At 62.8% G+C, this 55,874-nt stretch carries 57 protein-coding genes (1 of these 57 only partly in view); 31 read left to right on the forward strand and 26 right to left on the reverse strand.

Going from position 1 to position 55,874, the window contains the following annotated elements; all coding sequences use genetic code 11:
- The 10 genes from A6B35_RS09705 to A6B35_RS09750 all read right to left on the reverse strand — a co-directional run.
- On the reverse strand, nt 1-153 hold the 5' portion of the coding sequence (locus A6B35_RS09705; RefSeq protein WP_006205056.1) for an APC family permease. It extends 1,281 nt beyond the left edge of the window; only the first 153 of its 1,434 coding nucleotides appear in the window; its start codon is at nt 151-153; the stop codon falls past the left edge of the window.
- Nucleotides 154-250: 97 nt separating this feature from the next.
- Nucleotides 251-1,417, reverse strand: a complete 1,167-nt coding sequence (locus A6B35_RS09710) for a LysR substrate-binding domain-containing protein (protein ID WP_006205058.1) — start codon at nt 1,415-1,417, stop codon at nt 251-253.
- A 6-nt stretch (nt 1,418-1,423) separates the two neighbouring features.
- Nucleotides 1,424-2,764 carry a glutamine synthetase family protein gene (locus tag A6B35_RS09715; RefSeq protein ID WP_006205059.1) on the reverse strand — a complete coding sequence of 447 codons (1,341 nt, stop codon included), beginning with the start codon at nt 2,762-2,764 and terminating at the stop codon, nt 1,424-1,426.
- Nucleotides 2,754-3,443, reverse strand: coding sequence for a TetR/AcrR family transcriptional regulator (locus tag A6B35_RS09720; RefSeq protein WP_006205060.1), 690 nt, complete (start codon nt 3,441-3,443; stop codon nt 2,754-2,756). The genes A6B35_RS09715 and A6B35_RS09720 overlap by 11 nt, the downstream gene beginning before the upstream one ends.
- Entirely contained in the window at nt 3,440-4,732 is a 1,293-nt protein-coding gene (locus A6B35_RS09725; protein ID WP_006205061.1) for an alpha/beta fold hydrolase, read from the reverse strand. The genes A6B35_RS09720 and A6B35_RS09725 overlap by 4 nt, the downstream gene beginning before the upstream one ends.
- A gap of 6 nt (nt 4,733-4,738) precedes the next feature.
- Nucleotides 4,739-6,049, reverse strand: coding sequence for an acyl-CoA dehydrogenase family protein (locus tag A6B35_RS09730; protein ID WP_006205062.1), 1,311 nt, complete (start codon nt 6,047-6,049; stop codon nt 4,739-4,741).
- Nucleotides 6,050-6,068: 19 nt separating this feature from the next.
- A complete protein-coding gene (locus A6B35_RS09735; protein WP_006205064.1) occupies nt 6,069-7,121 on the reverse strand; it encodes a 2,5-dihydroxypyridine 5,6-dioxygenase NicX family protein in 1,053 nt (350 codons plus the stop codon).
- A gap of 122 nt (nt 7,122-7,243) precedes the next feature.
- Complete coding sequence (locus tag A6B35_RS09740) at nt 7,244-7,873, reverse strand: flavin reductase family protein (RefSeq protein ID WP_006205065.1); 630 nt, start codon at nt 7,871-7,873, stop codon at nt 7,244-7,246.
- A gap of 42 nt (nt 7,874-7,915) precedes the next feature.
- Nucleotides 7,916-8,836, reverse strand: a complete 921-nt coding sequence (locus A6B35_RS09745) for a fumarylacetoacetate hydrolase family protein (RefSeq protein ID WP_040583645.1) — start codon at nt 8,834-8,836, stop codon at nt 7,916-7,918.
- Nucleotides 8,837-8,846: 10 nt separating this feature from the next.
- Nucleotides 8,847-9,968, reverse strand: coding sequence for a cupin domain-containing protein (locus A6B35_RS09750; RefSeq protein ID WP_006205067.1), 1,122 nt, complete (start codon nt 9,966-9,968; stop codon nt 8,847-8,849).
- A 135-nt stretch (nt 9,969-10,103) separates the two neighbouring features.
- On the opposite strand from A6B35_RS09750, the gene A6B35_RS09755 reads away from it, so the two are divergent.
- Nucleotides 10,104-10,781: a GntR family transcriptional regulator gene (locus A6B35_RS09755; RefSeq protein WP_006205068.1), complete on the forward strand. Its 678-nt coding sequence runs from the start codon at nt 10,104-10,106 to the stop codon at nt 10,779-10,781.
- 267 nt (nt 10,782-11,048) lie between these two features.
- Here the strand turns inward: A6B35_RS09755 and hpaH are convergent, their stop codons facing one another.
- From hpaH to A6B35_RS09780, 5 genes are read right to left on the reverse strand one after another with little or no spacing between them, the layout of a single operon-like run.
- Nucleotides 11,049-11,855: a 2-oxo-hept-4-ene-1,7-dioate hydratase gene (hpaH, locus tag A6B35_RS09760; RefSeq protein WP_006205069.1), complete on the reverse strand. Its 807-nt coding sequence runs from the start codon at nt 11,853-11,855 to the stop codon at nt 11,049-11,051.
- On the reverse strand, nt 11,855-12,724 hold the full coding sequence (locus A6B35_RS09765; protein WP_006205070.1) for a fumarylacetoacetate hydrolase family protein: 870 nt from the start codon (nt 12,722-12,724) through the stop codon (nt 11,855-11,857). The genes hpaH and A6B35_RS09765 overlap by 1 nt, the downstream gene beginning before the upstream one ends.
- A 25-nt stretch (nt 12,725-12,749) precedes the next feature.
- Nucleotides 12,750-13,730 (reverse strand): 3,4-dihydroxyphenylacetate 2,3-dioxygenase, encoded by a 981-nt coding sequence (hpaD, locus tag A6B35_RS09770; protein WP_006205071.1) that lies wholly within the window; start codon nt 13,728-13,730, stop codon nt 12,750-12,752.
- A gap of 15 nt (nt 13,731-13,745) precedes the next feature.
- Nucleotides 13,746-15,263, reverse strand: a complete 1,518-nt coding sequence (gene hpaE / locus A6B35_RS09775) for a 5-carboxymethyl-2-hydroxymuconate semialdehyde dehydrogenase (RefSeq protein WP_006205072.1) — start codon at nt 15,261-15,263, stop codon at nt 13,746-13,748.
- 27 nt (nt 15,264-15,290) lie between these two features.
- The gene (locus A6B35_RS09780) at nt 15,291-15,677 is read right to left on the reverse strand and encodes a 5-carboxymethyl-2-hydroxymuconate Delta-isomerase (RefSeq protein WP_006205073.1); all 387 of its coding nucleotides are present in this window, start codon (nt 15,675-15,677) and stop codon (nt 15,291-15,293) included.
- Between the two features lie 237 nt (nt 15,678-15,914).
- Between A6B35_RS09780 and hpaR the strand changes: the two genes are divergently transcribed.
- Nucleotides 15,915-16,325 carry a homoprotocatechuate degradation operon regulator HpaR gene (gene hpaR, locus A6B35_RS09785; RefSeq protein WP_081482252.1) on the forward strand — a complete coding sequence of 137 codons (411 nt, stop codon included), beginning with the start codon at nt 15,915-15,917 and terminating at the stop codon, nt 16,323-16,325.
- A gap of 6 nt (nt 16,326-16,331) precedes the next feature.
- On the opposite strand, the gene A6B35_RS09790 is transcribed toward hpaR, so the two are convergent.
- Nucleotides 16,332-16,841 (reverse strand): flavin reductase, encoded by a 510-nt coding sequence (locus tag A6B35_RS09790; protein WP_006205075.1) that lies wholly within the window; start codon nt 16,839-16,841, stop codon nt 16,332-16,334.
- A gap of 11 nt (nt 16,842-16,852) precedes the next feature.
- Nucleotides 16,853-18,397, reverse strand: coding sequence for a 4-hydroxyphenylacetate 3-hydroxylase N-terminal domain-containing protein (locus A6B35_RS09795; RefSeq protein WP_006205076.1), 1,545 nt, complete (start codon nt 18,395-18,397; stop codon nt 16,853-16,855).
- Between the two features lie 93 nt (nt 18,398-18,490).
- On the opposite strand from A6B35_RS09795, the gene A6B35_RS09800 reads away from it, so the two are divergent.
- Nucleotides 18,491-19,369, forward strand: coding sequence for a helix-turn-helix domain-containing protein (locus A6B35_RS09800; protein WP_040583631.1), 879 nt, complete (start codon nt 18,491-18,493; stop codon nt 19,367-19,369).
- Between the two features lie 57 nt (nt 19,370-19,426).
- Here A6B35_RS09800 and A6B35_RS09805 read toward each other — a convergent pair whose 3' ends face one another.
- From A6B35_RS09805 to A6B35_RS09820, 4 genes are all read right to left on the reverse strand, one after another.
- The gene (locus A6B35_RS09805) at nt 19,427-20,776 is read right to left on the reverse strand and encodes an aminotransferase class III-fold pyridoxal phosphate-dependent enzyme (RefSeq protein WP_006203985.1); all 1,350 of its coding nucleotides are present in this window, start codon (nt 20,774-20,776) and stop codon (nt 19,427-19,429) included.
- A gap of 27 nt (nt 20,777-20,803) precedes the next feature.
- Nucleotides 20,804-21,466 carry an HAD family hydrolase gene (locus tag A6B35_RS09810; protein WP_006203984.1) on the reverse strand — a complete coding sequence of 221 codons (663 nt, stop codon included), beginning with the start codon at nt 21,464-21,466 and terminating at the stop codon, nt 20,804-20,806.
- The gene (locus A6B35_RS09815) at nt 21,463-22,725 is read right to left on the reverse strand and encodes a Tm-1-like ATP-binding domain-containing protein (protein ID WP_006203982.1); all 1,263 of its coding nucleotides are present in this window, start codon (nt 22,723-22,725) and stop codon (nt 21,463-21,465) included. Before A6B35_RS09815 ends, A6B35_RS09810 begins: the two co-directional genes overlap by 4 nt.
- Before the next feature lie 61 nt (nt 22,726-22,786).
- Nucleotides 22,787-23,557 carry an IclR family transcriptional regulator gene (locus A6B35_RS09820; protein WP_006203981.1) on the reverse strand — a complete coding sequence of 257 codons (771 nt, stop codon included), beginning with the start codon at nt 23,555-23,557 and terminating at the stop codon, nt 22,787-22,789.
- A 177-nt stretch (nt 23,558-23,734) separates the two neighbouring features.
- Here A6B35_RS09820 and A6B35_RS09825 point away from each other — a divergent pair, with 177 nt between their 5' ends.
- The 7 genes from A6B35_RS09825 (at nt 23,735) to A6B35_RS37345 (ending at nt 31,140) form a co-directional block, all read left to right on the forward strand.
- A complete protein-coding gene (locus A6B35_RS09825) occupies nt 23,735-25,180 on the forward strand; it encodes an APC family permease (protein WP_040583290.1) in 1,446 nt (481 codons plus the stop codon).
- 58 nt (nt 25,181-25,238) lie between these two features.
- On the forward strand, nt 25,239-26,432 hold the full coding sequence (locus A6B35_RS09830; RefSeq protein WP_006203978.1) for a cytochrome P450: 1,194 nt from the start codon (nt 25,239-25,241) through the stop codon (nt 26,430-26,432).
- Nucleotides 26,429-27,916: an aldehyde dehydrogenase gene (locus A6B35_RS09835; protein ID WP_006203977.1), complete on the forward strand. Its 1,488-nt coding sequence runs from the start codon at nt 26,429-26,431 to the stop codon at nt 27,914-27,916. Before A6B35_RS09830 ends, A6B35_RS09835 begins: the two co-directional genes overlap by 4 nt.
- Nucleotides 27,917-28,000: 84 nt before the next feature.
- Complete coding sequence (locus A6B35_RS09840) at nt 28,001-29,371, forward strand: transaminase (RefSeq protein WP_006203976.1); 1,371 nt, start codon at nt 28,001-28,003, stop codon at nt 29,369-29,371.
- A 3-nt stretch (nt 29,372-29,374) separates the two neighbouring features.
- On the forward strand, nt 29,375-29,533 hold the full coding sequence (locus A6B35_RS34345) for an SDR family NAD(P)-dependent oxidoreductase (RefSeq protein WP_006203975.1): 159 nt from the start codon (nt 29,375-29,377) through the stop codon (nt 29,531-29,533).
- 134 nt (nt 29,534-29,667) lie between these two features.
- On the forward strand, nt 29,668-30,327 hold the full coding sequence (locus tag A6B35_RS09845; protein ID WP_006203974.1) for an ABC transporter permease: 660 nt from the start codon (nt 29,668-29,670) through the stop codon (nt 30,325-30,327).
- Nucleotides 30,328-30,801: 474 nt separating this feature from the next.
- Nucleotides 30,802-31,140, forward strand: coding sequence for an ABC transporter permease (locus A6B35_RS37345; protein ID WP_341872632.1), 339 nt, complete (start codon nt 30,802-30,804; stop codon nt 31,138-31,140).
- A gap of 141 nt (nt 31,141-31,281) precedes the next feature.
- On the opposite strand, the gene A6B35_RS09855 is transcribed toward A6B35_RS37345, so the two are convergent.
- Nucleotides 31,282-32,280, reverse strand: a complete 999-nt coding sequence (locus A6B35_RS09855; protein WP_040583307.1) for a LacI family DNA-binding transcriptional regulator — start codon at nt 32,278-32,280, stop codon at nt 31,282-31,284.
- Between the two features lie 216 nt (nt 32,281-32,496).
- Between A6B35_RS09855 and A6B35_RS09860 the strand changes: the two genes are divergently transcribed.
- From A6B35_RS09860 to A6B35_RS09880, 5 genes are read left to right on the forward strand one after another with little or no spacing between them, the layout of a single operon-like run.
- Nucleotides 32,497-33,537, forward strand: a complete 1,041-nt coding sequence (locus A6B35_RS09860) for an ABC transporter substrate-binding protein (protein WP_006203971.1) — start codon at nt 32,497-32,499, stop codon at nt 33,535-33,537.
- Between the two features lie 29 nt (nt 33,538-33,566).
- Complete coding sequence (locus A6B35_RS09865; RefSeq protein WP_006203970.1) at nt 33,567-34,604, forward strand: ABC transporter ATP-binding protein; 1,038 nt, start codon at nt 33,567-33,569, stop codon at nt 34,602-34,604.
- Entirely contained in the window at nt 34,601-35,488 is an 888-nt protein-coding gene (locus A6B35_RS09870) for an ABC transporter permease (RefSeq protein ID WP_006203969.1), read from the forward strand. Before A6B35_RS09865 ends, A6B35_RS09870 begins: the two co-directional genes overlap by 4 nt.
- Complete coding sequence (locus tag A6B35_RS09875) at nt 35,481-36,272, forward strand: ABC transporter permease (protein ID WP_006203967.1); 792 nt, start codon at nt 35,481-35,483, stop codon at nt 36,270-36,272. Before A6B35_RS09870 ends, A6B35_RS09875 begins: the two co-directional genes overlap by 8 nt.
- A gap of 14 nt (nt 36,273-36,286) precedes the next feature.
- The gene (locus tag A6B35_RS09880; RefSeq protein ID WP_006203965.1) at nt 36,287-37,207 is read left to right on the forward strand and encodes a phosphorylase family protein; all 921 of its coding nucleotides are present in this window, start codon (nt 36,287-36,289) and stop codon (nt 37,205-37,207) included.
- A gap of 68 nt (nt 37,208-37,275) precedes the next feature.
- On the opposite strand, the gene A6B35_RS09885 is transcribed toward A6B35_RS09880, so the two are convergent.
- Complete coding sequence (locus A6B35_RS09885) at nt 37,276-37,737, reverse strand: hypothetical protein (protein WP_006203964.1); 462 nt, start codon at nt 37,735-37,737, stop codon at nt 37,276-37,278.
- A gap of 138 nt (nt 37,738-37,875) precedes the next feature.
- Nucleotides 37,876-39,591 (reverse strand): hypothetical protein, encoded by a 1,716-nt coding sequence (locus A6B35_RS09890; protein ID WP_006203963.1) that lies wholly within the window; start codon nt 39,589-39,591, stop codon nt 37,876-37,878.
- A gap of 417 nt (nt 39,592-40,008) precedes the next feature.
- Between A6B35_RS09890 and A6B35_RS09895 the strand changes: the two genes are divergently transcribed.
- The 12 genes from A6B35_RS09895 (at nt 40,009) to A6B35_RS09945 (ending at nt 49,567) form a co-directional block, all read left to right on the forward strand.
- The gene (locus A6B35_RS09895) at nt 40,009-40,248 is read left to right on the forward strand and encodes a hypothetical protein (RefSeq protein WP_006203961.1); all 240 of its coding nucleotides are present in this window, start codon (nt 40,009-40,011) and stop codon (nt 40,246-40,248) included.
- 113 nt (nt 40,249-40,361) lie between these two features.
- Nucleotides 40,362-40,772, forward strand: coding sequence for a hypothetical protein (locus tag A6B35_RS09900; RefSeq protein WP_006203960.1), 411 nt, complete (start codon nt 40,362-40,364; stop codon nt 40,770-40,772).
- A 385-nt stretch (nt 40,773-41,157) separates the two neighbouring features.
- Complete coding sequence (locus tag A6B35_RS37150; protein ID WP_006203958.1) at nt 41,158-41,283, forward strand: hypothetical protein; 126 nt, start codon at nt 41,158-41,160, stop codon at nt 41,281-41,283.
- A complete protein-coding gene (locus tag A6B35_RS09905) occupies nt 41,280-42,155 on the forward strand; it encodes a peptidyl-prolyl cis-trans isomerase (protein ID WP_006203957.1) in 876 nt (291 codons plus the stop codon). The genes A6B35_RS37150 and A6B35_RS09905 overlap by 4 nt, the downstream gene beginning before the upstream one ends.
- Nucleotides 42,152-43,198 (forward strand): HupE/UreJ family protein, encoded by a 1,047-nt coding sequence (locus A6B35_RS09910; RefSeq protein WP_050900772.1) that lies wholly within the window; start codon nt 42,152-42,154, stop codon nt 43,196-43,198. Before A6B35_RS09905 ends, A6B35_RS09910 begins: the two co-directional genes overlap by 4 nt.
- Before the next feature lie 79 nt (nt 43,199-43,277).
- Entirely contained in the window at nt 43,278-43,994 is a 717-nt protein-coding gene (locus A6B35_RS09915; RefSeq protein ID WP_139032234.1) for a hypothetical protein, read from the forward strand.
- Nucleotides 43,991-45,925, forward strand: coding sequence for a DUF3604 domain-containing protein (locus tag A6B35_RS09920; RefSeq protein WP_006203954.1), 1,935 nt, complete (start codon nt 43,991-43,993; stop codon nt 45,923-45,925). Before A6B35_RS09915 ends, A6B35_RS09920 begins: the two co-directional genes overlap by 4 nt.
- A 144-nt stretch (nt 45,926-46,069) precedes the next feature.
- Complete coding sequence (locus tag A6B35_RS09925) at nt 46,070-46,546, forward strand: hypothetical protein (RefSeq protein WP_006203953.1); 477 nt, start codon at nt 46,070-46,072, stop codon at nt 46,544-46,546.
- A gap of 174 nt (nt 46,547-46,720) precedes the next feature.
- Nucleotides 46,721-47,176, forward strand: a complete 456-nt coding sequence (locus A6B35_RS09930; protein ID WP_006203951.1) for a hypothetical protein — start codon at nt 46,721-46,723, stop codon at nt 47,174-47,176.
- A gap of 344 nt (nt 47,177-47,520) precedes the next feature.
- Nucleotides 47,521-48,489 (forward strand): ABC transporter substrate-binding protein, encoded by a 969-nt coding sequence (locus A6B35_RS09935; protein ID WP_006203949.1) that lies wholly within the window; start codon nt 47,521-47,523, stop codon nt 48,487-48,489.
- A 107-nt stretch (nt 48,490-48,596) separates the two neighbouring features.
- The gene (locus A6B35_RS09940; RefSeq protein ID WP_244425977.1) at nt 48,597-49,217 is read left to right on the forward strand and encodes a L,D-transpeptidase; all 621 of its coding nucleotides are present in this window, start codon (nt 48,597-48,599) and stop codon (nt 49,215-49,217) included.
- A 77-nt stretch (nt 49,218-49,294) separates the two neighbouring features.
- Nucleotides 49,295-49,567 carry a hypothetical protein gene (locus A6B35_RS09945; protein ID WP_244897082.1) on the forward strand — a complete coding sequence of 91 codons (273 nt, stop codon included), beginning with the start codon at nt 49,295-49,297 and terminating at the stop codon, nt 49,565-49,567.
- A gap of 11 nt (nt 49,568-49,578) precedes the next feature.
- On the opposite strand, the gene A6B35_RS35480 is transcribed toward A6B35_RS09945, so the two are convergent.
- Together A6B35_RS35480 and A6B35_RS09950 are read right to left on the reverse strand one after the other, a co-directional pair.
- Nucleotides 49,579-49,725, reverse strand: coding sequence for a hypothetical protein (locus A6B35_RS35480; RefSeq protein WP_006203946.1), 147 nt, complete (start codon nt 49,723-49,725; stop codon nt 49,579-49,581).
- Between the two features lie 21 nt (nt 49,726-49,746).
- Nucleotides 49,747-50,394, reverse strand: a complete 648-nt coding sequence (locus A6B35_RS09950) for a MarC family protein (protein ID WP_006203945.1) — start codon at nt 50,392-50,394, stop codon at nt 49,747-49,749.
- A 281-nt stretch (nt 50,395-50,675) separates the two neighbouring features.
- Between A6B35_RS09950 and A6B35_RS09955 the strand changes: the two genes are divergently transcribed.
- From A6B35_RS09955 to A6B35_RS09970, 4 genes are all read left to right on the forward strand, one after another.
- Nucleotides 50,676-51,800 carry an HlyD family secretion protein gene (locus A6B35_RS09955; protein ID WP_006203944.1) on the forward strand — a complete coding sequence of 375 codons (1,125 nt, stop codon included), beginning with the start codon at nt 50,676-50,678 and terminating at the stop codon, nt 51,798-51,800.
- Nucleotides 51,790-52,824: a DUF2955 domain-containing protein gene (locus tag A6B35_RS09960; RefSeq protein ID WP_006203943.1), complete on the forward strand. Its 1,035-nt coding sequence runs from the start codon at nt 51,790-51,792 to the stop codon at nt 52,822-52,824. Before A6B35_RS09955 ends, A6B35_RS09960 begins: the two co-directional genes overlap by 11 nt.
- A gap of 359 nt (nt 52,825-53,183) precedes the next feature.
- On the forward strand, nt 53,184-54,545 hold the full coding sequence (locus A6B35_RS09965; RefSeq protein ID WP_006203942.1) for a DUF3300 domain-containing protein: 1,362 nt from the start codon (nt 53,184-53,186) through the stop codon (nt 54,543-54,545).
- Between the two features lie 26 nt (nt 54,546-54,571).
- Nucleotides 54,572-55,528: a DUF2950 domain-containing protein gene (locus A6B35_RS09970; RefSeq protein ID WP_006203941.1), complete on the forward strand. Its 957-nt coding sequence runs from the start codon at nt 54,572-54,574 to the stop codon at nt 55,526-55,528.
- Nucleotides 55,529-55,874 lie beyond the last annotated feature (346 nt).

Genomic DNA, 55,874 nt, shown 5'->3' on the forward strand with positions numbered 1-55,874 from the left:
TGCCGGAATGCCGGCGCCGTTGCCCAGCATGAACGCCAGCGGCATTGCGCCGGCAACGCCTGTAAGCGGGGCGGCGGCCGAGATCACCATGAAGGTCACGGCGATCAGGCCCAGCGAATTCCTGCGAAGTTGATTGCTGCCTGCGGTACTCATTTTGGTAGTTCTCCCTCTGTGTTCCCCATGGCCAATTGACCGGCCCATTTGTTGGTTGGTGTCTGCTTTCCTGTCTGTCCGGCCGCTCCGCCGGCCGTCATCCCTCTCCGTTGACGGCATGCCCGAAGGACCTCCGGCATTTGGCCAGAAACTGTTCGACCCATTCGCTGCGGCCGTTGCCGCGTGGCGTAATCGCCACGACCGCCCCCTCCGGGAAATCCTCGTCCAGCGGTATGGCGAGAATCTCCTTGCCGTCGGGCGCGGTCCTGGCCTGCGGCGCCTGCGGGACAATCGAATATCCAAGACCCTGGGCGACCAGGCCGCGCACCATGGCGAAGGACGGCGACTGGAAGCGGATGAGCGGCTGCAGCCCGCAGCGCTTGAACAGGGCGTCGGTGGCCGCGCGCACCGAGGGATAATCCAGCAGGATCATGGGCAGATCCGCCAGGTCGGCGAGCCGCAAGCTGGACCTTGTCGCCAGCGCGTGGCCGGCGTTCAGCAGCACATGCGGAGCCGATGGGCAGACCAGTTCTGCATCGAGGTCAGCTTCGTTCACCGCGCCGAAAGTGATCGCCGCCTCGATTCTGCCGGCACGCATCTGCTCGATGAGATCGTCATGGTCGGCCTCCAGCAGCCGGATGTCGACATCCGGCTGCTGGCTGGCGAAGCCGGCGACGAGACCCGGCACGAATTGCGGTCCAAGCGTGATGAAGAAGCCGATGCTGAGGTGGTTCTCCGGGCGTGGCGGCCGATGGTCGTCCGGTGCGATCGGGATGGCGCGCCGGTAGCCGCGATTGCCGTAGACCAACGGCGAGCGCTGCGCGGAAAGGTCGATGGTCTCGGCCTCGCCGACAAAGAGGAAATGGGTCCCCCACATCAGCGCCGTCTTGAGTTCGCAGTCGAGAGAAACGACGGCGCCATCGATGACCGGCGCGCCGGTCGTGCCGGGATGCCAGGCGATCGCGCCGAACCGGTCCTGGTTCAAATGCTTGAGGCGGCCGGAGAACAGATCCGAGACGAAACTCTGGTTGCCGCTGAGCACATTGGCGCAGAACCGCCTGTTTTTCTTGATCGCCTCGCATACGGGGCTGAGGTGATGGACGCTGATCAAAAGGGAAGGCCGGCTGGTGTCGGCGGACACCGATGTCATCGATGAAACGGTCACGCCGAAACGACCTGCCTCACCGTCCGTGGTCACCACGGTGACAGCGGCCGCCACGCGGCTCATGCCTTCGATGAAACGGGCGCGCAGATCGGCATCCATGGTCGTTCACCCCAGGTCGAAGAAGCGTTCCAGTTCCACGTCCGGAACCTTGCGGCGGAACTCGTTGTGCTGGCTTTCGCGCGTGGCCGTGAACGCCTCGACGAAGCGCGGCCCCAGCCAGTCCTTGGCGAAGGCGGAGCCACGCAGCCGGTCGATCGCCTCCGGCATCGAGCGGGCGAAGTCGCGGGCGGGTTGCTGCGCATAACCCGAGCCGACGGTTTCGGGATCTGGCTCGATCTCACCGATCACGCCGGCGACCCCGGCCGCGATGGTCGCGGCGGCGGAGAGGTAGGGATTGGAATCTGCGCCTGGCAGACGGTTTTCCACCCGCAGGGACCCCGCGTCGTGACCGACCAGGCGGAAGCAGGTGGTGCGGTTTTCGAAACCCCATGTCAGGCCGGGGGGCGCGAAGGTGCCGGGGGCGAAACGCCGGTAGCTGTTCACCGTCGGCTGGAAGATCAGCGTCGTGTCGCCGATATAGGCCTGCAGGCCGCCGAGGAAGTGCCGGAAAGTGCGGCTGACGCCGTTCCTTTCCTTCGTGTCCCAGAACAGCGACTTGCCTGCCTTGTCCTTCAGGCTGATGTGCAGGTGGATCGACTGGCTGTCCGCCTTTTCGTTCCAGCGCGGCATGAAGGTGACGGATCGGCCCTGCCGCAGCGCCAGCGCGCGGATGAAGTTCTTCAGCAGAACCAGCTGGTCAGCCGGCTCCATGCCCTCGCCGGCGCCGATGCAGGCCTCCATGAAACCCGCGCCGATCTCCTCGTGCATCTTGGCGAGGTCGATCCTCAGCGGCTCGCACATGGCGGCCACCGCCTCGTACCACTCGGTCTGCACGACCTGGTAGAGGATCAGGTCGTGGCTGGCATGTGCCGTCGCGGTCTTGAGGTTGCGGTAGCCTTTCGCCTTCGCGCTTTCCGGCGTCTCGTCGAACAGCGTGTATTCCAGCTCCATCCCGTATTTCGGCACCAGCCCCGCTTCGCCGGCGCGGGCCAGGACGGATTTCAGGATCGCACGTGGGCAGATCTGCGCTGAAGCGCCGGTGTAGTTCGACAGCACCAGCAGGTCGTGCCCCGGTTTCGACCATGGCAGGCGGCGGACGGAACCGGGATCGAGCTGCAAGGGGTCATCGTGGAAATCACCCTTGTCGTCATTGACGCCCGGAATGATGAGCATCGCATCGGTGGGGTCCAGTGCCAGCTGCGCCGGGGCCATGCCCATGCCGTTCTTGGCGATGCCCTTGAGGCTGCCCACCGAGACCATCTGGCCGCGCAGAAGCCCATTGGTATCGGTCATCGCGACGGTGGCAAAGCGGTTGGCGGGGTCGGCCATGTAATCGTCAAGCGTCATGTTGCACCTGATTGAGGGACTGGGCGCCGATCAGTCGCGCAAGTTCGGCGAGATCGGTCTCGGGCTGTGTCGAATAGGCCTTGAGGAATACCTTGAGGCCGTTGTTCAGATAGCGGGCGATCTCGGCGCGCGAGGGCGAGCGGTCCGGCATGTAAAGAGCCTGCGTGCGCGGCGCCGACAGGATCAGGCCCCACAGATCCTGCGCGGCGAGCTCGGCGTCGTCGAAGGCCAGCCGGCCTGTACGTCGCTGGTCTTCCAGATAATCCATAATGCCGCGCAGCAACCGGTCCGGCCCCACCTCCTGATAGGCACGGCCGATCTCCGGAAAACGCTGCACCTCGCCGATGATGAGCCGAGCCAGGGAGAGGAGGTCCGGACGGAGCACGGTGTCGGCGTAGTCCCAGGAGAATTCCAGCAGGTCCGCCACCATGCCGCGATCGGAAGGGCGCTCGAAGACCGCCAGCATCTGGTCGCGCTCGCCAAGCATCATGGCCGAGAACAGCGCTTCCTTGGACTGGAAGTACTGGTAGAGCGTTGGCTTCGACAGGTTCGCCTCGAGAGCGACGGCATCCATGTTGGCGCCGGAATAGCCCATTTCGGAAAAGACCTTCAGCGCGGCTTCCAGGATGCGCCGCTCGCGCTCGATCTTGTTTTGCTGTCGGCGGGACAAAGCGGTCATCGCGGCAGTTTCCCCAGGAAGTCCAGCAGGATGCGGTTGTAGGCTGCGGGCTGCTCGACATTGCAGACATGGCCGGCATCGGCGATGGTTTCGTAGCGGATATCGGGCCGGGAAGCCTGGCCAAGTATTCGCTCGGCGACACCACGGATCTCCGCCGGCGGCGCCAACCGATCGTGCTCGCCGGTCATCATCAGCACCGGCATGGTCAGGCGCGAGAAATCGAAACGCTCGGACGGAGTGGTGAAGCAGACGAGCGCGTCGCGATAGGTGGCGGACGGGATCGCCGCCATCGATTGGAAAAGCTGTTCCTTCATCGCGTCAGAGGCGTTCGGTCCCGCCAGTACCTTTACCACTGCGGGCGCGAAGTTGGCCGGCGTCTGGCCGGCATCCAGCGGCACCTTGCGGCTGAGGCGAAAAGCCTCGCGTTCCTCAAGGCTGGCCTCCGACATGCCGGTGCAGCCGCCGGACAGGACCAGCCCGGCCAGCATCTCCGGGTGACGCATCGCGAAAGAGGTGGCGATCCACGAGCCCAGGGAAAGGCCGACCAGAACCAGCCGGTCGCCGCCGAACATCTTCTTCACCCGCAGGATGTCGGCGCAATAATCGTCCACCGTCGACTGCTTCGGGCCAAGCGCGCTGCCGCCGTAACCACGCAAGTCGAGTGCCGCCGCACGCATCACGCCACCTACGGCCGAGAGTTGCGGCAGCCAGTTGTAGCGCGAACCACCAATGCCGTGCAGAAACAGGCAGAGCGTCCCGTCTCTGGCCGTCGTCGCTGTCAGCGCCAGCCGAGGGTCGCTGTCGATCACCATGTCCCGCGTGGCGGCGGGCGCGGGCAGAGGGCTCGGCGACTCCGCTACGCCGGTCATGAGTGCTGTCTTCGACAGGACCGCGATGCCCGCCTCGAAGATCGCTTTCGTGCCCTCGCAGATCGCCTGCAGCCGCGGCGAAGCAGCCTCGACCCGCGCGCTCCAGCGCACGGTGCTGCCGCCACCGTCGCCGGCGCCTATGGCGATGCGGCCGTCATAGGCTTGCGCGCCGGCAATGCCTTCGAGATGTGTGTAGGCGAGCGTGCGGTCGCTGTCGCTCAGCCAGGTGAGCTGCTCGCGATAGACGGTATCCTCGCCGTGGGCCGTGAAGGCGCGGACCAGCGCGCCGCGCGCGTCGCGCTCGGCCCGGATGGTGGCGATGGCCGGGTGCCATCGACCGCAGAAATCCGAAACGACGGACCATACCGCCTCCGGCGAGGCGGCTGAGACGCCGGTGACCTCGACCGTTTGGCGCGCCATCGGCGTCTACCGGACCGACCGCAAGGCGCCGTGATCGCCGCGCCATAGCGACATGCGGGCACCGCCTTCATCGCCAGGTGCGGTATCGATCTCGTCCATCTCGTAGAGGGCGAGAACCGACAGATAGTCCTCCATGATCTCGGACGTAAAGGGCAGCATCAGCGCGCCGCAGCGGCTGTCGCGATACATCCGCTCCAGCGGCAGGGACTTCAGCATCGACTGGCCGCCGCAGGTGCGGATCGCCATCGAGGTCATCTCGGCGGCGCCCTCCATGACATTGTACTGCGCGGCGTACATGCGCAGCACCTCGCCCTTGGTCGGAAAGCCCTTTGCCTCGCCGAAGGCCTGCCACCAGAGCGCACGCATGTTTGCGAGCCGCGCATACATCTTGCCGACCGCGACGCGCTTGGTCGCGTACATGCGGCGGTCGATCGGCGGCTGGCCGGGAATCTTGCCCTTGAGATAATCGACCATGAAGTCGAAGGCGCCCTGCGCCACGCCCATATAGGTGGGCGAAAGGGTCACCATCATGTGGGGCCAGTTGGGCAGCGTCTTGCCGAAGATGCCGCGCGGCATCAGCAGGTCCTGTTCGGTGACGAAGACGTCCTTCAGGATGAGGTCGCGGCTGTTGGTGCCCCGCATGCCGAGCGGATCCCAGTCGCCCTTGACGCTGAGGCCGGGCGCATCCTTGTGGACAACGAACAGCATGGTGTCCTCGTGGCGCGGTTCCTGGCCCTCGAACACTTCGGTGCAGACGATCGTGTAGTAGTCGCAATAGCCGGCGAGCGAGGCGAACTTCTTGAAGCCGTTGATCTTCCAACCGCCGTCGACCTTGCGGCACTGCGTCTGGTTCGGCTTCGAGGTCCAGTTCTGACCGCCTTCGGAGATCGGCTGCGAATAGATCGCCTTTTCGGCGATGGCGCGGCGGAACTGGCGCTCGCGCAGCGGCGCGAATGCCGCCTTCTCCTGGGGCGTCAGGTTCGGCATGTCGAACATGAAGCGCGACCAGGCCATGGACGAGTTGTGCATGTTGAAGGTCAGTGCGGTGGCGCCGCAATATTTGCCGATCTCGGCGCCGACCATGGCATATTCGAACATCGAGAAGCCCCAGCCACCGAATTCCTCCGGGATGCAGAGGCCGAGAAAGCCCTCGGCGGCCAGATCCTTGTAGTTCTCGACCGGGAAGGAGGCGTCATCGTCGATCCCCTTGGCGCGCGACGCGAATTTGTCGCGGCCGAGTGCGTTCACCAGCCGCAGCTTGGCCTGCACCTCCGGGCGGATGCGGGAGAGGTCGTAGTAATCGGCAATGTCGCTCATGGTCTTCTCCGAAGGGGCGTCAGGACGCCAGTTCGCCTTGCAGGACGCCGCCCTTGACGACGATGTTCCCGTCCAGCGTGATCGTGCAGTTGCGCATTGGCAGGTCGAAATGGCCGAGCGTGTAGCGGCCGGCATACTGGTTGGCGCCTGTGGACCACAGGAACGATCCCGCCAGTGCGCGGAACTCCACCGCCTGCATGTCACGCTTGTCGTACATGACGGCCGAGACCCAGCGGGCGCGCGGATGCATGCCCCAGCCGACATGGCTCATGCCGTAGGCGTTGCGGTCGTTCCAGGCTTCCATGTATTCGCGGAAATGGATGGCATCGACGCCGTCGCCCTTGATGGCGGTGACGAAGTCGTCCTCGACGGTGAAGTCGATGCGGCTGGTGAGCGTCGTCTTGAACGTCAGGTTCATGTCGCCCACGCCCATGACGATCCGGCCGTTGACGCAGTTCTTTCCGGGAAATGCGAGGCAAAGCCCGCCCGGCCAGTGCGCCACAGCGCCGGGCGTCGTACCGAAGCCCGGCGTGCCGCCGCAGGGTGCGTTGCGCAGATCGATGACGAGATCGGTGCCGGCCGGCGAGGTGACGCGCATTTCCTTTGCTTCGCGCAGCATCCGCACGCCGAGCGCCACCTTCGGACCGAGATCGGCGGTCGGCTCGGTGCGCTCCAGGATTTCAGGATGCTCGTTGGTGACAACCAGCAGCCGGGTCCGCCCCGCCGCCTCGATCTCGGGCCATTCCGGTGCATGGATGAGACCCTCGACCGTGCAGTCGACGATCACCTCGCAGAGCTTCAGCGCTTCGATCACGGCGCGGTTGCCCTGGATCGCCCAGGACGTGCCGGTGGATTTCACCGGCACCGGCGCCGTCTGGCGCGGTGTCGGCATCTGGATCATGCAGAATTCGGCGCCCAGATCGTGTAGGGCGAGTTCCGACAGGTGGATCAGCACCGGACGCGACTGCGTCTCGGACAGGAGTGCCACTCTCGTCCCCTTGCCGATCGCATTCAGTGCGAAGACGCGGCGGAAGCAATCCAGCCACCGTCCTTCGATGCGCTCTTGCAGCATCGCTAAACTCCCATTGACGATCCGGCTTGTTTCGGATTTCTTTACTTGTCAGTTAAGTTTCCTGATTTAGCCGCCGCTGTCAACAGGATTTTCGCAAATCATGGAATATTCGATGATTGGGCTCATTCCCTGTGCGGCCAGTTGCGCCATGTCGGCCTGGCAAGGCTGAAAGTGTCGCGGCTGCGGACATAGTCGCTGCCGTAGGAGCGGGCGACGAGATCGAGCTTCGGCGTGTCGATATGCGCGCGCTCGCGATCGAGCACGCAATCGTCGGCGACGTTGACGACCAACACGCGCCCGATGACAATCACCTGCGTCGGCCCGGTGACCACCGACGACAGGGAGATGCATTCGAAGCTGACCGGGCTTTCTTCTATGCGGGGCGGCCGCACGCGCGCGGAGGGGGTTGTTGCAAGTCCGGCCAGCGCCAGCTCGTCCATGCCGCGCGGCGCGTCGATGGCGGTGACATTCATCGCCCGCACCAACCGTTCCGGCACCAGGTTGATCACGAACTCGCCGGTGTCGATTATGTTGCGCGCCGTGTCCTTGAAGCCTCTTTCGGGATCGGCGAGGATACCGATTGCAACCGTCGGCGGCGCTGACCCCATGACGTTGAAGAAACTGTACGGCGCGGCGTTGACGACGCCTCCCAGATCCTGCGTGACCACCCAGGCGATCGGACGCGGCATGACGGTCGCCGCCAGAAGCTTGTAGGCGTTCTGGGTTCCGACTTCGTCGAGGTCGAAGCGCATCAGATTTCCCGCACCGTCGGCTTGAATGGCGCGTTCATCTGCCTATTCCGGAGTCGCATCCACGACGGCGTGCCGCAGCGTGCCGATCCCTTCGACGCATGCCACGACCACGTCGCCTGGCCACATCCATTCCTGCGGCTCGCGCCCGGCGCCGACGCCTTCCGGCGTGCCGCTGGCGATGATGTCGCCCGGCTCCAGCGTGATCGCCGACGAGATGTCGGCGATCAGGTGGTCGACCTTGAACAGCATGTGGCGGGTGTTGGAGCGTTGCTTCTCGACCCCGTTCAGCGTCAGCCACAGGTCGAGAACCTGTGGATCAGGGATCTCGTCGGCCGTGACGATGCATGGCCCGAACGGCGCGTAGGTGTCCTGTCCCTTGGAGAAGATCCATTGCCCGGCGCGCCGGTTGTCGCGCGCGGAAACATCGATCATCACCGAATAGCCGAAGACATGGCCGAGCGCGTCTTGTGTGCGCACGCGACGGGCGGTTGTGCCGATGATGACGGCGAGTTCCACCTCCCAGTCGAGCTGCTGCGTGATCTTCCTGTTGTGCTCGATCCCGTGGCCGGGCCCGATCACGGTCGTCGGTGGCTTGGAGAAGACGACCGGCTGTTTCGGCAGGTCCTTTGACGTGTCGAGCGACTTTGCGCTCTCCGCGACATGTTCGACATAGTTCAAGCCGATGCCGAAGATGTTCTTGCGCGGCCGGGGAATGGGAGCCAGCAGCTTCACGTTGCCCAAAGCGGTGGCGGTGCCGGCCGGGAGGCGTCCGCCGGTTTTGTCGAGGCAGTCGCGCAGCGCATCCAATCCGGCGCGCCCGGCATCGATCAGGCCGAGCATGGTGCCGGGCAGGACCTTGCCTTGCGCCGTAGCGAGCGCCGCCACGTCCACCACCAGGTCCTCGACGAGGACACCGAGCCTTGCCGCGGCCTCGACCGAGGCGCGATAGGTTACAAGTTTCATGCTGGTTCCTTCAAAGAAGCGGCTGCAGGCCGCCATTGTCGCCGAATGCCTGCTCCCGGTAGAGCCCGAGTGCCCGCATCACCGGGAGGTCGGACAGGCAGAACAGGCAGGCGTCCTCACGGTCCGATCCGTTTGCATGCTCGTGCCACGCCCAGGATGGGACACAGAAGATGTCGTGCTCCTGCCAGTCGTAGCGTCGGCCGTTGATGATCGAATGGCCGCTGCCCTTCGCCACGTGGTACAGGCCGCTGCCGGTATGCCGGTGCGCCTTTGTGTGCTCGCCGGGGCGCAGCATCTGCATCGACGCCCCGAGCGTCTGCATGACCGGGCCGTTCGTCACCGGGTTCACATATTCCATCAGCACGCCGTCGAAGGGCGAACCGTCGGTGCAATCGGCGTATTTCAGCAGCGACTCGTAGGTCGGTGCCCATTCGTATTTGAACATCGGGCTGTAGCCCTTGGCCCAGTTCTCGCCCATCGGCTTGAGGCCGGCATTTCCCCAGGTTTTGGTCATGTCGTCGACCGCGTAACCGACGGCTTGGCTGAGATCCGGATGCACCTCGTAAAAATTGGCCTCCATCGCGTTGACGAAGGGGATGTCCAGGCCGTCCTGCCAAATGCAGGGCGAGCCCGTCGCCTCCACGCCGTGCTCGTGCCAAGTGCCGTTCGGCGTCAGCACGAAATCGTTCGCGCCGAGCGTCATCTTGTGCCCGTCCACCACCGTGTAGGCGCCCGAGCCCTCGATGATGAAGCGGATCGCCGAAGCCGAGTGGCGATGCGCCGACGCTACTTCGCCGGGGTTCATCACCTGCAGCCCGCCATAGATCCAGCCGACGGCTGCGGCCACGTCCTTGCGTCCAGGATTGTTCAGATAGACGACGCGTCGTCCGGCCTTTTCCGGCGTCACCAGTTCTATCGAGCGCAGGACATTCGCGCGCAGGTCGCGATAGCGCCACACCACCGGGACCGACTGCGACTTGGGCTCCCAGGGCTCGATCTTGTTGGCGACGGTCCACAGCGCGCCTGCCTTGTGGCGCTCCAACTCGTCGTAATAGGCAAGCAGCTCCGGCGTGTCCTCGACGTTCGCCCGGCCGACGACATCCTCGCGATGGTTTTCGCGCTCCAGTGCCATGGGACCCTCCTGATTGTGGGTTGTTGGCCTAAGCATGGCGCGACATATTTTCGAATGCAACAGAAATCTTCGAAAATAAATGAAATTGCCGACGATGCCGTCTATGAGGTAAGGCTGTGCGGTGAGGAAAGTTGAATGACGCTTGCCGAAAAAGCCTACGAAGCCCTGCGCCACGACATCATCCGCGGCGAGCTCGCGCCCGGCCGGCCGTTGCGGCTTGCCGATCTCGGGGAGCGCTACGGCATGGGTTTCTCGCCGCTGCGCGAGGCACTGAACCGCCTGCAGGCCGAGCGGCTGGTGACGGCCGAGTCGCTGCGCGGCTTCCGCGTGGCGCCTCTGTCCCTCGATGAACTGCATGATGCCGTATCGCTTCGTATCGTCATTGAGGTGGAGGCGCTCAAGGCCTCGATCAGCCAGGGCGACGACGCTTGGGCGTCAGGTATCGTTTCCGCCCTCTACGCTTTGAACGTCCAGGCCGCGCGCACGGGTGCCGAGGCTGATATCTGGACGCTCGAGAAGCGGCACCACGCGTTCCACCGCGCCTTGCTGGCCGCGTGCAACTCGCCATGGACGCTGGAATTCTTCGAACGGCTCTATGCGGCGACCGAGCGCTACCGTATTCCGGTCCTCCTCGCGTCTGCGCTGCCGGTGGGTCGCGATGTCCAGGCCGAGCATGGCGCGCTTGCGCAAGCGACTCTCGACAGGGACGCCGAGAAGGCCTCGGCTCTGCTGAGCCAGCACTACCTTCGAACGGTGGAAGATCTGGCAGGGGCTATTCGTTCCAAACAAGCGAAACTACGCGCGTCAGGATAGCAAGTAGGGTCGACTTGCACGAAGATGTCACTATGGCAGCGGCTTCGTTGGTTCGCTTTGGGCAGCATCGGCGGGAGCGAGCCAGCATGGCGAGGCGAGTCGACATTGCACGAGGATGCCGCTATGTGGCGCCTGCCTCGGCACGGGCCGGGCACTTAAATGCTTGAGGGACGGTGGAAATCCCACGCTCGTGATCGAAGCCTGACCAATTCTATCGTCGCAGTGGCGCGTCGAGGTCGCTGCTCGCCTGTATGGCCCCGCTGCAAGCTAACGGGCGAAGGCGATGCTGATCGTTCCGTAAGGGCCGAAATCGGCAACGATGTCGTCACCATGGCGTGCCTCGACCGGGCGCACGAACGAGCCCGACAGCACGACCTGTCCGGCCGAGATCTGCATGCCGTATTGATGCAGCCGGTTGGCCAGCCAGACGATGCCCTTGGCCGGATGGTCGAGCACGCCGGCGCCGAGACCGGTTTCTTCTACCTCACCGTTGCGCGACAGAATGGCGCCGATCCAGCGCAGGTCGGCCTCGCGCGGACCGGCCGAGCGGCCGCCGATGACGATGCCGGCGTTGGCGGCGTTGTCGGAGATGGTGTCGAAGAAGGTTCTTACCTTGCCGGTTTCCTTGTTCACCCGCTCGATGCGGGTGTCGAGGATTTCCAGCGCCGGCGTTATGTAATCTGTGGCATCCAGCACATCGTCGATCGACACGTCGGGGCCTTTGAGCGGCGCCTTCATGACGAAGGCGATCTCGGCCTCGATGCGCGGCTGGATGAAGCGGCCGGTGGGAACCGTGCCGCCGTCGTCGAAAAACATGTCGTCGAACAGCACGCCGGAATCCGGAATGTCGATGGCGAGCGCCGACTGCATCGCCTTCGAGGTCAGGCCGATCTTCCAACCCTTGATCGCGAGCCCCGATGCGACCTTCCTTTTCACGAGTGCTGCCTGCACGCGGTAGGCGTCGTCCATCGTCGCCGCGGGAAAGTCGAGGCTGAGCAGCCTGATCTGCCGGCGCTCGCGCTCGGCTTCGAACAACCTTGCTGCTGCGTCTTTCACCTGATCTGGGGTCATCATCAGGCCCTCTCGTCGACGACGCCGTTGCGCAGCAGACCGATGCCGTCGGCCTCGACCTCGATGACGTCACCCGGTTTCAGCCAGATCGGCGGCTCGAAACGGGCGCCGGCGCCCGTGGGCGTGCCGGTGACGATGATGTCGCCGGGCACCAGCGTGGTGAAGGTCGAGACGTAGTTGATGATCTTGCGGAAGGAAAAGATCATGCGGCCGGTGCGGTCCTGCTGCCGGACCTCGCCATTGATGCGCGTGGTGAGCGAAATGTCGGCGATCTGCGCCTCGTCGGTGAACGGCACCAGCCACGGGCCGATCGAGCCGGAGTGGTCGAAATTCTTGCCTTGGGTGACGTTGAACTTGGCGTGGCGCACCCAGTCGCGGATCGTGCCTTCGTTGCAGAGCGACAGCGCTGCGATATGGCCGAGCGCGTCGGCCTCGGCGATGCGCCTTCCGGCCTTGCCGATGACGATGACGATTTCGCCCTCATAGTCGAGTTGCGGCGATTCCGGCGGCCGCACCAGCGGCGCGCCATGGCCGACGAAGGAGCGCGGGAAGCGGATGAACAGCGACGGGTTCGAAGGTGCGGCCTGCCCGTCCTTGTACTCCTCGTTGCGGTCCGGATAGTTGACGCCGACGCAGATGATTTTTTCGGGCGAGGGAACGGGAATCTCGTAGGCGATGGCGTCGAGCGGGAAATCGGCCGCGAAGGCCCCGGCTTCTTCCGCCAGGCGCAGCAAGGCGCCGGCCTCGATGACTTCGCGCAGTGTCGGCCACTGTGCGTGCCGTGACGAGAGGTCGACGACGCCCTTGCCGGTGACCGCGCCATAGCGCGTCCTGCCGCCGACGGTGAAGGTGGCGAGCCGTGCCGCGCTCATGCTGGAACTCCCCGGTTAGCCATCGTTATGGCGCCACGATCGGCGACGCCGCCAGATCGGACTTGCGTGGCTCGACGCCGGCAAAGACGCTGCCTTCCTCGAACCAGCTCTTCGGCGCCGGCGCGCCCCACAGCGTCTGGCGCTGCGGGTCCTTCAGGTCCCACTTGATCGGCTCCAGATCGGGATCGACCGTCTGGTAGTCCGAGCAGTAGATCTCGATGCGATGGTTGTCGGGATCGCGGATGTAGAGGAAGAAGGCGTTGGAGATGCCGTGCCGGCCGGGGCCGCGTTCGATGTTCGGCAGCCAGCCGGTGGTTGCCATCAAATCGAGCAGGTCGATGATGTTGAGCGGCGTCGGCACCCAGAAGGCGACATGGTGCAGCCGCGGGCCGATGCCGTTGGTGAAGGCGATGTCGTGGACGCCGCCCTTGCGGTGCGTCCAGGCCGCCCACAGCTTCCCGGTCGCTTCGTCTTCAGTGTACTCGGTCACGCGGAAGCCGAGCTCGTTGTAGAACGCCACCGCTTCATCGACGTTGGGCGAGAAGCAGTTGAAGTGGTCGATGCGCAGCGGCTTGACGCCCTTGTAGAGCGCATATTTCTGGTGGATCGGCGGCAGCCGCTCCATCTTGGAATAGAACTCCAGCGGAATGCCGTGCGGGTCGCGGGTGCGGAAGGTGCGCGACTGGTAAGGCCGCTCCACCCATTCCACCGGCAGGCCCTTGCCTTTGAAGAAGTGCGCGGCCTTGTCGAGATCCTCGTCGGAAAACAGCTTGAAGCCGAGGTCGCGCGCTTCCGGCACAGCACCTTTGCGCAGCACGATGCAGTGATGGCCGCGCTCTTCCATGGCGCGCAGATAGATGGCGTCCTTGGTCTCGTCGGTCACCTGCAGGCCGAGCGTGTCGACATAGAAGGCGCGCGACTTCGCAAGGTCGGTGACGGCGAGCTCGACATGGCTGAGCCGCACGATGTTGAAGGCCGGGTAGAGGTTGGGTGTGGGCAAGGGCATCTTTTAGGTCTCCGGTCAGCCGCCGAGCTTCTGGATCGAGTGCGGCGCCGTGGCGAACGCGATGTTCTTGGTTTCCATGTAGAAGTCGAACGACCAGTCGCCGCCGTCGCGACCGATGCCCGAATTTTTGATGCCGCCGAACGGCGTCGGCAGATGGCGCACATTCTCCGAATTCACCCAGATCATGCCGGCATCGAGCGCATCGGTGAAGCGGAAGGCGCGAGTGACGTCCGCGGTCCAGAGATAGCCGGTCAGGCCGTACTGCGTGTCGTTGGCTAAAGCCAGCGCCTCGGCCTCGTCCTTGAACGAGATCGCGGTCAGCACTGGCCCGAAGATCTCTTCCTGGGCGATGCGCATTGTGTTGGTGGCGCCGATGAACAGCGTCGGGCTGACATAGCAGCCGCCGCCCGGGCCGGCGAACTTGGTGCCGCCGGCGGCGACGACCGCGCCTTCCGACTTGCCGATCTCGATATAGGACAGCACCTTTTCCTCATGCACCGGATGGATCAGCGGACCGACCACGGTTTCCGGGTCGAGCGGATGGCCGATCCTGATACGCTTGGCCTTCTCGGCCACCAGCGCAGTGAACTTGTCATGGACGCTTTCCTCGACCAGCAGGCGCGAGGACGACGTGCAGCGCTCGCCGTTCAGCGAATAGATCATGAAGACGGCGGCGTCCGCCGCGCGCTCCAGATCGGCATCGGCAAAGACGATCACCGGGTTCTTGCCGCCAAGCTCGAAATGCACGCGCTTCAGCGTGTCGGCGCCCTGCTTCATGATCATCGAGCCGGTGCGGCTCTCGCCGACGAAGCCGATCGCCTTGATATCGGGGTGTTCGGTCAGCGCCCTGCCGGCGTCCTCGCCAAAACCGTTGACGAGGTTCCACACGCCCTTCGGCAGGCCGGCCTCTTCGGCGATCTCGACCAGCAGCCGCGCCGTCAGCGGCGACAGTTCCGCCGGCTTGTGGACGATGGTGCAGCCGGCAGCGAGCGCCGGCGCGATCTTCCAGGTCGACAGCATGAATGGCGTGTTCCACGGTGTGATGACGCCGACCGGGCCGATCGGCACGCGCGTCGTCATGTTGACCTGGTTCGGCGCCCGGATCGTGCGGCCATCGCGGGCCTCTGGCGCGCGGTCGGCGTAGAAGCGGAAATTCTCGGCGCCGCGCAGCGCCGCCTTGGCCATGAATTTCAGCGACTGTCCGGTATCCATGCACTCGACGAAGGCGATTTCTTCCGCCCGCGCCACGATCGCGTCGGCGATCTCGTGCAGCAGTTTCTTGCGTGCATCGCCGGAGATCGCCGCCCAGTCCCGGAAAGCAGCCTTGGCTGCCTTGGCGGCGCGGTCGACGTCTTCAGCCTTGCCACGCGCCACCCTGGCGATCGGCTTCAGGTCGATGGGCGAGATCGTCTCATAGGTCGAGCCGTCGGCGGCCGGCACGGCCTCGCCGCCGATCTGGTTGAGCACGCCGGTGCGCCTGAACCGCTCGAGATAGGCCTCGGCCTTCCGCAGATTGTCGTCCAATGCCGCCATGGGTCTTTCCTGTTCTCTGCCGCTCGTTCACTTGCCGCGCAACCGCGGATGAATGGCGTTCTTCTTCCAGTTCAGCTCGGCGTCGATCTCGCGGATCTCCAGGGAGAGCGCGAAATGCGGCGTTGTGAACAGCGATGCGAGATGCTCCGAGACGGCGGCGAAGATCGCTTCGCCGGTGCGCTTCTTTTCCTCGGCGCTGCGGCCCTTGCCGATGCGGAAGCTCATGTCGATGAAGCCGTTTTCCGGCAGACGGTCGGCGATCGCATAGGCCTCGGTGCGGAAGGCGCGCACCCTGACCGCGCCCGGTTCGAACAGGCCTGTTGCGAGGATGGTGCGCGAGACCAGCGCGCAAAGCTCGTTCATGTCGACCTTGGCGTCGAGATTCGCGGAATATTCAATCGCCATATGTGGCAAGGTTTCCTCCGCCGGCGTCGCCGGTCTTTTGTAATTAACATGTGAATTACATCTTGACGATCGAATGTCAAGCGTCGTTCTCTGTCGCGATCCACGCCCCGGCGTCGGGATTGCCGCTCCCGGCAAAATCGCGGATATAGCTGCGATCCGCGTCTCATTCGTCTTGCGAGCCGGAACTGGAACTGGAATTTCGGAGACCTGACCTTGCTACCGCCCAGCACCCGCCGCTCCTTGCCGATGGCGCTTCTGCGCGCCCGCGAAGTGATCATGGCGCATTTCCGGCCGATGCTTGCCCGCCACGACATCACCGAACAGCAATGGCGCGTGCTACGCGTTCTTGCCGAGGCCGGGCCGCTGGAAGCGACCGAACTCGCCAACCGCGCCTCGATCCTGCCGCCAAGCCTCACCCGCATCATCAAGGCGATGGAAGAGCGGCAGTTCATCTCCCGCAACAAGGTCAAGGATGACGGCCGCCGGGCGCTGCTCGCCATCAGCCCGGCCGGGCTGGCGCTGATCGAGGACCTGGCTCCCGAACGCATCGCGATCTATGACGCGATCGAGCAGCGCTACGGCGCCGAACAGCACGAACATCTGCTCGATCTTCTCGAAAGCCTGATCCAGTCGGAATCATCCGAAAACCAAACCTGATAGCGTCTACCCGCCAAAACTGCCCAGCGCTGTCGGCTGCATGTAATTGCGGTCGACATAGAGCAGGGCGGCTTCACCGCTGCCGTGGCGGATGTCGACGACGCGGCCGAACATCACATTGTGCGTGCCGACCCGATTCACCTCGCCGACCTCGCAATCGAAACTGACAATGGCGTCGAGCAGCGCCGGCATGCCGGAGGGCATCGTCTGCCATCGTGCCGAGCCATAGCGCTCGGCCATGTCGCGGATCGCACCGGCGAACTTCGCCGCCAGGTGCATATGGGCCTGCGTCAGCACGTTGACGCAGAAGCGCCGGTTGGCGAGGAACAGGCCGGCCTGCGCCGAGCGTTCGTTCATGCAGATGAGCAGCGTCGGCGGATCGTCGGAAACGCTGCACATGGCGGTCGCGGTGAAGCCGCCGCGGCCAGCCGGGCCGTCCGTCGTGACGATGTTGACCGGCGCGCAGACCCGCGCCATGGCATCGCGGAATTCCAGTCTCGAGACCTGCGCCTCCATGGCCGGCCTCCTCAGCTTGCGCCGGCCGGCAGCGGCGGCAGCCAGGTGTCGCCCGTCCAGCCCTTTTCGTCGTAGTCGGCCATGCAGGTGTCGACCAATTCCTCCATCGCCTTCAGCCGGCCGCCGCGTTCGGCGCCCTTCAGCACCTGCAGCCGCACCTCTTCCGGCGCGCCGGCATAGTTGAGCTCGTAGAGCGCATGCCGTCCGCCGAATTCGGTGCCGGTCGCGTCCCACAAGAGCTTCATGATCTTGATGCGCTCGACATGGCCCATGTCGTTGGAGCCGCGCACATATTGGGCAAGGTACTTGTCGATCTCGGGATTGTCGAAATCCTTTGCCGAGGACGGCAAATAGATCAGCCCCGAGGCGATCACCCGGCGCACCGTGTCGATGACGCGCGGATAGGCCTCCGACATGAAGGTGCGGTAGGCGAGCGCCGCTTCCAGATTGGGCAGCACCGCGCCGCTCGCCCACGGGATCGGGTTGTGCGCCATGGCGTTGGAAAAGCTCCAGAACATGTGGCGCAGCGCAATCACTTCGCCGAGTGCCGCCTGGTTGCCACGAAAGGCGTCGCCGCCAGTGGCGCGCAGCGCCTTGGCGAGCAGGCCGGCAAGGAAGTCGAGCTTGACGGCAAAGCGCGTGCAGCCCTGGAAACAATAGCCGTGCATGAAGCCCGACGCTGGATGGAAGGACAGGATTTTTTGCGCATCGCGCAGCACCAGCACGTCCTCCCAAGGAACGAAGACATTGTCCAGCACCAGGATCGCGTCGTTCTCGTCGAAGCGCGACGACAGCGGGTAGTCGAAGGGCTGGCCGACCGTGTTGGCGGTTTGCTCATAGGAGACGCGGCAGAACATCTTTATCCCCAGCGCGTTCATCGGCACGATGAACATCACCGACAGCGACGGATCTTCGGTGACCGTCGCTGAACTCTGCGCCAGGAAATTATAGTGGGTCAGCGCCGACGACGTCGCCACCACCTTGGCGCCGGACACCCAGATGCCGGCATCGCTCTCCTTGGTGATGTGCACGAACACGTCCTTCACGGCCTCGGCCGGCTTGTGGCGGTCGATCGGCGGATTGACGATGGCATGGTTCATGAACAGGGCCGCTTCCTGCGCCCGTTTGTGCCAGGCAAGCGCATTGTCCTTGAACGGGCCGTACCACTCGGCATTGGCGCCGAGCGTGTTCATCAGCGCTGCCTTGTAGTCGGGCGTGCGCCCCATCCAGCCGTAGGACATACGCGACCAGTCGGCGATCGCCGTCTGCTGCTGGGCAAGCTCGGCGGCGGAATGGGCGACGCGGAAATATTTATGCGTGTAGCCGCCCGAGCCGGTGTCGGTCGGCGAGGTCAGCACCGCCTGCCGCGCCGGGTCGTGCAAGGCATCGTAGAGCCGGGCGAGCGAGCGCGCCGAATTGCGCATCGCCGGGTGCGTGGTGACGTCGGCGACGCGTTCGCCATTGATGTAGACCGCGCGCCCGTCGCGCAGGCTCTCGAGATACTCGGCGCCTGTGAACGGCCGTTTCGTGTCGGCCCGGAAATCTTCCGATCGCATCATTTATCCTCCCTTGATCATCGGACAGTAGCCGGATGCGACGCAATGGTTTATGGACGAAAGACCAAAACCACTTGGACTTTTTCCGGTGCCATGAGCCAGGCCAGCATTCCCGAATTCTTCGTCTATGGCGAACCCGCGCGAAGCCTTGATGTCGGCTTTCTGCATGTCGAGACTGTTCTGGCTCGCGCCTCCGTGCATCGCGGCCAAGTGCTGGCGCACAAGCATCCGCAGATGGCGCAAGTCACTTTCTGGACCGGCGGCAGCGGCACTTACCGGATCGAGGACAAAACCTGGAGTTTTTCGGCGCCCACGGTGAGTTTCATGCCGAGTGGCGTGGTCCACGGCTTCAGCATCGAACCGGGCACCGACGCCATCGTCGTCTCGGTCGCCGATGAGGCCCTTGCTTTGATCGCCGAGCATTCGGCGTTGCCGCTCGACCAGCCGGTCTTCGTCACCGGCCGCGGCGAGGCAGCGCTGTGGGAAAAGCTCGCAGGCGTCATCAGGCTGATCCAGGCGGAATATGCCGACAGGCTGCCCGGCATGGACAAAATCCTGCCGCCGCTGATTGCCGTGGCGCTGTCGGGCATTGCTCGCCTCGATGCGGAATCGCATTCCGTGGCGGTACCGGCGACGGTAGCGCTGGGCGGCCGGCTGCGGCGGCTGATCGACCGGCACTTTCGCGACGACTGGCCGGTCGAGCGTTATGTCGCCGCACTCGGCACCACGCGCCATCTGCTCGACAAGGCAGCGCGCCAGGTGCTCGGCGCGGGCGTGCGCCAGGCAATCGGCGAGCGGCGGCTTATCGAGGCCAAGCGGCTGCTGCTGTTCACCGTGCGCCCGGTCGAGGATATCGCCTACGAGACCGGGTTCAACGATCCCGCCTATTTCTCGCGCTTCTTCCGCGCCGCCGTCGGGCTGTCTCCGGCGGCGTGGCGGCGGGAGAGACTGGCAGCAGGCAGTAGGCAGTAGGCAGTAGGCAGTAGGTAAGTGCGGTTCCTCTAATCCCTACTGCCCACTGCCTATTCCCTAGGCCGCGGCCAACCCCGCATCCAGCGCCTCGCCAATCTTCGCCACATCGGCCGCCGAGATCACCAGTGGCGGCGACAGGATGATCGTGTTGCCCGACACGCGCAGCATCACGCCGGCGGCATAGGCAGCCTCGGCGACGGTGGCCAGGGTCTTCTTGTCGGCCGGCTTCTTGGCGGCGCGGTCGGAGACCAGTTCGAGTGCCGCCATCAGGCCCTGATAGCGGACGTCACCGACCAGCGCATGCTTCGCCTTCAGCGCTTCCAGCGCCTTGCCGAGTTCGACACCGCGCGCCGCCGCGTTCTCGTTGACGGCAAGCCGCTTGGTTTCGGCCAGTGCCGCCAGCCCCGCCGCGCAGCCGACCGGATGGCAGGAATAGGTGTAGCCGTGGCCGATGGCGCCGAAGCTGGTTTTGTCGGCCTCGAACACATCGGCGACCTTGGCGCCGATCAGCGTCGCACCGAGCGGGAAATAGCCCGACGTGATCGCCTTGGCGATGGTCATGAAATCCGGTTTGACGCCGGACAGGCGCGAGCCCGACCAGGCGCCGGTGCGACCAAAACCGGTCACCACCTCGTCGGCGATGAGCAAAATGTCGTGGCGGTCGCAGATGGCGCGCACCAGCGGCATGAAGCTCTCATGGGGGACGATGACGCCGCCGGCGCCGAGCACCGGCTCCATGATGAAGGCGGCGATGGTGTCGGCGCCCTGGAAGGCGATCTCTTCCTCGATCGCCTGGGCGCAGAGTTTTGCCAGCTTCGCCGGATCGGTCTCGTCGAACGGGTTGCGGTAGGTCCACGGCGCCGGCGTGTGGAAGACGCCCGGCAGCAGCGGCTCGTAGTTGCGGCGGAAATTGGCGTTGCCGTTGACCGAAGCGCCGCCGAAATGCGTGCCGTGATAGCCCTTCTTCAGCGCCAGGAATTTTGTCCGGTCGCCCTGGCCGCGGATCTTCCAATACTGCCGCGAAAGCCGCAGCGCCGTCTCCACCGAATCCGATCCGCCCGAGGTGAAGAAGGCCCGCACCATGCCCTCCGGCGCGAACCAGTCGCAGAGCTCATAGGCAAGCTCGATCGACGGTCCGGTCGAGGTGCCGCGGAAGCCGGAATAATAGGGCAGGGCGTCGAGCTGTGCGGCGATCGCCTTCTTGATCGGGTCGCAGCTGTAGCCGAGATTGACGTTCCACAAGCCGCCGACGGCGTCGAGCACGGTGCGGCCGTCGACGTCGGTCACCGACACGCCGTCGCCCTTCATGATGATTTTCGGCGGCGTCGCGCGCATCTCGGCCGGATGCGCCATCGGGTGCCAGATCGGCTTGGCGTTGTTCTCGGTGAGGAAGTTGATGTCGCGCATCGGTGAAAAACTCCGTTTCTTGAAACTTCAGGCTGCAAGGCCGAAATGCGCCAGCGCCTCGGCATAGCTTCGCGCCGGCTCGGCGACGTCGAAATGCACCGTCCGCATGCCGGCCGCGACCGCGCCATCGACATTGCGCTGCTGGTCGTCGACGAAGACGCAAGTCTCTGGCGGCAGACGCAGCGCCTCGCTCACCATCGCATAGGCTTCGCGGTCGGGCTTGAGGATGTGGGTGTAGGTGGCGTCGACTATTGTCTCGAACAGCGACAGCAGCGGCAGGCGTTCGCGAAAGCTGCTGCCGTAGAACAGGTCGAGCTCGTTGGAGAGGATGGCGAGTTGGACGCCGGCTTCATGCGCCGTGCGGATCGCCCGCTCGGCCTCGGGCCGCACCACCGCCTGCGGGTCGGCGCCGCGCGCCCGTTGCACGAAGGTCGACATGTCGTTCCAGTCCTCGCCGACCATTCGGCCGACCTCGCGCGTGCGCGTCTTCCAATAGTCGCGTTCGCTGATCTCGTCGGCCTGCATGGCGCGCCAGAGCGGGTCGGATGCGGGTTCGAACGGTCCGCGCCAGTCGAGCGTGCCGGGCGCCAGCCCAAGCGCGCGTTCGGTCAACGCATGCGTCTCGAACAGCGTGCGGGTGACGACGCCGCCGAAATCGAGCACCAATGCCTGTGGCTTCAGCGTGCTCATCCGGCTTGCCTGCCTGCCGGCGCGCCCCGCGGCACGATGCCTTCGGCGACCCAGCGGTCGAAGATCTCCAGCGCCTTGGCACTGAAGGCGGCGTCGTTGATGTGGCCTGATATCTCGTGCAACTCGGCATTCGCAGGCACGCTCAGGCGCATCTCGTCGACGAAGGCGGTCAGCGCGTCCGGCTCGTGCAGCGGCTCGCCGTCCTGGTCCCATTGCTGGATGCCGCCCGCCGGCAGGATGAAAGCGGTTGGCCCTGTTGCCGCGGCAAGTTTCTCGCCGATGGCGCGCGCGATTTCCCTGCGTGTTTCGCCATCCGAAGTCACCGAGGCCAGCAGCCGGTTATGGGCGTGGTAAGGGCGCTCGATGAAGCGGGTTGGTACCGCCTGCCAGGTCGGAAAATCCACCATGTCGACTGCGCCCGGTGCGACGATCTGAGGGATACCCTGCCGCCCGGCGTTTTCCAGCCGGTCGGCGCCCGAGCTCACCACCGAACCGGTGAGATGGTTGGCGAGTTCCTGCAGGCTGAAATCCATCACCGCAACGAAGCCGCGCTGTGCGGCGATCGCCTCCAGCGCCCATCCGCCCATGCCGGTGGTGTGGAAGACGATGACCTCGTAGCCGCGCTTTTCGAGCTCCGGCTTCAGCGTCACCATATAGTGCAGGCAGCTTTTTCCCAGCGAGCTCATGCCGATCCGCGGCCTGGCCTGGTCCGGCTTGACGACGGCCCGAGCCGCACCCACCACCGCGCCGCTGGCTTGCGACAACACCGCCTTGCAGGCGCTGTTGAGGCCATAGAGCCCGCCCGCCCACAGGATCATCATGAGGTCGGTGGCGATCCGCTCCGGCGGCAACAGATGCGAATAGGCGATGGTCGAGACGACGAATTTCGGCACGCCGAGGGGCAGCGCCAGGGCGACGTCAAGCGCGAGGTCGGTACCCATCGTGCCGCCAAGCCCGATGAAGCCGTCGATCTCGCCCTGATCGTAGAGTGCACGCGCGAGCCGCGAGGCGCCGAGCGCCATCAGCGTCATAGCCGAATTCTCGTCGCCGCTGGCGACGATCGCCGCGATCGTCGTGTCCGCAGCTTGAGCCACGGCATGCTTGTCATGCGCCGGCCGGTAGGGCGGATCGCCGAGCACGCTGACATCCATCATCACCGCGACGCCGCCGACGGCCTCGATGCGCTCACGCATGAACAAGAGCTCGTCGGCCTTGGTGTCGCCGGTGCCGATAACCAGGATTCGGCGTTTGTCCTCCAAAGTCAGTCTCCTCGCTGAATGATCAAGATGCGCGCCTGCGTCATCATGCGCGTCATCGTCATCATGCGCGCCTGCGCTCCGGCAGGCTGCGCCGTCCGACAAGCCGCTCGCCGATGCTGTGCGCCGCGTCCGCGACGCCAGCGCCGTAGCGTTCGATATCGCCCTCCAGCACGCGCACCTGCGGCGCGGCAATGGCAATGGTGCCGATGGCGAGACCGTCTGCGCCGAGGATCGGTGCTGCGACGCTCTGCACGCCTTCCTCGAAGCCCTGCGAGCCGATCGAATGGCCGCGCGCACGCGCCGCCGCAATCTGTTCGGCCAGCGCGGCAGCACTGGACACGGTGAACGGCGTAAAGGCCGGCAGCGGCCCCGCGAGAATGGTGTCGCGGATGCGGTCTTCGGTAAAGGCCAGGAAGGCAATGCCCGAGGCGGTCGCATGCATCGGCAGGAGTTCGCCGAGCGCCACGCTGACGCGATTGGCCTTGGTTGATTCGACGACATGGACCGTGATCAGGCCGCGCCTGGAATATTCCGACAGATGCACCGTCTCGCCGGTCTCGGTGGCCAGAGCCTCGACCAGCGGCGCTGCCGTTCGCAGGAACGGAAACTGCGCCTCGCGCATCAGCGCCAGCCGACCGAGACCGGCGCCGAGCCGGTAGCGGCGCGTGCCTTCGTCCTGTTCGACCAGGCCGTGTTCCATAAGTGAGAGCAGCAGCCGGCGCGTCGTCGCCTTATCGAAGCCGGCATGCCGGGCGAGGTCGGCCAGCGCCAGCTCGGGCTCGCCGCGACCCAGCATTTCCAGCAGAGAAATGGCCTTGGCCACCGTGCTCATCTGGTTTCCGAACCTCCCTAGATACTTAACGTGCGAATTAACTTGACAGGAAGCGCCTTCCTTTGCAAGTCTATATTCGAAATGCCGTTGCAAATAGTGAAATGAACATCAGGCCCGCCAGAAGGCCTCGGCATCTCAGGGACACTTGGTTTCCGCAGCGCGGAATTGGAGGGTAAGATGACGACAATTGTAGCCGGCGAAACAAACCGGCTGAGGAAGAACAGCCTAGGCGTGGGCGCCATCACCTTCATGGTGATCTCGGCCGCCGCACCTCTGACGGCCGTGGCCGGCGGCACGCCGCTCGGCATGCTGATGGGCAACGGCGCGGGCTTTGCCGGCACCTATCTCATCGTGACGCTGCTGCTGCTCCTGTTCGCAGTCGGCTATGTCGCCATGTCGCGCCATGTCGGCAATGCAGGCGCCTTCTATGCCTATGCGGCGCGCGGCCTCGGCGGCCTGGCCGGCGGCGCCACCGCGCTGATTGCCATCCTGTCCTACAATGCCATGCAGATCGGCGTCATGGGCCTTCTCGGCGCCGCCACCGCCGGGCTGTTCGCCGGCTGGGGCATCAACCTGCCCTGGTGGGTGTGGAGCTTCGTCGCCATCGCCATCGTTGCCGTGCTCGGCTACCGGCAGGTCGACCTGTCGGCCAAGATCCTGACCGTGCTGGTATTGGCCGAATATGTGGTGGTGCTGATCCTCGACCTGGCGATCCTCAAGACCGGTGGCGACAGCGGACTGTCGGCCGCACCTTTCAGCTGGAGCCAGATCACCAGCGGCGCGCCGGCGATCGCCATCCTGTTCTGCTTTGCCGCCTTCATCGGTTTCGAGGCAACGACGATCTATGCCGAAGAGGCGCGCGACCCCAAGGTCACCATTCCACGGGCGACCTATTTCTCCGTCATCCTGATCGGCGTCTTCTACATGGTCACCGCATGGCTGATGGCCGTCGGCGCCGGCGTCGACAAATTGCTGCCGGAGCTGCAGGGGCTTCAGGACCCGACGACTTTCCTGTTCGGCCTATCCGACCGCTACGCCGGAACGATGCTGTCGCATGCCATGAGCATCCTGTTCGTGTCGAGCCTGTTCGCCGGCGTGCTGGCGTTCCACAATGCCGTCGCCCGCTACATCTATGTCTCCGGCCGCGAAAAGCTCCTGCCGCAGACCATCGGCGTGACGCACATCGTGCATCAGAGCCCGCATGTCGCCTCGGTCATCCAGAGCGTGCTTGCCGCCGTCGTCGTCGGGCTCTTCGCCGTGCTCGGCCTCGATCCGGTGCTGGCGCTGTTCTCGTGGCTTACCAATGTCGCCACCCTTGGCGTCATCGTGATGATGGCGGTCGCCTCGCTCGCCGTGGTGATCTTCTTCCGCGCCAATCCCTCCAGCCAGGAAAACGTCGTGAAGACCACCATCCTGCCGGGGCTAACCTTCATCGCCTTCGTCATCATCATCTACCTGATCGTCATCAACTTCGGCAGCCTGTCGGGCGCGGGCGGCTTCCTTGGCGTCTTCCTGCCGGCGCTGGTGCTGATCGCGGCCGTGGTCGGCCTTGTGCTGGCCAGCGCTTTGAAGAGCCGTGACCCGGTCGCCTTCGCCGAGCTTGGACAGCCTCTGAAGGACTGAAACAAACAGGGGCGGCGCGCTTGGCGCCGCCCCTTTGCCATCGCAGGGAGTAGCGGCGTTGAGCTTTGCCGAGAGCATCACCGTTGAGGCGCTGGAAGCCGATCCGTATCCGATCTATGCGGAACTGAGGCGCAGCGCGCCGGTCGCTTTCGTGCCGGCCGTCAATCTCTGGTTCGTTACCCGCTGGAAGGATGTGGAAACGGTCGCGAAGTCGCCCGACACCTTCTCCGCCGTCGTCGGGACATCTCCGGTCGAACGCTCGTTCGGCAAACCGACGATCCTGACGACCGACGGGGACGTCCACAAGGATCTGCGGCAAGGTATCGACCCCAAATACCGGCCGCGCACCGTCGCCTCCTATGCCGGCGACCTCGTGCGTTCGATTGCCGAACCTTATCTCGACCGGATCGCCGAACAGGGCTCGGCCGAGCTGATGGCCGACTATTTCGAGCCGGTCTCGACGCTCAGCCTGGCGCGCTCGCTTGGGCTGGTCGACATCGACATGCCGACCTTGCGCCGATGGTTCTATGGCCTCGCCCAGGGCGCCATCAATTTCGAGAACGACCCGAAGCGCCAGGAGATCGCCGATGCGATCAGCGCCGAGGTCGGCGCCGCCATCCTGCCGACGCTGGAGAGGCTTGTCCGCAAGCCCGATGATTCCGCTTTGTCGCACATGCTGCATGACGGCATGCCCGAGGGTAAAACGCGTCCGATCGATTTCCTGATGCCGAGCATCAAGGTCATCCTGCTCGGCGGCATGCAGGAGCCCGGCCATGGCGCCGGCTCGATCCTTGCCGGCCTGCTCGCCCATCCCGAACAGTTGCGGCAGGTGCTCGACGATCCCGAAACCCTGGTGCCGAAGGCCGTCGACGAAGGCCTGCGCTGGGTGGCGCCGATCGGCACGCAGACGCGTCAGACGACGCGCAACGTCGAGCTCAGTGGCGTGACCATCCCGGCCGGCGCTCCGGTCGCGGCGCTTGTCTCTTCGGCAAGCCGCGACGAGAGCCGCTTCTCCGATCCCGACCGGTTCGACATCCATCGCGACGAAGGCAACCACGCCGCCTTCGGCTTCGGCCATCATTTCTGTTCAGGTCGGTTTTTCGCGCGCGAGCAGATGTGCTTGGCAGTAAAGCTGTTGCTCGAGCGCCTCCCGGACCTGCGGCTGGTGCCAGGCAAGGAACCGGTGTTCCGCGGCTGGGAGTTCCGCGCCCCGACCACATTGCATGTTTCCCTCGGAGTGAGTCGCCAATGATCAGCCAGAATGCTATCGACACGCTGCGCAAAGTCGAGATCGGCGCGCGGGGCCTGTTCATCGATGGCGCCCAGACTGATGGCCTGAACGGCGAGACGCTGCCAGTAACGTCGCCGATCGACGGCCGCCAGTTCGCCAGCATTGCCGACGGCAACGCCGCCGATGTCGATCATGCCGTGGCGTCGGCGCGCAAGACGTTCGAAAAGGGCTCGTGGTCGCGTGCCGCCCCTGCCTTCCGCAAGAAGGTGCTGACCAAGCTCGCCGAACTGATCGAGAAGCACGTCGATGAACTTGCCGTGCTCGGCGTGCGCGACAACGGCACCGAGATCGGCATGGCCTACAAGGCCGAGCCGCTGTCGGCCGCCGGCACCATCCGCTACTACGCCGAGGCGATCGACAAGGTCTATGGCGAGATTGCGCCGACACCCGACAACGTGCTTGGCCTGATCCACAAGGAGCCGCTCGGCGTCGTCGGCGTCATCGTGCCTTGGAATTTCCCGCTGATGATCGGCGCCTGGAAGATCGCGCCGGCGCTGGCCGCCGGCAATTGCGTGGTCGTCAAGCCGCCGGAGATCGCTTCGCTCACGCTTCTGCGGCTGGCTGAACTCGCCGCCGAAGCCGGGCTTCCCGGTGGCGTGCTCAACGTCGTCACAGGGCGCGGCGCGGTCGCCGGCGAGGCGCTCGGCCTGCACATGGATGTCGACGCCATTGCGTTTACCGGCTCTGGTCCGGTCGGTCGGCGGCTCCTCGAATACGCGGCGCGCTCGAACCTGAAGCGTGTCTTCCTCGAGCTCGGCGGCAAGTCGCCCAACATCGTCTTTGCTGACGCGCCGGACCTGAAGCAGGCGGCGACCGTCTCGGCCAACGGCATCTTCCGCAATTCCGGCCAGGTCTGCGTCGCCGGCTCACGCCTTCTCGTCCAGTCGTCAGTCTACGACCGCTTCATGGACGAGCTTCTCAAGGCGACCACCCGGCTGAAGGTCGGCGATCCGCTCGATCTGTTAAGCGACATCGGCGCGGTGTCGAGCGCCGAGCAACTGGACAAGAATCTCGGCTTCGTCGCCAGGGCGGCGGAAGAGGGCGCCCGCCTCGTCACCGGCGGCGAGCGCATCCTGGTTGAGACCGGCGGCAGCTACATGGCGCCGACCATCTTCGAGAACGTGACGCACGACATGCAGCTCGCCCGCGAAGAGGTGTTCGGGCCGGTGCTCGGCGTCATGCGCTTCGACACCGAGGAAGAGGCGGTGAGCCTCGCCAATTCGACCGCCTACGGCCTCGCCTCGGCGGTGTGGACCGCGAACCTGTCGACGGCGCATCGGATGGTGCGGGCGATCCGCGCCGGTGTCGTCCACGTCAACACCTATGGCGGCGCCGACATCACCGTGCCGCTCGGCGGCGTCAAGCAATCCGGCTTCGGCCGCGACAAGTCGCTGCACGCGCTCGACAAATACACCGATCTGAAGACCGCCTGGATCGCGCTCTAGAGCGTTTTCGATAACCAGCTCGCGCCATGAAACGATGGCCCACAAAGGGAGAGTTGCGCCGTGATAGCTGCCAGCAGAAACGATTTGCATTCAGCGACGATCGGCGACCTGCTCGACCGCGAGCAGCAGCGTTTTCGCGAAATGCATCCGCACTCGGCGGCGGCCTGGGAAGAGGGCAAGCAGCATTTCCTCTATGGCGGACCGTCGCACTGGATGCGGCGCTGGGCCGGCGGCTTTCCGGTCTACGCCGCCGAGGCCAAGGGCGCCCACATCAGAGACATCGATGGCCACGACTATGTCGACTTCTGCCTCGGCGATACCGGCGGCATGTGCGGCCACGCGCCGGAGGCGGTGACCCGTGCCGCTGTGCGCCAATTGCAGAACGGCACCACGATGATGCTGCCCACCGAGGACAGCCTGTGGGTCGGCGCCGAGTTGCAGCGGCGTTTCGGCCTGCCCTACTGGACGCTGACCACCTCGGCCACCGACGCCAATCGCGGCGCCATCCGCATCGCCCGCATGATCACCGGCCGCGACAAGGTGCTGGTCTTCTCCGGCTGCTATCACGGCGGCGTCGAGGAGGCGCATGTCGAGATCCGCGACGGCCGCGTCGGCATGCGCAACATGATCCATCCGAACGGTGTCGACCATTCGGCCGTCTCGAAAGTGGTCGAGTTCAACGATGTCGGCGCGCTGGAACAGGCGCTGTCGGCGGGCGACGTCGCCTGCGTGCTGACCGAGCCGCTGATGACCAATTTCGGCATGATCCCGGTCGCCGACGGTTTTCATGCAGCACTTCGCGACCTCACCCGCCGCACCGGTACGGTGCTGGTCATCGACGAGACGCACACCATTTCCAGCGGATCCGGTGGCTATTCGTCCGAGCATGGGCTGGAGCCGGACATACTGGTGGCCGGCAAGGCCATCGCCGGCGGCATTCCGGCCGGCATCTTCGGCGTCTCGCGGGAGATCGCCGAGCGATTGTGGGCGATCGTGCCGATGGTCAATCCGCGCGTGCGCCAGTCGGCGCATCTCGGCATCGGCGGCACGCTTGCCGGCAATGCGCTCACCGTCGCCACCATGCGCGCGGTGCTGGAAGAGGTGCTGACGCCTGCCAATTTCGAGCTCATGAGCGCCAACGCCTCGCGGCTGGCGGAGGCTGCGCGGAAGATCATCGCTGCAAACAAATTGCCTTGGCATGTGACGCAGATCGGCGCCCGCGCCGAGATCATGTTCATGCCTCAGCCGCCGAGGAATGGCGCCGATGTCATCGCCAGCCGGCGCAGCGATCTTGAGGCGCTGCTGCACGCCTTCTACATGAACGAGGGCATTCTGGTGACGCCGTTCCACACCATGTTCCTGATGTGTCCGGCAACCACATCGGCCGATGTCGATCGCCATACCGACGTGTTCGCGCGCTTCGTCGACCTGGTCCGCGGCGCCAGGGTCGTCTGAGCGATGGCACAACCCTTCGACCTCAACGGCAGAGTGGCGCTGGTGACCGGCGGCGGACGCGGCATTGGCGCGGCGATCGTCACGCGCTTCGCCGAAGCCGGCGCTTCGGTCGTCATCGCCGATGGCGGCGGTCGTGCCCCGGCGCACAACAGGGCGGTGTGACGAGAACGTAGCGACTGAAAGTACCCGCCGGTCCGGTCGGCATCTACCACATCCTCTCGGCGCTCGATCTCAAGCGGGACTACGAGACCGGCATCGGTCCATCCCGGCCGGGCACGGCGCTCTACCGGTCGATCATGCTGCGCACCTTCATGATCGCCTCGACCACTTCCATCATTGCCCTGGTGCTTGCCTTTCCGCTCTGCGCCTTTCTTGCCCGCCAGAGCGACCGCGTCCGCAACCTGCTGCTGCTGATGGTGCTGCTGCCCTTCTGGACCTCGATCCTGGTCCGCACCACGGCCTGGCTCGCGCTGCTGCAGGACCGGGGCGTGATCAACACGCTGCTGATGGATTTGGGCCTGATCGATGCACCCATGAAGCTGCTTTACAACCGCGTCGGCGTCATCGTCGCGCTGGTCCACGTCATGCTGCCCTTCATGATCTTTCCGCTGCTTGCCTCCATGCGATCGATCGATCCGCGCCTGTTCAGGGCAGCGCTGTCGCTCGGCGCCACGCCCTTCTACGCCTTTCGGCGCGTCTACCTGCCTCAGGTCATGCCGGGCGTCATGGCAGGCACGCTGATGGTCTTCGTCGTCACGCTCGGCTTCTATGTCACGCCGATGCTGGTCGGCGGCCCCGGCGACCAGATGATCAGCTACTATATCGCATTGTTTACCACCAGCACGCTGAACTGGGGCCTTGCCTCATCGCTGGGCCTGATCCTGCTGGTCATCACACTTTCGCTCTACGCCATCCAGAACGCCCTGCTGCGCCGCAGTGGCGTCGGCATCCGCTAGGAGGCCCGGTGTCCGGTCCGAGACAAACCTCCGCCGTTCGGCTCGGCCGCCTCAGCCTCGGGCTGTTGGCCGCTATGGTGCTGGCCTTTCTGATGTCCCCGCTGATCATTATCGTGCTGTTCTCGTTCAAGAGCAGTGGCGACTTCACCTTTCCGATCACCGGCTGGTCGTTGAAATGGTACGCCGAGTTCTTCTCGACGCAGACCTGGATGGATGCCTTGCGCAACAGCCTGGTCCTGGCTGTCTCGACGACACTGCTGGCGACGCTGCTCGGCACCATGGCGGCACTCGGCCTTGCCGCGCCGCAACTGCCCGGACGCCGGCTGATCTCGGCCTTCCTGCTGATCCCGATGATCGCGCCTGTCGTTATCGTCGGCGTCGGCATGTATTTCGTCTTCTCGATGACTGGCCTGACCGCGACCTTTCCCGGGCCTCATCCTCGGTCATACCTCGCTCGCCGTTCCGTTCGTCGTGGTGACCGTCTCAGCGGTTCTGACCGGTCTCGACCGGCGACTGCTCTGGGCCGCCGCCAGCATGGGCGCACCACCCTTCCTTGCCTTCCGCAAGGTGACGCTTCCGGTCATCCTGCCGGGCATTGCCTCGGGCGCACTGTTTGCCTTCGCCACCTCGCTCGACGAGGTGGTGGTGACGATGTTCCTTGCTGGCCCGGGACAACGCACCTTGCCGCGCGAAATGTTCACCATCGCCCGCGACACGCTGACGCCGACCATCGCAGCTGCCGCAACGGTGTTGATTGCCGCCTCTATCGTGCTGCTGGCCGCTTCGACATTGTTCGGCCGTTCAAACCGATAGAGCTTTGACAGCCGCGCATGCCGACAGCTTGAAGCCGCGTCCGGCAGGCGCTTTGCCGCGCTCCCAAAGGGAGGCGAAACGATCTGATCGGCAACCGGGTAATTCTGCTCAGGCGATCGAAGCTATCGGGTCTGCGGCAGACTATTCGGCTGGCTCGAATCTGCCTTGCAACAAGACTGTCGCGATCGGCCCAAGCGGATTGGCGATCCGGCTTTCCAAGACCTCGATAAGCTTGTGCCCTACGTCTGCCATGTCTACGGAATGAACGCCGATCTTTGCCGGCAGGAAGCGCGCCAGACGCGTGCTGTCACGGGTGACGATGTGGACATCGCGGCCCGGCTCAAGACCGCGCCTGCCGAGAGCGTGCAGTGCTCCCAGAAGACCAAGTTCGTTAGCGCATGCCAGGCCCGTCGGCGGATCTGGGGACGCCAGCAAACGATCAAACCAGGCTGCGCTCGATTCCATCGTGAACGTGCCGTGGCCGATCAGCGATTGGTCGATCGGAATACCGGCCTCGGCCATCGCCCTTCCATAGCCTGCAAGACGCATGGCGCTCGCCTGATCCTTCTGCACGAGAAGTTGCAGCGCGATGCGTCGGCAGCCCTTGTCCATCAGCCGCCGGGTCGCGTCGTAGGCGATCTGCTCATTGTCGATATCGACATAGGGATACGCGATGTCCAGGTCGGTTCTTCCAAACGCGACGAACGGTATGTCTTGATCCAGCAACAGCTTGACGCGCGGATCGCCCGAGACCATGCGCGTGATGATCAGGCCGTCGGCGCTACGCGCCTGAAGCAGGCGCTGCACACTTTCGACGGGATCGTCGTCGGGCGTGGTGGAATAAATGGACAGACTATAACCAGCTTGCCGCGCCGCCAGCGTCATGCCTTCGATCAAGGGAAGCTTCGCCAGATCGGACAGGTAGTCGCGTGTTTCCATCGGCAGCACCGCCGTCAGCGTCAGGGTTCGTCCGGTCTTGAGCGCGCGACCGTGATGGTTTGGTACATAGCCGACCCGCTTCGCCACCTCCTTGACGCGCGCCATGGTCGAGGGATGCACTTCCGGCCCATCTTTCAGAGCGCGGGATACCGTGGTCACCGAAAGGGAAAGTTCCGCCGCGATCTGTTTTAGATTGGCCATGTCGCCCGACTTCATTTGCGAAAGCGACGGCTGATTTCGCTGACCATCGTAACGTTACCGGATTCGGCCTGACGGTCAAATCCGGGCTCACCGCAACTCAACGGCTCCGCCTGGAAGCAGCTTGACTCTAGGGCATTTCGCGGTAATCGTAACGTTACGATTACAAAAAAAGCCCACCTGATCGACATTTTGATAAATCCTGGAGGAGGAGAACCTATGTCCTGGCTACGCATTTCCCTGGCAGCGATCGCAGTCTCGGCCGCCTTGCCCGTCTATGCCCAAACAGTCACCATCACGACCGCAGGCGGCGACTATGGCAACGCCATGAAGGAGGCCATGTGGGCCCCCGCTGCAAAGGAGCTTGGCTATGATGTCCGCGAGGAGACGCAGAGCGACGGCCTGGCTGCCCTGAAGATGCAGGTCACCGCAGGCACGGTCACGACCGACATCATCCACCTGGGCTCACCGGAAGGCGCGCAGGCGGCTGCACAGTCACTGCTGGAGCCGCTCGACTACAAGATCATCGATCCCAACTCCGTGCCGGCCGGTGCAAAGTCCGACTACTGCTATCCGTTCGACTCCTATGGCACCGTCATGTCGTGGAACACCAAGGCCTTTGACGAGAATCCGCCGAAGACCTGGGCGGAGTTCTGGGACGTTGCCAAATTCTCGGGCCGTCGCGCCCTGCGCGCCAACGCGCAGGACCTGATCGAAATCGCCCTTCTCTCTGATGGCGTGGCGCCGGCAGACGTCTATCCCGTGCTCAGCACGCCGGAAGGTCTGGCGCGCGCTATCAAGCGGCTTGAAGCGATCAAGCCAAATGTCTCGGTCTGGTGGACCTCGGGAGCCCAATCCGCGCAGTTGCTGAAAGACGGCGAGGCGGATCTGGTCGTTACCTGGAACGGACGGGCGCAAACCGTCAAAGCGGATGGCGGCGCGGTTGACTACACGTTCAAGGGTTCCGTCATCGGCACCGACTGCCTTGGGGTGCCGAAGGGAGCGCCGAACAAGGAAGCGGCCATGAAGCTGATCGCAGCGATGACGCAGCCCGCGCGCGTGGCGAAGCTGACCGATTTCATCGCCTATGGTCCGGTCAATCCTGCGGCCTATGAGGGTGGCCTCATCCCCGAAGATCGGCTGAAGACCCTGGCGACCGCTCCCGAAAATGCTGGCACGTCGGTGTTTTCGAATGCGGACTGGTGGGTCAAGAACGGCGAGGCTGCGCAAAAGGCATTTGATGAAATGATGAACCGCTGAGTCTCGCATTCGCCAGCTTTGAGCCCGTGATGAAGTCGCTCCCGATCACCATCGACAGCGTGAGCAAGGCCTATGGGGCCTACGTCGCGCTGGACGATGTCTCGCTCGACGTTCAGGCTGGCGAATTCCTCACTTTGCTGGGACCGTCCGGGTCGGGCAAGACCACGCTGCTCATGGCTCTGGCCGGTTTTGTCCGGCCCGATTCCGGCAAGCTCCTGTTGGGTGACCGGGACGTTACCCGCCTGGCCCCCAACAAGCGCGACATCGGCATTGTATTCCAGAACTACGCCCTGTTCCCCCACATGAGCGTGCTGGCGAATGTCGAGTATCCATTGGCGCTGCGCAAGACGCCGAAAGCGGAGGCCCGTCAGCGGGCGCTTGACACCTTGGCCCGCGTGAAGCTGGAAGGTCTTTCGGAGCGCAACATTGCTGCACTGTCCGGCGGTCAGCGCCAGCGGGTGGCGCTGGCGCGGGCGATCGTCTTTGAACCACGCGTGATGTTGATGGACGAGCCGCTGTCGGCGCTCGACAAGAACCTGCGCGAAACCATGCAGTACGAGATCCGGCGCCTGCACGATGATCTGGGGATCACCACGATCTATGTGACGCATGACCAGCGCGAAGCGCTGACCATGTCCGACCGGGTTGCGGTGATGAATTCGGGCCGCATCCAGCAGATCGATACGCCGCAGCGAATCTATGATCGTCCATCGACCCGCTTTGTCGCGGAGTTCATGGGCGAGGCCAACATTGTGCCCCCGGGCTCGGTGCGCAGAGTAGACGGCGCCGATGCGTCACGCGAAACTGTGATGATCCGCGCGGAAAGCCTCCATCTTGACGCGAAGCTCGTCGGGCGGAACGGAGTGGCGCTCGAAGGAATACTACGCGCCAAGGCGTTCCGCGGCGAAAACTGGCTTTTGACGCTGGCGCTTGATGGTGGGCAGGAGGTTCTTGTGTGCATTCCCGCAGCGCTGGCCGGCGGCTGCGCCGAGCTTGTCGTCGGTCAGCGGGTGACCGCATATGCGCCAGCAGAGAAGGTTCACGCGATACCGGGAGCGATAGCGTGACCGCCATCGTGGATCCTGCGCTCGCGGCCGATGCGCGACGCGAACGGCGGTTCTTCCTTTCGCTGTCGCTGCCGGCGCTTTTCATCGTTGGGCTGGCGGCGATACTGCCCATCCTCTGGATCATCCGGCAATCCTTCCTGACCACCGGAGGTGAATATACCGTCGGCAATTACGAGAAGGTGCTCTCGAGCGGACTGACATGGTCGGCGCTCCTCACAACCCTTGAGCTGTCCCTGGGCACGCTGGTGATCTGCATTCTACTCGGTACCCCCTTGGCGCTCGCCCTGGCCAGCGCCAGACCAAGGGTGGCCAATTTGCTGATGGCCTTCGTCATGCTGCCGTTGTGGACTTCAATTCTGGTGCGCACCTATGGCTGGCTCGTGCTCTTGCGGCGCGATGGCCTTATCAACGCGGCTTTGACAGGTTCAGGCCTGACAGCGGAGCCATTGCCGCTGGTCTACAACTTCACGGGAACGCTGATCGGCATGGTTCACTACATGCTGCCGCTGTTTCTGCTGCCCGTTTATGCCGCGATGCGCGATATCGACGCCAACCTTGTTCGCGCGGCGGCGAGCATGGGAGCCACGCTCGGGCACGTGATCCGCACGGTCATCCTGCCGCTTTCGGCCGGCGGCATCTTCTCGGGTTCGATGATCGTCTTCATCTACACCATAGGTTTTTTCATCACGCCGGCGGTGCTTGGCGGCGGCAAGGTAAATCCTCTCTCCATCCGGATCGAACGCACGCTGTCGACCTTTCAGGACTGGGGTTCGGCGAGCGTGTTGGGCATTCTGCTCCTCGTTCTCATGGCGCTGATCGGTGTGATGTTCCTGGCGGCGCGGCGACTGATGGCGCGCAACAAAGTCGGCGCAGCCCATGCTTGACGCCTATCCGGACAACAGGCTGGCCCTCATCCTGCTGTGGGGCTTTTCCGCGCTCGTGATGGCGTTCCTGATGCTGCCGACGCTGGTGGTCGTGCCGCTCTCCTTTTCAGCTTCCGATCTTCTCGAGTTTCCGCCGCGCGCATACTCGTTGCGCTGGTACGAGAATTTCTTCGGTTCGGCGACATGGATGGCCGGGCTCAGGACGAGCCTGATCCTCGGGACATTGACGGCGACGGTCGCAGTGCCCCTGGCGCTGCTCGCCTGCATCTCGATCAACCGGCTCGGCGGAAAGGCCGCCTTGGCCATTCAAGGCGTGCTGCTCACCCCCTCCATCGTGCCGGGAATCCTGCTTGCGATCGGTCTCTTCTTCGTGCTGGCGGCGCAAGGTCTGGTCGGAACGCTGTTCGGCGTGCTGGTCGGACATGTGGTGCTGGCCATCCCGGTCGCGTGCATTGTGTTGTTGCCCGCCCTGGCCCGCTTTGACTGGAACCAGGTTCAGGCGGCGCGCAGCCTCGGCGCAAACTGGGCAAGAGCCATTGGCGGAATAATTGTTCCGCAACTTCGGCTCAGCCTGTTGTCGGCGACATTGATGGCCTTCCTGACGTCGCTCGACGAGTCCGTCATTTCGATCTTCGTCGCAAGCGGCCGCAACAGCACGCTGCCGAAGCTCATGTTCCTGTCGCTGCGCGATCAGATCGATCCGACCATTGCTGCGATCTCGACATTGTGGACCGCCATCGTCGTGGTCGTCGTCCTGATCGTGACCCTTCGCCAAAGATCCTGACCGAGACTGGAAACATGCCTGACAATCATCACGTATCCGACGACATGACGGATCAACCGACGGACATACCCCAGGTGGGCTTGGCGATCATCACCGGGTCGGCAAACTGGGGGCTTGCCTTCCCGGAGGATGTCGATGTCGATGGCATTAGCACCTTGCGGCGGGACATGAGTTTTGAAACGCCTTTCGGTCGCACCGACAACTGGAAGCTGCTCGAGTTCGATGCGTCGATTACCGCCGAAGGCAAAACGAAACGTGCCCTGTGCATGTATTCGCACGGCAATCCCCGCGACCATATCGACCATTCCTGCCATCGCCGCGCGTTCTGGGTGTTGATGAAGGCAGGTGTCCGGCAAGTCCTGGCCTGCTCGACCATTGGCGCCGTCAACAAGGCGATCAAGCCCGGCGACATGGTGGTGAACGCCGATATCATCGAGCTGACGCAAACCCCGTTTTCACTGCTGCCCGGCCGCCAGAGCTTCGACTGCTCGGGCAAGCAGATCGTATGTCCAAGATGTGCGGCGGTTCTGGTCGAAACCGCCCGCCGTCATTGGCCAGCCGAATGCCGCGTCCATGGCATCGAGCAGCAGCTGGTCGCTGCCCACTGTTATGGGCCGCGGCTGACAACCCCGGCCGAAGCCCTGGCGTTTCGAAGCATGGGGGCGGATGTGCTCAATCATTCGATCGCCCCTGAAGCGACCTTGTCGCGCGAGATCGGTGCGTGTTTCGTGCCTTGCGCGTTCGTGACGGCGGGCTTCAACGACTATATGGACCGCAATCGCCAGAAATTGCTGCAGGAGGACGTGTTGCCGAATCTCTCCATGACAGCCTCGCGGGTTGCGCTGGAAACCGCCGCACGACTTCCGGCCAATCCGGAATGCTCTTGCCAGGGTTTGAAGTCGCCTCAGCCGGAAGAACGCTCCAGCCGATTCTGAGATAGCCCAGGCATTCTAGTCTAGGAGAAAGAGTGCCTCCTACCTGGAGCGAACCTTGCGTAGCCCTTTCAACGGATCCACCTGACGAACCGGACGATCAGTTCCTCGGCGATGATCATGGCCATGACGACGATAATCAACGTCACCACGCCGTGCAGCATGCCTTCAAAGCGAACCCTATCCCCAAACACAAAGGTAATCGCCTCCAGGATCACGAATTTGGATAGGAACAGCACCACCCATGCGCCGAAGAATCGCATGAACTTCATAAAGGCACCTTGCCTTGCCGTGAAGAACACGGCGACCTGATGCTCGATGGCGATCGTCGCTTTCAGAAGGGCCTGCAACAAGATGGCTGCAAGCAACGACACGCTGAAGGAAGCAACCGTGACGTTGTCCGAAAACTCATCGAACAGATTTAGCACCACGAGGTCGATCAAGAATCCGAATGTATAGCGGATGATCAACCGCTGACGGTCAGTCGGCATTTCAGCCGTGGCAGGGAGAAAACCGTGGATCTTGTCGGCCATCACACCCCCCTTTGAAAATACTCCTCGAAACGTGCCCTAACCGTATGATCGGCGTCAATAGAGATAAGTCTGGGAGAATGCGCTTGAGATGAGCGAACAGCATCTCGACCTTCTTGCGCGCGTACAGGCCTTCTCATCTCAGTCCGCCACGTTGAAACCGGCTTTCTTCAGCGAACCGATGAAGGTTTCGACGTCTTGCGAACGGGCCAACCGCATCGCAACCACCTGGCGCATGTTCTTCGTCCAAGCCGGTTGATTTTGCTCCAGCCAGTCACGCTCGCGATCAGCCTCGATCTTGTAGCCCCCCTCGCTCAGAACGGCAGCCGCAACAATATGATAGATCGGGTTCGATCGAACCGGCGATTTCTTGATCCACATAACTGCCTGCGAATGATCGCCGCTGAAATAAGAGCAAAGAGCCAATTCCACCTCATAGTAGCCCAACGAACGCGGGTTTTTTTGGCGCGCCTCCGTTATCAACGCGCAGCCGTCATGCCAATTTCCGGAGACCGCCAGGCGCTGTCCGTATTCGCCCATGAACTCGGTATCGTTGGGATTGATGGCCAAACCCCGTTTGCCCACTGCTAATGCCAGTTTCATTTCCTTGCTAAAATAGAGCGCAAGCATTTCTCCTTGAAGCCCTCTTACGTTGAGAGGGTCGACTTCCACTGCCTGCCTTGCGGCTGCCAGGGCGCGCTCAAGCACGGCGGCGGACGATGTGGCGTCGGTGGGAAATTCGAATCGATAGTCATCGATGTAGATAAGCGAAAGAAGACCCCAGGCGGTGGCGTAATTCGGGAAGCGCCGTACGGCCTTCTCGAGGCACGTACGCACGGATGCACGGGTTTCTGGGCTGAGGTCGACGCGATATGCATAGAAGGACAAGGTGCACGAATATGCCACCCAATCATCGGGCGGATTGTCGACATGGAGATTGGCATCCGCCTGGAAGATGACGCCATAGGCTTGAGCCAAGCTCGTCGATACTTTCCGCGCGATGTCCGCCTGAGCTTCGACAAGGTCCGCGACTTTCATCCGGCCATCATAGCTGTCTGCCCACAGAACCGAACCGTTGGCTCGGTTGATCAACCTGACTCGAAGCAGAAAGGTATCGACCGACAGGTTGACGCTTCCGGCAAGGACAAATCGTGGTGGCGCGGTCGACGTATCGCCGTCCTCAGGCGCCGACTCCATGACCACAATGTCCTTGAACTTCGAAAGTTGGCTGACAATTTCCTGCTTCAATCCGCTCGCGATGGCTGCGGCCGTGGCGGTGCCGGTCAGATCGTCAAACGGCTCAACAAGCACACGGGGCGTTTCTGGCGCGCTTGACCTGACAGAGGTCCACGACCACGCCAATACCGACACTCCAGCCGCGATAATGGCTGCAAGCACCGCCGGCAGCAGGAACGCAATCCGCCGAACCGGAGAGTGGGTGGTTGTTTGAGAAACAACCACCGCCTGCGACAGCGGCAACGAAGGCTGCGAACGAAGCAAAAAGATAGGAACATACCCCCCCTTTGGAATCGTGATCAGGATTGGGTCTGTGTGTCCGGCCGTCAGATAATAGCGCTCCAGCGCACGCCTAAGGTGGCCAGCCTCGATGCGAACGATCGGATCCGTCTGCGGGTCGAACGCCTCGCCGCGACCAAACACTTCGACTGCGATCGAATAGGCCTTGATACGGTCGCCTCGTCCCGACAATGCCTCTTCCACCACATGGCTGAGGAAGCGGCGCTCGCGGCCGGTGGCATCGAAGTCCGCACTGTCGAGGATAAGGGCAAGTTGGGCGCGACAAGCTTCGATAGGAAGCTCATGCTCCCCTGGTGCCGGCGTTTCCGCCTGGATCGCCATGTCCTCACTTGGTCCCTTGCAACCGCAGTTTTTGTTGTCGTGCGGTTACATGCTTATCCACGTAACTTACCTTCTGCTGCCGTCTCTTTGCAATACGATTGCGTCAGGTCGATGAACTGGCGTCATGAACACAAAAGACGGATCGTCTGACAGACACCGAGCGGTCTCGGCGGCAGTACGCCGGTACCCCCAGTTTGAATTGACGATCCATCGGCTGGTGGACCGAAGCGAGAGCTTTCGCGACATTTGCGAGGAACTCGCGGATGCAGAGTTTGCGCTATCGAAGGTCGACGAGGGCCCACTGGCGTTGCGCGAAGCCAGACGAGCCGAATGGCAGGAACTGGTGGATCGCTTGGTTGGAGAGGTAGGAGCAGCAGTGCTGAATACCGATGCCGCCCGCAGATCGGGTATCAACCCATGGCCGCCACGGTGAACAGCCATAGAGTGCCGGGCCGAAAGCGGGGGAATGTCGCAGCCGCGCTGGGCTACCGCTTCAACGAACGGTTTTCGGCGGTCGCCGGCTACCGCGCGCTCGGCAAGGCTTCAGTCAACGGCACGTTAGTCTGGCATTGCGGCGCGAAATCAGCCCTCGAGCTCCAGATACGTGGTCGTTCAGATCAACTGATTGCGGCACGGATGGCCGCCGGCCAGACCTGACCGACAGGTCGGCCTTGGGCGACACGATCGTCCAAGCAACGACCGATCGCGAGTCGTGCGCTCGGATACTGCCAGCATCAATCGGCGGGCCTAGCTATGGACAAAGTCAACAAATGAACGCGAAACGAAATTTATTCTTGATCGTAATTGCGGCGGTCGAAGCGGCGACAGGTCTCGGCCTTCTTTTGCTACCTTCCGTTCCATTTGCTCTCCTGCTTGGGTTGGAAAGCGCTACGGTTGAAGCAATTCTTGTCGGCCGCATTGCGGGCGCTGCGCTGCTTGCCATAGGTGTCGCAAGCTGGATGGCGAGGAAAGACGCATTGAATCCTTCACTATTCGGATTGCTTATCGGCATTCTGATTTACAACACGGCCGTAGCAATTCTCCTCGTCTACGCGGCCGCAGTCCTGGAGATGACCGGCGTCATGCTTTGGCCCACGGTTGCATTTCATGCACTTCTTGCCGTCTGGGGTGGTCTGCTTCTACGGGGTATTCCGAGCGAAACTCCGCTGGGAAACCGGTGACAACCTAAGAGCTGATCCTTGGAAAGTGAGACAACGTCTCAATGGCTTCCGGCACATCGCACCTGACCGGCACGGGCACGCTGCTCAACGATGACGCGGCGCTCCTCTAAGCCAGCAAAGTTCAACCGCGAAGTCTGTGCGAAGGCGAAGTGCAGTCCCCACGCGCCGGTCCGCAGGATCCCGCGCTCGCCCTGGCACATTTACGACTTCGCGCCCGGCAACGACGGCGGTTCAGTAGCGCGATTACATGCTTACCCCACGTAACTTACATTCCAGCGCCAGCTCTTTGGGGCCTACTATCCATGAATTGAATGCAGGAAGTGCCCATCGAGCGGAGCATTCCCCATTGTCGGCTGCCGGAGAGCCGTCGCAACCAGAGGCAAAGATGGGCGACGTCGTGTCGATTTTTCTATTGGCGGTTCTGTCGGTTTTCGGCGTCGAAGGCGATGCGGCATTTGACAATGCCCGCGTGCGAGACACTGCCGTAGCCGGCGCGGAGGAAAGCGTATGACGTTGCTCAGGGAGCCTCTGCTGCATTTTGCCGTCGTCGGCGCGATCCTGTTTGGCGGCTATTCCTGGCTGAACGACAGGCATGTCGAAGCAACAGCCGTCGAGCCGGTCCGCATTGGCGAAGGCGACTTGCGCTGGCTCAAGCAGACCTGGTCGAGCCAGTGGCTGCGCGAGCCAACCGCCGATGAGTTCAAGGGTCTTGTCGACGATCTGCTGAATGAGAAGGTGATGGCGCGCGAAGCGCAGGAGATGGGCCTCGAGAAGGACGACACCATCATCCGCCGCCGCTTGGCGCAAAAGCTCAAATTCCTTGTCGAGGATACGGCGCAGCTTGCCGAGCCGACCGAAGTGGAGCTGCGGCTGTTCTATGCCGCCAATCCTGCACACTTCGAGACGCCCGGAAAACTTTCGTTCCGGCAGGTCTACTTCAACCCGGAGCATCGCAAGGATGCCGCGGCGGACGCGACCGCCGCGCTGGGTGCGCTGTCGGCGAATGTCGAGGACGACTCGATCGAGGGCGACCGGCTGCTGTTCGGCGACAGCTTTGCCGACACTGACGAACAGGCCCTGTCCGGTATGTTCGGTGCCGATTTTGCGCGCCAGGTTTTTGCGCTTGAATCGGGCGGATGGCGCGGTCCGGTGAAATCTGGCTATGGCTTTCATCTGGTGCTCGTCACACAGCGCACGGCGACCGCGCCGAAGCCCTTCGAGACCGTGAAGGATGCCGTCCTTGCTGAGTGGCGCGCTTCGAAACAGACCGAGCTCAGCCGAAATTACCTAGTCGAACTGCGCAACAAGTACGGCGTCGAGCTTGACGACAGTACGAAGGCGGCGCTGAGGTCAGGGCCTGCAACGAATGTGGCCGCACAATGAGACGGCTGGCCAAGTGGTCTAAGCTCGTGCGGGGAGCCCGCACCGCTTTGGAGTGCATTCGACTGATCGTGCTGACAGCGGCCATTGCTGCGCTGTTCTGCGAAGTTGCCTACTCCCACGAGGTGCGCCCCGCCTATCTCAGCCTTAGGGAAGACGCGCCGAACGAGTTCAGCGTTCTGTTCAAGACGCCGATGCAGGGCGATGCGCGATTGGCGCTGTCGGCCCTCTTTTCCGGCAAGATCGAGACGGTGACGCCGATCGTCTCGCATCCGACCGGGGACGCCATGGTGCAGACTTGGCGCATGCGCACACTGGAGCCGCTCGCAGGCCAGAACGTCGTGATCGACGGGTTGCAAAACACCATGACCGACGCGCTGGTCCATGTGGTGTTCGCGAACGGCAACAGTTGGACGGCGCGGCTCACTCCCAGCGAACCATCGGCAGTCATCCCGGTGTCGCAGAGCGCCTGGGCCGTGTTCGTTACCTACGTGCGTCACGGTATCGAACATATTGCCTTTGGCTTCGACCACCTGCTCTTCGTCTGCGGGCTGATGCTGATCGTGCGCGACTGGCGCAAGCTGGTGAAGGCGATCACCGCCTTCACCGCCGCTCACTCGATCACCTTGAGCTGCGCCACCCTCGGATGGGTGACGCTGCCGTCGCGGCCGGTGGAGGCGATGATCGCCATCAGCATCGTCATGGTCGCCGCCGAAATTGTGCGGATGGAGCGCGGGCAGCTCAGCCTGGCCATTGTGAGGCCGTGGATGGTGGCCTTCGTTTTCGGCCTGCTGCACGGCTTCGGCTTTGCCGGTGCGCTGGTCGAGCTCGGCTTGCCGCAGGGCGACATTCCGCTGGCTCTGCTGGCCTTCAATGTCGGCGTCGAGCTCGGGCAACTGGCCTTCATCGCTGTCTTGCTGACTGCGGTCTATTCGGTGATGCGGTTCGTCATGATCCCGCGACAGGCGATCGTCGCGTCGGCCTATGCCATCGGGATCGTCGCGGCATTCTGGAGCGCCCAGCGGTTGGACGCGATGTTCCTGTAAGGAGGAGCAAATGGGATCACGCACGAAACTGCCGGGCGGGCGCCTCCTGATGAGCCGGAAACTTGCGCGCGCTATCACCGTGGCGCTTGCCGCGTCTTTGATTGCTGCTGCTCCGGTCTCCGAAGGACGCGCTTGCGGCTATGATAGTCCGCAAACGATTTCGCAGGGTTTCCTGAATTGGCACTATCCGGATTCACTCTACGTCGTCGGCGCGATATCGAAAGAGGTGGCGGCGGGACGGCTGCCGCTGGCGAACTTTGATCAAGGCGGACCAGATCTGTTCGGACACAGATTTAAGCTGACGGCGACGGCGCTGGAGCAATTCGGCGACATGCTCCGGGTGGCATGGCCGGGGCCCTCCCAGCGCTCGGTTTCCCTGGTCGTGGTTGAGCCGATGCTGTGGGCGCGCTTCGATCAGGGGCCTGACGGCTTGCGCACAACGGTACATGTCTCGGGGGCGCAGCCCGGGGATCTGGTACTCGTTGCCGGCGAAGCCGTGATAGCCGAAATCGCGGCGCGGCGATTGACCTTCGGCCAAGCCGTCGAACGCGGCGTGGTCCGTCTCTATGGGTCGGCGCCGCAGATCGCCAAATTCCTGCTCAGCTATTCGGACATCGGCGCAAGCGACAGTGCTGTCGAAACATCACAGAAACCGGTCTTCTCGCTGGCAAGCGCGGCGGCCGGTTCATCCCATTTCGCTTCGATGCAGTCGCACCCGGTCGGCATCGTGCCCGCCGAACTCGGATGCACACCTGACCACACCGAGATTTCATTCCATAAGGGAGAGAGACAATGATCCGGAAACCGCTGACGATCACAAGTCTTGTATTGCTTGCCGTCTGTGTGGGCCCCGTGGCGCGGGCACAGGATGCCGGCACCTATACAGTCGAGGAAGCGGGGCAAGCCATCAAGGCCCGGCCCTACTCACCTTATGCCGGACGCAATTTCCCGACACGGCCGCTGTTCGGCGACACGCATTTGCACACCGCCCTGTCCTTCGACGCCGGGGCGGCCGGCGCCAGGCTGGGACCACGCGAGGCTTACAAATTTGCCAAGGGCGAGGAAGTCATCTCCTCGACAGGACAGCCGGTCAGGCTGTCGCGTCCGCTGGACTTCCTGGTGGTCGCGGATCACTCCGACAATATGGGATGGTTCACCGACTTCATGGCCGGAAAGCCGGAGATCCTGCAGAATGCACAGGCGCGCGAGTGGTATGACATGATCCAGTCGGGGCACGCCGGGGAAGCGGCGTGGGCCATCGTCATGACCTTTTCGCAAGGCAAATTTCCGCCCGACATCATCTACCAGCCGGGCAATCCCGCCTATCGGTCGGTATGGCAGAGCATCATCTCGGCAGCCGAAGAAGCCAACGATCCGGGGCGCTTCACCGCTTTCATCGGCTTCGAATGGACGTCGCTGTCCAAGGGCAACAATCTCCACCGCAATGTCATCTTCCGCGATGGTGCCGAAAAGGCCGGTCTCATCGAACCGTACACGACGCAGCCGCCCGTCGGCAGCAACAACCCTCGCGACCTGTGGAAATGGCTGCGGAACTTTGAGGACAAGACCGGCGGCGATGTTCTTGCCATCGCCCACAATGGCAATCTGAGCAATGGCGAGATGTTCCCGATCATCGAGCCGGTCACCGGCCAGGAGATCGATCGCGAATACGCCGAGCAACGCGCCCACTGGGAGGTGCTTTACGAGACCACCCAGATGAAGGGCGACGGTGAGAGCCACCCCTTCCTTTCTCCCAATGACGAGTTCGCCAGTTTCGAGAAATGGGACAAGGGCAATCTTGACCTCAGCGTGAAGAAGACACCGGACATGCTGGAGTTTGAGTACACGCGCTCGGCGCTCAAGAACGGGCTGAAGCTGGAAGCCAAGTTGGGGGTCAATCCCTACAAATTCGGCCTGGTCGGCAGCACAGATTCTCACACGGGCCTCTCCACTGCCGACGACGACAATTTCTTCGGCAAGATCTCGACCGGCGAGCCGAGCCCAGAACGCTGGTCTCACCCCTTCATGGCGAACCCCAAGCTCGGGCTCAAGGTCCTTGGCTGGGAGACGACCGCATCGGGCTATGCCGCAGTCTGGGCACAGGAGAACACACGCGCCTCTATCTTCGATGCCATGAAGCGGCGCGAGACCTATGCCACGACCGGGCCGCGCATGGCAGTTAGGTTCTTCGGCGGCTTCGATTTCGTCGAAACCGACGCCAATACCCGCAGCCCGGCTATCGCCGGTTACACCAAGGGCGTGCCGATGGGCGGCGACCTCAGTCAGGCGCCTGCGGGCAAGGTGCCGACCTTCCTGGTCGCTGCACTGAAAGATCCGATCGGCGCCAACCTCGATCGATATCAGATCGTCAAAGGATGGCTGGACGCCGCCGGCGAGGTGCATGAACAGGTCTACGATGTCGCCTGGTCCGGCGACCGCAAGCCGGGCACCGATGGCAAGCTGCCGCCGGTTGGCGACACGGTCGACGTAGCCAATGCCACATGGACCAACACGATCGGAGCGCCAGAGCTTGTCGCTGTGTGGAAAGACCCCGATTTCGATCCGTCCCAGAGGGCCTTCTACTATGGCCGCGTCATAGAGATCCCTACACCACGCTGGCCCGCCTATGATGCGAAATACTTTGGCATCAAGATGTCGCCGGATGTAACCATGACGACACAGGAACGAGCCTACACATCGCCGATCTGGTATACGCCAGCCGGCTAAGGAAACGTCGTCGAACGGGCCAATTTGATCCAACCCGCTCCGAAAGAAGGCTGTCCCACGATACTGCGCTTCGCCGATACGTGAAGTTGCATTTTCCACCGGGAGCAGCATGGTCGGTGGCCGTACGACCAAGGGCGCCACGCAGTGAAGAACAACAACATCCGCTACGTCATGTTGATGGTCGTTGAGACTGCTGCGGTGACGTTCTTGTATTTGACGATTTTTCCGATCTTCCGGCAGGTGATCACGCAATTGGGAGAACCACAGGACATCAGCCCTTATCAGCAGGTTGCGGTGGCCGGTGGTGCGCTTGTTCTGCAGGCCTGTTACTGGGTCAGGTTTCGCTGGGTTGCGGTCCCCGCACCGTTCCGCAATGCCTTGGTGAGGCACCTGTTCCTGTTTGCCAGCCGGGTCAGCTTCTTCTTTGGCGGCGCTTTGTTTTCGGTCTTCTTTTTCCGCCACGTGCCGGAACTCGATCAATTCCCTTCCTTCATTCAGGGAGCAGTCAAGCTGTTGGAAGTCCTGCTGGTTCTGTTCAGTCTGTTTTGTTATTCGCTCGAAATAGAACGGCTAGGCAGGGCAAAGGAAGACCATTCCTCTGCATCCGGCCGCACCAGATAATTCAGGCCGACCAAATTCACTCCGTTACAAGGTGCCGATGGTCGGGGCGGCCTTGCCTGGAGCGGCTTGAGGCAATTTGCGGACGCCTGGAACAATTTTGGATTGAAGACGTTTCACGCAGTTAATGACGACGTTTCGCATACGGTAAGCATTGCCACCAGCGAGGACGCGATCATGATGTTCCAGTCAGGCATAGCGACCGCCCTGGTCGCAACTTTTGCACTTTCGAGCGCTGTTCCAGTTGATGCCGCCCCGATCTTCGTGCCCAGGGCACAAGGCGCGCATTCCGATGTCGTCCAGGTTCGGGATGGCTGGTACAGGGGCTATCGCGGCTACCGCCGCTATCACCGGCACAACGACTTCTGGGCCCCCGCCGGCGCATTTGTCGCCGGAGCGTTGCTCGGCAGCGTGATCGCCAACAACAATGGCTACTACGGCGGCTATTACCGAAGCGGTGACTACTACGGGGGTCCCTATTACGGCGATCCGTACTACGGCGATCGGTATTATGTCGAACCGTATTACCACGACCGGTATTACGGCGACCGCTACTACGGCAACGCCTATCACTCAAACAGGTCCTATCGCCCATGCTCGCCCAGGGAAGCGGATTCCGGCAACTGTTACTAGCTGTCGTCGTACCGGGCAGGGCGCCGCCCTTGACCGACTTTCTATGTGATCGACACAGCTCAATATTAAGCCGCCGATGCGAGTCCGGCCTTTAATGGCTTTGCGCGAGGACATTCGACCTTGCTTCGAAAGGTTTCGCGGTCAGAAAGTTGCCTGACCTCCACGTAACTTACGTTCCGTTGCCGGCTCCGTCCGATAATCTTGGGACAACACGAACGAATAACGGGATGGAACGCCGACTGGCAGACAAAGCGGTCTCGGCGGTGATGTGCCGGTTCTGTGGCAAATCGGGGTCCTCTCGTTGCCGCCACGGTTCTTTTCAGTCCCGACGCAGGGGGGAGAAAATGGACAGTCGATTTCGTCAGCATCTGCTGAAAGTGTCGCTGGCCGCATTGACGATGCTGGCGGTACATAGCCGGTCCCATGCGGCGGATCTCCTCATCGGAATGCCGAACTGGCCGTCGGGCCAGGCGGCGGCCAATATCATCAAGTACGGCATCAAGCAGAAACTCAATCTCGACGCCGACGTGCGCGAGATGGGCGGCATGACGGCATTCGCAGGAATGGATACCGGGGAGGTCGACGTCTTTCCCGAAGTCTGGCTTCCCAATCTCGATTCACTCGTCAAGAAATACGTCGACGGGCGCAAGACCGTGGACCTCAGTCCCAAGGGTGTGCCGGCCACGCAAGGTATCTGCGTCATGCGCGAGACCGCGGACCAATATGGCGTCAAGGACATTGCAGATCTGGCGGATCCGAAAAAGGCGGCTGTGTTCGATACCGATGGCGACGGCAAGGGCGAAATGTGGATCGGTGCGCTGGGCTGGTCGTCGACGAGCATCGAGAAGATCCGGGCCAGGAGCTACGGTTATGAAAAAACGATGACGCTCCTGCAAATGCCGGAAGAGATGGCAATGGCTGCAGTCGATGCGGCCGCGGCAACCGGGCAACCGATGGCATTCTACTGCTACAGTCCGCACCACATGTTCAAGCTCCACGATATCGTCGAATTGACCGAGCCGAAACACGATCCCGCCAAGTGGCACATCGTGATGCCGAGCGACGACCCTGACTGGCTGTCGAAATCGGAGGCGCCGGTGGCGTGGGACGCATCGCATTTCTACATCGGCTTTGCGTCGTCGACGGCAACGCGCCTGCCGAAGGTGGCGGCCTTCCTCTCCCGTATCGACTTCACCCCGGAGGAGGTCACCGAGATGAGCTACGCATTGCAGGTCGACCGGCAGGATCCCGCCAAGTACGCGCAGGACTGGGTTGCAAATCATCAAGACCGGCTGAACGCCTGGTCGAAATAGGGACGGGGACGAACATGACCCTTTCGCTCGCAGACCGGTCCGGCACTCCAAAAAGCAATGGTCGCGGAATGGCTGGGCGCCGCCTGGTTCTTGGCGCAGCGCTGGTCATGACCGCGATCGGCGCGACACTGGTGTATGCCGCTCAGACGCAGGTATTCGATCCGCAGACCCACAAGTGGGTCGACTACGACAAGAAGAAAGCGCGAAAATACTACGCCGCCCACAAGGAGGTGCCGGAGGCGTTCCGTCCGCAGATGGTCAAGTTCCGCACCGCGGAAGTGCCCGGCACGATCATCATCGACGGCAACAAGCATTTTCTATACCTCGTGCAGTCCGGCCAGCAGGCCATGCGCTACGGCATCGGCGTCGGTCGGGAAGGCTTTGGCTGGGCCGGTATCGTGCGCGTCGGCCGCATGGCGGAATGGCCGACCTGGACGCCTCCGGCCGAAATGGTCGCCCGTGATCCGAATGCGCTCAAACATGCCGCAGGCATGCCGGGAGGCCCAGACAATCCGCTCGGCGCCAGAGCTCTTTATCTCTACGAGGGCGATCAGGATACGATCTATCGGATACACGGCACGCCGGAGCCCTGGACGATCGGGCTCGACGTGTCGTCAGGGTGTATTCGGATGAGGAACGACGACATCACCGACCTCGCGTCGCGCGTCAAGGTTGGCGCCAAGGTCATCGTTCTCATGCAGGGGGCGGCCCTTTACAAGGGTGTTTGAAGCGGCATTCGGAGGGACAAGCAATGTCGGCAAAACGTGCAGTGAGAAGTTCGATCCTGGCCGTAGCTCTTGCTTCCTTGGCGCTGACCTTGAGCGCTTGCGTCAGCACGCCGCCGCCGGCTCCGGAGCAGATGTCGAGGACCCAGGTTGAGACCGCTCCAGCGGATATTCAGCTTCTTTGCGCCAACGCAGTCGCCAAGGCGAGCGGCGTCGACAGCGCCAAGATCCTTCCGGTTTCCTCGAGCAAGATCGATTCCAAAACCTATCAGGTCGAACTCGATGCAGGCGGCAAGAAGACAAGCTGTCTGGTGGATACGGATGGCAACGTCAAATCAGTCGAGCCTGTCTGATCCGCTCTGCGTCACTGACGCGGCGCCAACAAGCAGAACCATCGCGCCACTTCCTGACCCGCGCCGATCTCGGCGAACGAACCGAAACTCGTCGCATCGAGATTGACCTGCAGCGCCTTCTGGTGCGTGTCGGCAACAATAGTGGCGGTATCATTCATGGCGGTATGGCGAGCGCGAAATCAGTGTGCGACGCTCGCGGTGATGATCCCAAGTTTGACCAATCCGGTAACGACCAGTTGGACGGCAACCGCGGTCAGAAGAATGCCGAAGACAACCTCCGAGACGATAAGACTGGCCGGCTTCATTCGCTTCGCCAGCGCGTCGGTATTGGTGAACACCAGGTAGTCAAATGCGGCAACGAGCAGGATGAGCACCGCAACGAGCGCCGCACTTGCAACCGAGACGACTTCGCCGGAGGCAATGATTACGACCGTGATGCCGACGGGGTTGAGCAAGTAGGGAATAGCGAGGGGAAAAATCGCAATCTCCTCCGGGTCCACCGGCAGGCCCAAATCCTCCCCGTGCTTCTCGGTCGGTCCAGAGGCCATCTTGATCGCGAGGAGCGCCAGGATAATGCCGCCAGCGACCGCAACCGCACCGCCAGTGATATGAAGTAGCCTCATCAGCAGAGCGCCGGTGGCAAAAAGGATCAAAGCCGTAACAAGGGCCGTCAAGACCATCTGGCGGCCTATCTTGACCTTGGTTTCGGCGTCGAACTTCTGGGTCTTTTCCAGAAATGGCACCAGCGCGATCTTCGGTCCCATGCCAATCAGCAGGAGCAGGAGAAGTTTCGTCACGAGAGCGGCATCAATGACTGCGAAATCCATCGGAAGGTCCCTCGATCTCGACAACACTGCCAGTGTGAGGAATTTGTCGGTTATCCGAGACGGATTGTCTAGCAAATCCGAAAATGTGGCAGCTTCAACATGTAACTTACCCCCGGTTGACTGGAACCATCTGGAGACTGTGTATAGTGTGGACACGATGAGGGGTCGCTTAACTCGTGCCTTCGTCGCAGGTTATCCTTGCGCGATTTTCCGGGCCGAAGCTGACAATCAAGCAAGCATCCGCCCATGGCGCGATATTAGTCTGACTGGGAGAAGATGCCATGGCGTCCGACGCGACCGGGACCTCTCAAGACAACGCCGTTGACGGCGCGGATACGCAGACGACAAAGGGCAACCCGTTGCGTCGGGTCGCGCTTGGCGTGCTGCTGTTGGCTTGCTTGCTGTTTGTGACAGCCGTCTTCATGGAAAGGCGCACGCCTTCTTCATCGCAGGCGACGGTCAGCGCCTATGTCGTAGGCATCGCGCCGGAGGTCACCGGCCGGGTCATCGAAGTGGGCGTGGCCGACAACAGCGGCGTGAAGCCTGGCCAGGTGCTGTTTCGTATCGATCCGCAGCAATACCAGCTGGCCGTCGCGGAGGCTGAAGCTCGGCTTGCCCGGGTAGGCCAGACGATCGGCGCTTCGACAGCCTCCGTCGATGCCGTCCAGGCACGCCTTGTGGAAGCAAGGGCAGTTCGCGACAACGTCCAGGAGCAGGCCAACCGGGCCATGGAGTTGGTCAAGCGCGGCGTCTATGCCAAGGCGAAGTATGACGAGGCGAAGGCGGCGGTGGACCAGGCAAATGCCTCGGTCGTCGCCGCGGAAGCGGACCTCAAGCAGGCTCAGGAAGAGCTTGGGCCTGCCGGCGCCGACAATCCGCAGTTGAAGGAAGCGCTCGCAGCGCTTGAACGCGCACAGCTTGATCTCTTGCGCACCACGGTCCTGGCGCCGGCCGAGGGCGTCGTCACCAACCTGCAACTTTCCGTCGGAGGCGTTGTCGGCGCCGGCCAGAGCGCCATCACCTTCATCGACGTCGGCACGGTGTGGATCACCGCGGCGTTCAAGGAGAACAGCCTCGAGAACGTCGCCGCCGGCAACCGCGCGGACGTGTTGTTCGACCTCTTGCCCGGCCAGGTTTTCGGCGCGACGGTCGAGAGCGTCGGGATGGGCGTTGCCCAGGGAAGTGTCGACCCCAAGACCGGGCTGCCGAAGATCTCCACCGAAAGCGGATGGATCAGAACGCCACAGAGCTTTCCGGTCCGGCTGATCCTCGACGAGGGCAGGCCCAAGGGCGTGCGCTACGGGTCGCAGGCGAACGTGGTGATCTATACCGGCGACAATCCGGTGACCAACGCGATCGGCCGTATCTGGATGCGTGTGTTGTCGGTCCTGACCTATGTCAGCTGACGGCGAGCTTGCGCACGCCAATGCCAGGCGCAAGGGTCTGCGCATCGCGCTGGCCGTCGCCGTCGGCTTCACATGGTCGGTTCTGTCGGGGGCCATCATCCCCTTTCTGGGACCATTGTTCGCGGCGCAGTTCCTGATCTCCAGTTCCCGCCCGCTGCAGCTGAAACAGGCCTTGGGAATGGCGATCCTCATTGTTGTCGCCGGCGCGCTTCTGCAAGCCGTCGCGGTACTGACGGGCGACCGGCCGCCGGTGCTGCTGCTGCTGCTCGGGCTCGTCTATTTTGTCTGTTTCTACCTGCAGGCGAACGGCAAGGGCGGCGGAGCGATCTTTCTTGTCCTGGTGGTCGGCGTGATGGTGCCGCTGCTGACCGTGCTCAACCGCGATCTCGGCGATTCCATTCTTTCGATCCTTGTACAGGGCGTGGTCAGCGGAGCGGTCCTGATGTGGATTGCCCATGCAGTCATACCCGACCGAGGCAGGGCCGATGTTCAAGCCCCGGCTCCTGCTGCAAACCCGCGCGCTACGCGCTATGCCGCCGCCAATGCCATCATTCTGCTGGTCGCCGTGCTCGCTTGCCTGACACGGGACGGCCTCGCCACGGCGATCGTCATTCCGATCACTGTCGCATCACTGTTGTCGCAGCTCGACGTCATCGCAAGCGCAAGGGCGGCGTTCGGCCTCGTGATGGTCAATCTCCTCGGAGGCGTGGTCGCATCCTTTGCGTTCGCATTGCTGCAGGTTCGTCCCACCACTCCCACGCTGTTTGTGCTGGTGCTGCTCGCCGGCCTCGTGTTTGGCGGTCGCGCCGCGCTGAACAACCCTGCCGCCAAGCTCTACGCGGGCGCGCTTACAATCTTCCTCATCCTGTTCGGAACGGGCGTCTCGCCGTTGCCGGGATCGGCAGCGGAATCCTTTGCCACGCGGGTCAACTACATACTGGTGGCCATCGCCTATACGATCTTCATGGCGGCGTTGCTTTGGCCAGGACCAAGGCGCAGAGTTGAAGACAGGTTGCTGACATAAGGTGCTCGTGACCGCTCGGGTCGTGTGTATTTTCCTTTTATGGCCTGACCGTTCACCGTCGAAGTCGCCGATCGGGTTGCCTCCTTCGAAGCCCAATGAGATCTGATGGTTGGGATCCAGCGGCCATCTGCGCCGCGCCTTCGAACACTGCTATTTGACGGGGACATTCGATCCGAACGATAGCCTCGACATCGACTGATCTGCTCGCCGGGTCTCCCAAGCCCGCACGTAGCATACAGTTACTTACCTTCCGCATCGGCAGGTAATGCGCCAACGTTGCACCAAGGCAAGAACAGCGCCCTGGGCTTGGCGACGCGACGTCGCTGACAACCGGGTTGACACAACCTGGGAGGATGACAATGCAGGTCCAGTTTCCGCGCTGGCATGCTGGCGCAGTGGCCATGATCGCGATCTTGATCTGCTCCAGTCAGATCTCTTTCGCGGTTGCTCAGGATCAGGTCGCTGCTGCCGATAGCGCGGCGGCAACCCAAGCTCCCGAACCGCTCGACGAGGATGAACTCGAAGTCCTGGTAGCGCGTATCGCACTCTACCCCGACGAACTTGTCGCAGTCATTTCCGAAGCGGCGCTCTATCCACTGCAGATCGTGGAAGCGAGCCGGTTCTTGGATCAGGTCGCCAAGAAGCCAAGCCTGAAACCGAAGGAAAGTTGGGACGGCAGCGTCATCTCACTGCTCAACTATCCCGAGATCGTCAAGATGATGAGTGACGATCTGGAGTGGACCCAGGCGCTTGGCGACGCACTGACATATCAGCAAAAAGACGTGCTGGTAGCCATCCAGCAGTTGCGCGACACAGCTGTGGCCAAGGGTGTGATCAAGTCCGACGACAAGATCAAGGTTGTCGAGGAGAACGACAATGTCGTCATCCGGTCCGCCAGCACGGACACGATCTATGTTCCACGGTATGAGCCGGAAATGCTCTATGCCACCGACTATCCGGTTGCGCCGATCTCCTATTATCCCGACCCCTACCCGAGCTACTACTATCCCAACGCGCCCTATTTTGCGGGCGTCGTCACTGGCGCAATCTGGGCTGCGGCAGTTGATTGGGACGACTGGGGTGTTTGGGGCGGCCGTTGGGACGGCAACGATATCGATATCGACTGCAACAATTGCTACAACAACAACATAAACGGCAAGATCAATCTCAACGACGTCGATTGGAAGAACGTCGACCGTTCGAAACTGAATTTCGACAGGAACCAGTTCGCCAACTTCGACAAAACGAGCATGCGCGACCGGGTCAAAACGAACGATCGCAACAGTATGCGCAACAAGGCGTCCGATCTTAAAAAGGACCGGATGAGCACACTGGCCGGAAAGTCCGGCAAGGTGAAGGACGTTCGCCAACGCGAAATCAGAGAGGGTTTGAAAAACCGGCCGCCGGGGTCAAGGCCGGATTTCAAAAAGCCAACCAACACCAAGCCAATTGCTTCGGCACGAAAGAATGACCGCCCTGCCGCCAAGGCGTCGGGGAAAATCAATCGCGCGGTTGGCAAGCCGAAGCCGGCAATGAGGGTGGACAACAGGCCGAGGAAGCCTTCGGGCCTTGGCAACGTCAGCTCCGGAAAACGCCAGCAGATTGCCTCCAACCGCGGTGCGAGGAGCATGGGAGGCGGAATTCGCAGCAGCGGCGGCGGCGGCCACAAGATGATCAGGCAGGGCGGTGGCAGGCAGGGCGGTGGCGGGCGCAGGCGTTAAAACTTTTGGCGAGAGGAAAACCGACCATGAAAACGTGCGTCCGGAGTCTTGTTCTACGTTCGCTGCTCGGTGTCGGAATGATCTTGGGCATTGGCGCGGGTTCTGCAAGTTTTGTCAGCGCGCAGGAGGAGCAGAGCCTCACTGACTACGTGACCAAGAACGATCCGCCGCTTTTCGATGATCCCTCAGCGGCGGTGGAAGCATTCAAATCGGTCCTGGCGAAGGACGATTTCGACGGACTGGCGGCATTGCTTGGGCTGGATGCCGCGAAGCTGCGGTCAGGCGAAGGCGTGATGGATACCTACGCGCAGATCAAGCAAGGTGCTGCCAAGACGGTGATCGTGCGTGATCTTGGCGACCGCAAGGAACTCGACATTGGCGACAAGCTATGGCCCCTGCCGTTCCCTATCGTGAAGGGCAAAGACGGCAAATGGGCATTCGATACCTATGCTGGCATAGAAGAGATCATCAACCGGCGCGTCGGCGAAAATGAGATCGCGGCAATCGAAACGGTCCGTGCCTACGTCGACGCTCAACGTGATTACGCCTCGGAAGACCGCGATGGCGATGGCGTGCTGGAGTATGCCCAGAAGCTGGCCAGCAGCGAGGGCCTGACCGATGGACTATATTGGCCGTCCGACGAAGCCAATGGCATTAGTCCGGCAGGCGACTTCATCAACCAGGCAGCTCTCGACAAGGCCAAGAAAGGCGATGGCTATTTTGGTTATCGCTTCCGCATACTGAATGGTCAGGGCAAAAATATCGCCGGCGGCGCCTACAACTATGTCATCAACGGCAACATGATCGCGGGTTTCGCGCTTCTGGCCTGGCCTGTGAAATATGCCGAGACAGGCGTTCACACCTTTGCGGTCAATCATCAAGGCATCGTCTACCAAGCCGACCTTGGCCCGAAAACGGAGGCTGTGGCCGGCGCCATAAAGCAATTCAATCCCGGTGAGAAATGGCAGCTGACAGATGACTAGCGTCAAACTGAAACCATTGCTCCTGTCGCCTATCCCGGCCCTGAGTTCATCCGCCAGCAGGAAGTGGCTGGGATCGCTCATTGCAACGGGCGGGAAAGCCTTGCGAAAAGCAACAGAGGCGGTGTGGAAGCACTGATATTGTAAAATGTGGAAGTCGCTCGTCGCCGCCGTCGGCCCTGCTGCGCTCCCAGGCGAAACGTTGCGACACACGCCAGCAGTTGCGCAAAACAGAGGATTCCGATACTTCATTTGGCAGTGTGGAGCGGCATGCCAATCAGTTCTCGGTGTCACTATCGTGGCAATCTGTATCGACTGATCGGTCAGCAACAGGGCGGTACTAACCACC

The sequence above is a fragment of the Mesorhizobium amorphae CCNWGS0123 genome, from assembly GCF_001686985.1.
In the GTDB taxonomy this organism is placed as follows: domain Bacteria; phylum Pseudomonadota; class Alphaproteobacteria; order Rhizobiales; family Rhizobiaceae; genus Mesorhizobium; species Mesorhizobium amorphae.

Coding starts and splice junctions, on each gene's coding strand:
- A6B35_RS09950 (WP_006203945.1), bottom strand. CDS start 50,394: ATGGATTTCGCAGTCATTGATGCCGCTCTCGTGACGAAACTTCTCCTG.
- hpaR (WP_081482252.1), top strand. CDS start 15,915: ATGGCGCTTCTGCGCGCCCGCGAAGTGATCATGGCGCATTTCCGGCCG.
- A6B35_RS09745 (WP_040583645.1), bottom strand. CDS start 8,836: ATGAAACTTGTAACCTATCGCGCCTCGGTCGAGGCCGCGGCAAGGCTC.
- A6B35_RS09845 (WP_006203974.1), top strand. CDS start 29,668: ATGCTGCGCACCTTCATGATCGCCTCGACCACTTCCATCATTGCCCTG.
- A6B35_RS09750 (WP_006205067.1), bottom strand. CDS start 9,968: ATGGCACTGGAGCGCGAAAACCATCGCGAGGATGTCGTCGGCCGGGCG.
- A6B35_RS09710 (WP_006205058.1), bottom strand. CDS start 1,417: ATGGATGCCGATCTGCGCGCCCGTTTCATCGAAGGCATGAGCCGCGTG.
- A6B35_RS35480 (WP_006203946.1), bottom strand. CDS start 49,725: ATGAATGATACCGCCACTATTGTTGCCGACACGCACCAGAAGGCGCTG.
- A6B35_RS09805 (WP_006203985.1), bottom strand. CDS start 20,776: ATGCGCGACATCAACTTCCTCACCGAGAACAACGCCAAGCCGATCTGG.
- A6B35_RS09970 (WP_006203941.1), top strand. CDS start 54,572: ATGAAAACGTGCGTCCGGAGTCTTGTTCTACGTTCGCTGCTCGGTGTC.
- A6B35_RS09960 (WP_006203943.1), top strand. CDS start 51,790: ATGTCAGCTGACGGCGAGCTTGCGCACGCCAATGCCAGGCGCAAGGGT.
- A6B35_RS09930 (WP_006203951.1), top strand. CDS start 46,721: ATGATGTTCCAGTCAGGCATAGCGACCGCCCTGGTCGCAACTTTTGCA.
- A6B35_RS09855 (WP_040583307.1), bottom strand. CDS start 32,280: ATGGCCAATCTAAAACAGATCGCGGCGGAACTTTCCCTTTCGGTGACC.
- A6B35_RS09910 (WP_050900772.1), top strand. CDS start 42,152: ATGAGACGGCTGGCCAAGTGGTCTAAGCTCGTGCGGGGAGCCCGCACC.
- A6B35_RS34345 (WP_006203975.1), top strand. CDS start 29,375: ATGGCACAACCCTTCGACCTCAACGGCAGAGTGGCGCTGGTGACCGGC.
- A6B35_RS09735 (WP_006205064.1), bottom strand. CDS start 7,121: ATGCTGCAAGAGCGCATCGAAGGACGGTGGCTGGATTGCTTCCGCCGC.
- A6B35_RS09965 (WP_006203942.1), top strand. CDS start 53,184: ATGCAGGTCCAGTTTCCGCGCTGGCATGCTGGCGCAGTGGCCATGATC.
- A6B35_RS09900 (WP_006203960.1), top strand. CDS start 40,362: ATGAACGCGAAACGAAATTTATTCTTGATCGTAATTGCGGCGGTCGAA.
- A6B35_RS09920 (WP_006203954.1), top strand. CDS start 43,991: ATGATCCGGAAACCGCTGACGATCACAAGTCTTGTATTGCTTGCCGTC.
- A6B35_RS09865 (WP_006203970.1), top strand. CDS start 33,567: ATGAAGTCGCTCCCGATCACCATCGACAGCGTGAGCAAGGCCTATGGG.
- A6B35_RS09725 (WP_006205061.1), bottom strand. CDS start 4,732: ATGGCGCGCCAAACGGTCGAGGTCACCGGCGTCTCAGCCGCCTCGCCG.
- A6B35_RS09820 (WP_006203981.1), bottom strand. CDS start 23,557: ATGAGCACGGTGGCCAAGGCCATTTCTCTGCTGGAAATGCTGGGTCGC.
- A6B35_RS09875 (WP_006203967.1), top strand. CDS start 35,481: ATGCTTGACGCCTATCCGGACAACAGGCTGGCCCTCATCCTGCTGTGG.
- A6B35_RS09885 (WP_006203964.1), bottom strand. CDS start 37,737: ATGGCCGACAAGATCCACGGTTTTCTCCCTGCCACGGCTGAAATGCCG.
- A6B35_RS09890 (WP_006203963.1), bottom strand. CDS start 39,591: ATGGCGATCCAGGCGGAAACGCCGGCACCAGGGGAGCATGAGCTTCCT.
- hpaH (WP_006205069.1), bottom strand. CDS start 11,855: ATGATGACCCCAGATCAGGTGAAAGACGCAGCAGCAAGGTTGTTCGAA.
- A6B35_RS09790 (WP_006205075.1), bottom strand. CDS start 16,841: ATGGAGGCGCAGGTCTCGAGACTGGAATTCCGCGATGCCATGGCGCGG.
- A6B35_RS09955 (WP_006203944.1), top strand. CDS start 50,676: ATGGCGTCCGACGCGACCGGGACCTCTCAAGACAACGCCGTTGACGGC.
- A6B35_RS09825 (WP_040583290.1), top strand. CDS start 23,735: ATGACGACAATTGTAGCCGGCGAAACAAACCGGCTGAGGAAGAACAGC.
- A6B35_RS09895 (WP_006203961.1), top strand. CDS start 40,009: ATGGCCGCCACGGTGAACAGCCATAGAGTGCCGGGCCGAAAGCGGGGG.
- A6B35_RS09730 (WP_006205062.1), bottom strand. CDS start 6,049: ATGAGCGACATTGCCGATTACTACGACCTCTCCCGCATCCGCCCGGAG.
- A6B35_RS09860 (WP_006203971.1), top strand. CDS start 32,497: ATGTCCTGGCTACGCATTTCCCTGGCAGCGATCGCAGTCTCGGCCGCC.
- A6B35_RS09720 (WP_006205060.1), bottom strand. CDS start 3,443: ATGACCGCTTTGTCCCGCCGACAGCAAAACAAGATCGAGCGCGAGCGG.
- A6B35_RS09935 (WP_006203949.1), top strand. CDS start 47,521: ATGGACAGTCGATTTCGTCAGCATCTGCTGAAAGTGTCGCTGGCCGCA.
- A6B35_RS09755 (WP_006205068.1), top strand. CDS start 10,104: ATGACGCTTGCCGAAAAAGCCTACGAAGCCCTGCGCCACGACATCATC.
- A6B35_RS09795 (WP_006205076.1), bottom strand. CDS start 18,397: ATGCGATCGGAAGATTTCCGGGCCGACACGAAACGGCCGTTCACAGGC.
- A6B35_RS09835 (WP_006203977.1), top strand. CDS start 26,429: ATGATCAGCCAGAATGCTATCGACACGCTGCGCAAAGTCGAGATCGGC.
- A6B35_RS09905 (WP_006203957.1), top strand. CDS start 41,280: ATGACGTTGCTCAGGGAGCCTCTGCTGCATTTTGCCGTCGTCGGCGCG.
- A6B35_RS09800 (WP_040583631.1), top strand. CDS start 18,491: ATGAGCCAGGCCAGCATTCCCGAATTCTTCGTCTATGGCGAACCCGCG.
- A6B35_RS37150 (WP_006203958.1), top strand. CDS start 41,158: ATGGGCGACGTCGTGTCGATTTTTCTATTGGCGGTTCTGTCGGTTTTC.
- hpaD (WP_006205071.1), bottom strand. CDS start 13,730: ATGCCCTTGCCCACACCCAACCTCTACCCGGCCTTCAACATCGTGCGG.
- A6B35_RS09810 (WP_006203984.1), bottom strand. CDS start 21,466: ATGAGCACGCTGAAGCCACAGGCATTGGTGCTCGATTTCGGCGGCGTC.
- A6B35_RS09880 (WP_006203965.1), top strand. CDS start 36,287: ATGCCTGACAATCATCACGTATCCGACGACATGACGGATCAACCGACG.
- A6B35_RS09940 (WP_244425977.1), top strand. CDS start 48,597: ATGACCGCGATCGGCGCGACACTGGTGTATGCCGCTCAGACGCAGGTA.
- A6B35_RS09765 (WP_006205070.1), bottom strand. CDS start 12,724: ATGAGCGCGGCACGGCTCGCCACCTTCACCGTCGGCGGCAGGACGCGC.
- A6B35_RS09740 (WP_006205065.1), bottom strand. CDS start 7,873: ATGCGCTTCGACCTCGACGAAGTCGGAACCCAGAACGCCTACAAGCTT.
- A6B35_RS09715 (WP_006205059.1), bottom strand. CDS start 2,764: ATGACGCTTGACGATTACATGGCCGACCCCGCCAACCGCTTTGCCACC.
- hpaE (WP_006205072.1), bottom strand. CDS start 15,263: ATGGCGGCATTGGACGACAATCTGCGGAAGGCCGAGGCCTATCTCGAG.